This window comes from Arcticibacter sp. (genome assembly GCF_053551015.1).
In genome coordinates this window covers 1-54,898 of the sequence record NZ_JBMQOB010000012.1, presented here as the reverse complement: position 1 = coordinate 54,898, position 54,898 = coordinate 1, and the positions used below count along the sequence as shown (strand labels likewise).

Below are 54,898 nucleotides of genomic sequence, written 5' to 3'. Positions count from 1 at the left end.
AAGAAGTACGACCTGTACACCAAGATCACAGGTGGGCAGCGCATTGATATGTTTGGAGCGCATTTGAACGACCTGCCACTGATCTGGGAGGAGCTGATTGCTGCCGGCTTTGAAAGCGGACATGCGTATGGCAAGGGATTGCGGACGGTGAAGAGCTGCGTGGGAAGTACCTGGTGCCGTTTCGGGCTTCATGACAGCGTAAGCTTTGCTATAGAAATTGAAGAGCGATACCGTGGACTGCGTGCGCCGCATAAGTTTAAGTCGGCGGTAAGTGGGTGTATCCGTGAGTGTGCGGAGGCACAAAGCAAGGATTTCGGGATCATTGCTACTGAGAAAGGCTGGAATCTGTATGTATGCGGCAACGGGGGTAGTAAACCTCAGCATGCGCTTCTCCTCGCATCTGATCTGGATAGTGCTACCTGCATCCGGTATATCGACCGCTTCCTGATGTTTTATATCCAAACGGCCGATCCCCTGACGCGGACGGCAACCTGGCTGAACAAAATGGAAGGTGGCATTGAATACCTGCGGAATGTAGTGGTGCATGATAGCCTGAAAATGGCCGAAGCCTGGGAGGCTCAGATAGAAGAGCTCCTCAAGGCCTACACCTGCGAGTGGAAAAATGCTGTAGACGATCCTGAGATCAGGAAGCGTTTCAGTCATTTCGTAAATGCGCCGGAAGAGAAAGATCCCTCTATTGTATTTGAAGAAATGCGCGGTCAGAAGAAGGCCGCTGATTGGATAGTCGCTTAACTTATAAAGAAGAAAATGATGAATGTATCAGAGAAATGGTTTGCAGCATGCAGAGTTGAAGACGCGCCTGAAAATGGTGGAATCTGTGTAAAAGCAGGAGGTGAACAGATCGCGCTTTTTTATTTTAAACGCCGGAATGAGTGGTATGCCACTCAGAATGAATGCCCCCACAGGAAGCAGATGGCGCTAAGTCGCGGCATGATCGGATCTTGTCATGAGGAGCCGAAAGTGGCTTGTCCATTCCATAAAAAGACCTTCTCTCTGGCCACCGGCGAGTGTCTGAGTGGTGATGAGTGTTCGATCCGAACCTATGCGGTGAAGGTGGAAGACGGGCTGGTATATGTTGCTCTCGGTCAGGAAGCCCCGGCCAGCCAGCACGTGTATGCGGGACTGGAAACAGGAAATTAATTACGAACCTTTAATACGATTAGCAATGGATTATGTATCTCCAAAAGAAGTAGCTGTTACCATGATGCAGGCCGCAGTTACCAAATCATCTCTGCAGGTCAGGGATCTGCTTATCCGTGGATGTCTGTCAGGAGCCTTGCTGGCCATATCAGTCACGCTGGCCTGTCTGGCTACCTCCCAAACGGGCTTCTCTCTCATCGGGGCGCTTGTATTTCCGGTGGGCTTTATTATCATTGTGCTGCTTGGTCTTGAGCTGGTAACGGGTAGTTTTTCCCTGGTGCCACTTGCGTACTTTGAAAGGTCTATCAGTGGGGGAACGATGCTGCGAAACCTGTTCTGGGTTTTTACCGGGAACCTGATCGGGAGTGTTGCTTTTGCTGTGTTGTTCTGGTGTGCTACTTCTGAGATGGGCACCGTTGCGGTGGCAGGACCTATTGAAAAGATGCTGGTGACTATCGCTGAACGAAAGACGATCGGCTATGCAGCCCATGGGGGAGCAGGCTTGTTTTCGGCATTCATTAAGGCGATACTCTGCAACTGGATGGTGTGTATGGGCGTAGTGATGGCTATGACTTCTCAATCTACCGTGGGCAAGATTATCGCAGCTGGAATTCCCATATTTATATTTTTTGCTCTTGGTTATGAGCATGCCGTAGTGAACATGTTTGTAATCCCCGCGGGTATGATGTTTGGTGCCGATGTGAGCCTGAGCGACTGGTGGTTGTATAACCAGCTTATTGTTACATTAGGAAATATTATTGGGGGCTTGTTGTTCACGGGAATGGCAATATTTTATACATTTGGCAAGAAGAGTGACCGTCTTAGTTCGACACCTTCCAATTCATTATAACCAATAATATGACACTTAAAACCTTAAAATCAATCTTCTGTGTTGCCTTCGCTCTGACGGCTCTGCATGCTAAATCACAAACTACCGCTCCTTCTGGTGTTAAGCCATCATTATGGGATGGTTTTGTTGTCGCCGGATATGTTGATGATGGTGCATACGTTAATTTCGGCGGTCCAAGTATTAAGTACACTAAAAAACCTGTTGTTCTGTCGCTGGGAATGTTGCCGGGCCTTCGGATCAAAGAAGATAAAGTGCCTGCGGGAAGTACTTCGAACTCGACCATTATGCCTTCGTTGGGGCTTGGACTTACTGCTTCGTACAAGCACTTAGCTGTTCAGGTGCCGCTATATTATACCAATAAATCAGCGGCTAAAGATGGCAAGTGGCATCCGGGTGTCGGAATCGGGTATAAGTTTTAAGAAGCTGTATTTTCCTGCGTGAGGACCTGAAGTCTGGCGAGTTCGGGGATGCGGATCCTCTTCTGGTGAAGGGCGATCAGGTTCTCCTGCAGCAATTCGTTCATGGTCCGGAATACGGTTTCGTAAGTGGCACCGGTAAAGGCAGCCAGGTCATTGCGGCTGAGGTCGATATTGATACACTGATTGTCGTCTGTTCCGAAGAGCTGACTGAGGTGGATTAGTGCACCCGCCAGTCGGCTTTTTACAGATTTCAACGCCAGGTCTCTCATTCTCTTTTCGGAATGCTGCAGTTCGTCTGCTAAGAATAGCATCAGGCGGTAAGCAAAATCGTGGTTTACTCTTAAGGTAGACAGGAAGAAGTCGAGCTCTACAAAACACACGACGCTGGGTACGAGTGCCGTTGCCGAGATAGGAAAGGTGTCGATGTTGTTGCTGAGACCTCTATGACCGATGATCGCTCCTTCTGTGGCGAATCTGACGATTAGCTCTTTGTTTCCCCATTTCTTGTGAACCTTGACCGTGCCACTGTAAACGAAGTAAATCCCGTTGACAGGCTGACCTTCCGTGATAATGGTTTCCCCTTTTTTTACGATGAAATTTTTACGGTGCTTATCCAGGGCAGGTTTCCAGTCGGGTAATATGAGCTGGCACATCAGGCATTTCTGTAAATCGCAGGGTTTATTGCACGTTTTCATGTAAAAAGAGAAAGAAGATCTCAAAGATGTTAATATTTCTGATTTTACTTGATTTAATCTGTTATTTTTAACCCTATCCTTGCTATATTTAAGAAAAAAAGTCATGTCTACCGCAATGCATCAAATGTGGGTCTACAATGACTGGGCTAACAGACGCGTTCTGGACACCCTGTATGCGCTTGGTCCGGATCTTCCATATTCCTGCCTTCATCTGATCAGCCATATCGTCAATACCCAGGTTGTTTGGTTAAGTAGAATGAAGGGGATACCCGTACGTCTGAAGCCCTGGGATGATCACACCATTTCTGAATGCAGGGCTCTGCATGAACAATCGTCGGGGGGACTGAAAGATTGTGTAGAGACGAATATGGAAGGGTTTACCTATAACGTTAGCTATACGAACACCCAGGGGCTGAAATACCAGAATAATCTTCAGGACATTCTAATGCATACCTTTAATCACGCCACCTATCATCGCGCGCAGATTGCTCTGGAACTCAGGCGGCACGGGTTTGCTCCTCCGGTGACAGATTATATTCAATTCATGAGAGATTAAATAGCAGGAAAAGTGCTTATTATGTCAAATTGCTGGCGGGGAAGTCAGGTGAGAGCGGTTTTTGATAATTTTGTCCTGCTGGATGCAATGTTCCGGATCTCAGGCAATGAAAAAAATTTTATTCTTAATCACGAAATCCCTTCTCTATCTCTTGTCCCTTCTTCCGATACGTGTGCTGTATCTTCTTTCTGATGTGCTCTACTTTTTCCTGTATCGCGTGTTTAAGTATCGTAAGAAGGTCGTGTTTGAAAACCTGCAGAAGTCATTTCCGGCGAAGTCGCCAGAAGAGATTCAGCACATCGCCCGTGATTTCTATAAGTTTCTCTGCGACCAGATCCTGGAGTCGGTGAAGATGCTGACGATTTCGGAAGAGACGTTGAAAAAGCATTTCCGGATTAACAATTTGGACGAGCTGAACCGCCATTTCGAAAGTAATAAATCTGTACTTGCAGTGACCGGTCACTATGGCAACTGGGAGTGGGGAGCGCTGATCCTTTCCGTATGGGCGAAGAACCCGGTACTTATCGTATATAAGCCTATCAGCAATAAACTCTTTGAAGGTCTCATCAACAAGGTGAGGAGCCGGTTTAATGCGGCGCTTGTGCCGATGAAAAGTACTTTGAGGAAGATCAGTCAGTATAAAAACGACCCGTATGTGGCGGTTCTGGTCAGTGACCAGACGCCTGCCAAATCAGAAATAAATTATTTTACCAAGTTCCTGAATCAGCAAACCCCCGTGTTTCTGGGTGTGGAGAAGCTCGCTAAAATGACCCGGGACGCGGTGGTATACTGCCACATCAACCGGTACAAGCGTGGTTATTACGAGTGTACGTTTGAAACGCTTTTTGAAGAACCGCATCTGACGTCTGAACGCGAGATCACAGAGTGTTATACTCGGAAGCTGGAGGAAAACATCTTGAAAAAGCCCGAACTTTGGCTGTGGTCGCACAGAAGATGGAAGTATGCGGTTTAGCAGGGAGGCTTGCTTAACAGTGCCTCGTACAGGATCTCTACAGGATGAAGGGCCTCCCGTCCTGATCCATCCAGGATCTGATGTCTGCAGCTTGTGCCTGTTGCGGCAATGAGCGTGTTGGCTGATGCTGCCCTTACAGCAGGGAGCAGAACGAGTTCAGCGATATCCATGGATATCTGGTAGTGTTCTTTCTCCATTCCAAATGAACCAGCCATGCCACAGCATCCGGAGGGGATTGTTTCAACCTGATAATTGGGGGGCAGGCTGAGGCATTTCGCTGAAGCACTCAGCGACGATATTGCCTTTTGCTGGCAGTGCCCATGAAGTTTGATAGCTTTTGAGTCCTGGTGGAAGATCGCCGGGTCTATATTTCCTTTATCTGCCTCCATGGTTATAAACTCATCTATTAAATACGTATGGCGCGCCAGTAAACGCGTCTGATCGAGTAGGTCTTCATCTACAAGGTCCGGATACTCATCACGGAAGGTCAGGATAGCGGATGGTTCCAGTCCGATCAGCGGGGTTTCTGCGCTGATCTGGCCAGCCAGAAAGCGGACGTTTCTGTTGGCGATGTCTTTTGCCTTACGCAGGAAGCCTTTGGAGAGCCAGGTGCGGCCACTTTCCAGATGCTCGTGCATGAGTACCTCAAATCCCATCTGCTCCAGCAGCAGGATGGCTTTCATGCCGATAACTGTGTCGACGTAATTGCTGAATTCATCGAAGAAGAAGTAGACTTTTCTTTCGGAGCGCAGGGCTGAGTTTCGTCGGCGCCGGTACCAGCTCTTCAGCGTGAGAGGATGCAGCTTAGGGATTGTTCTCGCAGGGGCGAATCCGGCAAGGGATTTCAGAGGGGTGGACGACAGATAGTTGTATACAATGGGAAGCAGGCTGCCGAGGCGTGAAATCATGCCGAAACCGGCGATGATGCGTGAGCGGAAGGGCACACCGTTGGCGTCGTGGTATTGCTGCAGGAACTCGGCTTTAAGTTTGGCCATGTCGACATTTGAAGGGCATTCAGACTTGCAGCCTTTGCAGCTCAGGCAAAGGTCCATTACCTCCATGATCTCCTTGTGGTCAAAACGGTTGATCTTGTCTGAGTGGGTCAGGAACTCACGCAAAACGTTAGCCCGTCCTCTTGTTGTGTCTTTTTCATTCCGGGTTGCCATGTATGAAGGGCACATTGTCCCGCCGGATAAATGAAGCTTCCGGCAGTCTCCCGAACCGTTACATTGTTCCGCATGCTGCAGGATGTTCTGCCCCTGGAAGCGAAATACCGTCTTGATCTCCGGTGTAGTCTGTCCTGGTTCGTAGCGGAGCATGGTGTTCATAGGAGGGGTATCCGTTATCTTTCCGGGATTAAAGATATGAGCAGGGTCCCAGGTGTCTTTAATCGTTTTGAACAGCTGATAATTAAGGGGACCTACCATGTAGGGGATGAATTCTCCGCGGAGGCGACCGTCTCCATGTTCTCCCGACAGGGAGCCGCGGTATTTTTTGACCAGTTCTGCAATTTCAGCGGCGATTGTTTTGAAGAGCTGGTTGCCTGATTCTGTCTTCAGGTTGATGATCGGTCTCAGATGAAGCTCTCCCGCACCCGCATGGGCATAATGGACGGAATACAGATCATGTTTTTTGAGGATATCATTGAAGTCGCGGATGTAGTCTGCCAGGTCATCCAGATCAACGGCGGTGTCTTCGATGACTGGAACAGCCTTCTCATCACCAGGCAAGTTGCTGAGTAAACCCAGTCCGGCTTTCCGAAGTTCCCAAACCTTATTGCAATCTTCGTTGAGTACAAGAGGAAAATGGTAGCCGAGCTCCTTTTGCTGAAGCTGCTCAGTTAGCCGCATGCTTATTTCCCTGAGTTCCTCGGGCGTGTTCCTGATAAATTCGACCATCAGGATGGCGCCAGGATTCCCCTGGATAAAGAAGCGGTTTTTGCGTTGGTTGATGTTGTCTTTAGTGCAATCCAGGATGTAATGATCCATCAGTTCGCAGGCGGTAGGATGGAAGCGCATGGCAATGACGTTGGCCTGCAGTGCTTCCTTAACCGATTTGAAGTGCGCACATAGCAGGCCTTTGTTGCCGGCCGGAAGGGGAACCAGGTTCAACTTGATTTCATTGGCGAAAGCAAGTGTTCCCTCGGAACCCGCGATGATGTCGCAGAGGCTGATGCTATTGTTCGCACCTCCGAAGAGCGTGGCGTGCAGCAGCATGTCGACCGCATAACCCGTATTTCTACGCTGGATTTTAGACCGGGGGAACTCTCTTCGTATTTCTTCCTGGACAGCAGGTTCGGATAACAGGCTGTACGTTTTCCGGTAGATCTCTGATTCCAGGTCATCGCCCTTGCATTTGTCGAGAAATTCTGCCTCGTTCAGGCTGTTAAATACGGCATCTGATCCATCACTCAATATCGCTTTGATCTCCAGTATGTGCTCCCTTGTGCTTCCGTAAATGATGGAATTTGCTCCGCAGCTGTTGTTGCCAACCATGCCTCCGATCATTGCCCTGTTAGCCGTCGAGGTTTCGGGGGCAAAGAATAAACCAAAGGGTTTTAAAAAGATGTTCAGGACGTCTCTGATGACGCCAGGTTGCACGCGCACCCAGCGTTCGGCGACGTTCAGTTCCAGGATATTTGCGAAGTGTCTGGATAGATCAACAACGATTCCGTTGCCTACAACCTGACCGGCAAGAGAGGTACCGCCGCATCTGAAAATGAGGCCTGCTTTTTCGCTTTGGGCGAAGCGGATGATTTTCCTGATATCGTCTGTGTTTTTTGGGACAACTACCGCCAGCGGGAGTTCACGGTACGCGGAAGCATCCGTGGCGTACAGGATGCGCTGGAGGAGCTGGTGGTGTACTTCTCCGGAAAGCTCCCGCCGCAGATCATTGAGTTTGGTCGTTATGTTGAAGTCCTCGTTGGCTATCATATCTTCTATGATCTTAAGGTAGAAAAAATCATTCTTAGTATAAAGCTATATTATTTGTGTCAGTCTGCCTGATATTTTTTATTTAAATGTATTATTGATTGAAAAAATAGCTATATTGAATCAAAATAATTCATTTAATACGTTATTTAAATAAACCTGACATATGGAAAAGGACCAGTTGCTCGACTTATTATGGAATCAGTACACGCTGCTTACCCCATCAGCAAAGCTGATCCGCGGTGTTTTTGAAGACCGGGCGGAACAGGTGCAGAACGATCATATTGCCTTGAGGACGTTTGATGACGAGAGAGTGAATATTTCCGTGATTGCGGCACCTTTTGTCAGGTTGGGATATGTAAAGAAGGGTGAATATGAGTTTAAGGAGAAGAAGCTTTTTGCTCATCATTATGAACATGCAGAAGACCCCTCGGCTCCGAAGATCTTTATCAGTCAGCTTTTGCTTGGCCAGTGTTCTGCGGATGTGCAGCGAATCGTATCGAAGGCCTTGGATCAGATTGACTACACCAAACTGGATCTGGACACGCTGATGCTGAAAGGCCGCCTATGGGAGATCTCTGCTGAGGAGTATGATCTGCTGCAGAAGGAGTCAGAGTATGCCTCATGGATGTATATTTTCGGCTTCTGTGCAAATCACTTTACCGTGTTTGTTAACGAACTGAAGACACTGGGCAGTTTGCAGGAGGTGAACTCGCTTCTGAAAGAGAAAGGGTTTAAGCTGAATGACGCAGGTGGCGAAATTAAGGGTAGTCCGGGGGAATACCTGGAGCAGTCGAGCACTATTGCTGACCAGATTCCGGTTTCTTTTGGTTCTGATTCGAAGAATATTCCGAGTTGTTATTATGAATTCGCCAGGCGTTATCCGCTGCCGGACGGAACGATTTACCAGGGATTTATCGCGGCCTCTGCAGATAAAATATTTGAGAGTACGAATGTTTCACTGGTAGACAAGGTTCTATCAAATAGCAAGTAGGTATGCTGAACAGGAAATATAAAGTAGTTATTGCCGGTGCTGGAGGTATCGGTCGCGCTGTAGGACTTTTGCTGGCCGAGTATGCAGATTTCAGAGTCGACCTTTTTCTGGGCGACAGGAGCAGCGAAATAGCAGAAGAAGCGGCGGCATGGGTTGAAAAAGCCTGTACCCGGAATATTTTAGCGACTCCTTTTGCGCTTGTGAAAGGCTATGAGGACCAGGATGATCATGTCTTCATAGGCGCGGATATTATTCTGGATTGCCTTCCCGGATCTGAAGCTCCGCGCATGGGTGCGGTAGCAAAAAAGTACGGCAGCCATTATGTGAACCTTACGGAGTACGTGGCAGAGACCGAGCAGCTGAGATCACTTTCTAGAGATGCGCCAACAGGCTTTATTCTGCAGAGCGGCCTGGCACCGGGATTTGTGAATATACTTGCGCATTCCCTGTATCAGGAGTTTGTTCAGAAGTATAAGAAACATCAGCTCGAGTATATGGGAATGAAGGTAGGTGCACTTACGGAACATGCTGAGGCACCCCATTTCTATGGCTTCACGTGGAGTCCCGTTGGCGTCGCGACAGAGTATCTGAAAGATGCGTGGATTGTACGGGATTTTGAAAAGGTGCGCGTTGCGGCACTGTCTGGACAGTTGAGCCTGGTGATTAAGGGAGTACGGTATGAAGAGAACTATACATCTGGAGGGGCAGCTGATTTGCCGGATGCATTTGCGGGTATTGTGAGGAACCTGGACTATAAGACTTTGCGGTATCCGGGGCATTTTGATTGGGTAAAGCAGGTGATCCATGAAGCTCCGGCGAATGCAGATCCGGTTGCGTATCTGGAAAAACGAATGCTCTCTGAAATTCCCTCAACGGAGAATGATTTGGTGGTTATTTATTGCACGGTGAAGGGCTTCGACCAGTCATTCGTGCTCAGGTCTTTGGAGCAGTCCTTCAAGATCGGTCCGGTTCAGGTTGGTCGTGTGATGCTGCGCGCTATTCAAGCGACAACAGCGGCGCCGATGGCTGAATGTGCGCGTATGTTGCTTACAGGTAAGTATACGGGGACCATTCAGCAAAGTGAAATTGACTGCCGCGAGTTTTTAAACGGACCATTTGTACGCGCTGTGTATTTTCCTGATTCAGAAGAAAGAGGGGCGGAACGAAACGTGCAGATGGTGGTGGCGAACTAACGTTTTACCTCCGGTACTGGGCAGTTTCTTCTGAAAACCGTTCCGAAGTTTATTGTTGTTTCTGTTCGCATGATGCCTGGGATGGCATCAATCTTTTCGTAAAGTATCTCGCGAAGATGTTCGTTGTTTACGGCCACGATCTTCAGAAACAGCGTATATTGTCCGGAGATGTAATAGCACTCTACAATTTCAGGGATCTTCCGGAGTGCTTCGATAATGTTCTTGGAAGTGGGGTCCTCTTTTAAGATCACGCCGGTGAAGGCGCTGCTTTCATATCCAAGTCCCTTCTCACTCAGATTAACCTGGGTAGTTTCGATAATGCCGGCTTGCTTAAGCCGGGCTATCCGCTGATGAACGAGGGAATTGGAAATGTTTAATGACTTAGCAATCTGGATATAGGGTTTCTCAGCATCAGCCTGAAGTTCTTCCAGAATATTTTTGTCGATTTCGTCCAATATATAATGATCAGTCATGAGCTTTGTAGCTGGTTAATAAGTAAAAATAGATAATTAAATGAACAACACAGATTTCCTAAAGGTTCTGCAGCTTGAAGATAATAATCCGGGCGTGTCTACAGGATCGCGATGGATACATACTTCAGGGTCAATTGACTCATTTTCGCCGGTTGACGGAAAGTTAATCGGTAGCGCCGGCGTCGGCACTGCTGGCGAATACCAACAACTGGTAAAGGCATCAGCAGATGCATTCAAATACTGGCGCAGTGTGCCCGCGCCCAAGCGGGGCGAGATTGTGCGACAGTTGGGCGATGCCTTCCGTGCGAGTAAACAGACCCTCGGTGCACTGATCTCCTATGAGATGGGGAAGAGCTTAGCCGAGGGACTGGGCGAGGTGCAGGAGGTTATCGACATCTGTGACTTTGCCAGTGGCTTATCCAGGCAGATATACGGTGCCACGATGCATTCTGAGCGACCGTATCACCGGATGTATGAACAGTATCATCCACTCGGGATCGTAGGCATAATCACCGCTTTCAATTTTCCGGCAGCGGTATGGTCATGGAATGCGATGCTCGCGCTGGTATGCGGAGACGTAGTTATCTGGAAGCCCTCTCATAAGGTGCTGCTGACGGCGATAGCTTGCCAAAAGATTGTGGGCGATGTTTTCTCCAGGAACGAAATACCGGAAGGTGTTTGTTCACTTATCTGCGGCGAGCATGAAATCGGCGAACTCATGTCAAGGGACAAGCGTATTCCGCTGATATCAGCTACCGGTTCTACTACGATGGGCAGGAAGGTTGCCATGGCAGTTGGAGAGCGACTGGGTAAGTCACTGCTGGAACTGGGAGGCAACAACGCGATCATCATTACCGGTAAAGCGGATCTGAATATTGCCATGAACGCTGCTGTTTTCGGAGCTATCGGAACAGCGGGGCAGCGTTGCACGAGCACACGACGTCTGATCGTTCATTCGTCGGTAATGGATGAAGTCAGATCGAGGCTCATACATGCTTACAAACAAGTGCGGATAGGCGACCCACTTGAGGAAGGAATTCACATGGGCCCTTTAATTGACGTTGAAGCGGTTGGGAATTACCTCCAGGCCATCAAGATCATAAAAGCTCAGGGCGGTCGGTTTATTATTGAAGGCGGAATTCTGGAGGGAGAAGGCTTTGAAAGCGGTTGCTACGTGAAGCCATGTGTAGCAGAGGTAAGTGGCAATTTGCCAATTGCTCAGGAGGAGACCTTTGCTCCGATCCTGTATGTTATGCAATATGAAGCGCTGGAAGAGGCCATTGAAATTCAGAATTCGGTGGGGCAGGGTCTTTCTTCTGCTATTATGTCTCTTGATTTGAGAGAAACAGAGCTCTTTCTGTCGCAGGCTGGTTCAGACTGCGGCATAGCAAATGTCAATATCGGGACATCAGGAGCTGAGATCGGTGGAGCTTTCGGAGGCGAGAAAGACTCAGGAGGGGGAAGAGAGTCAGGTTCTGATTCCTGGAAAGTGTATATGCGGAGACAAACAAACACGATTAATTATGGCACCAGTCTTCCACTAGCGCAGGGAATCGAGTTCAATCTGTAAGGAAGCTGTTACAGCTTAGTTTAAGCTAATCTTTTTATCTTCAAAACGGGCCATGACCATCATCATGGCCCGTTTATGCTATTATATAGCCAAAACGATGGTGTGTTGCCGGGAACGATTGCACAGTTTTGCGCTGGCGCTGCATTGTTTCGGGAACTTGTTTTAGTTAATATTGCTACAATCAATTTAACAACCAATACCACGTTTATGGAAACGTTTGAAAGAGCAAGCTCATCAGTGCTTACACGATGGGCAGTCCACCCTTTTCTCCGCTTTTTTATGCTGCTGGCTGCATTCCTTTTTCTGGGAGTGGAGATGTCTCTTGCGCAGGACCCGAAATATCCGAGAGAGATCACTGTGGATCAGTCGGGTGGGGGCAACTACAGGACCATTCAGGAGGCTGTTAATTCGGTGAGGGATTTGGGGCAGGAGCGTGTGAAGATTTTTATTAAAAAAGGTACATACCGGGAGAAAGTTCTCATTCCGACCTGGAAAACCAATATCAGCCTGATTGGTGAAAGTGCCGTAAACACAATCATTAATTTCGACGATTTTTCGGGTAAAGCGGTTAAGGGTGGAAAGGATGCATTCGGTTTGGAAAAACAGTCCACCTACACGTCTTATACCATGTTGATTCAGGGCAATGGTGTTGTTATTGAAGATTTAACGATCAGTAACACTGCGGGCCGGGTAGGGCAGGCTGTGGCTCTTCATGTAGAAGGCGACAAGGTGGTGGTCAAAAATTGCAGACTGCTCGGCAATCAGGATACATTATATACCGCTACATCAAACAGCAGGCAGTATTATATAGACTGTTACGTGGAGGGTACCACAGATTTCATATTTGGAGAAGCAACCGTGGTATTCCAGAACTGCCGTATTCAAAGCCTGTCAAACTCGTATATCACGGCGGCGGCGACTCGTCCCGACCAAAAGTTTGGCTATGTGTTTTTCGACTGTAAGTTGACTGCAGCTCCTGAGGCTCAGAAAGTGTATCTGGGCAGACCCTGGAGATCGTATGCAAAAACGGTCTTTATCCGGACCGAAATGGGGGCGCATATCGTTCCTGAGGGATGGGATCCATGGAAGGGAGATAAGATGTTTCGGGACAAGGAAAAGACGGCATTTTACGGAGAGTATCAGAGCTCCGGTCCCGGAGCGCGGCATCAAGGGCGTGTTAGCTGGTCAAAGCAGCTTAAGAAGCGTGATTTAAAGTCATATACCCTCAAGAGTATTTTTGGGTCGACGGAGTGGATCAACGCGGGCAGTTAAATTTTCAAAGTACTATTATTTACATATCATGAACGATTTTCAAAAGTCTCTATTACTTTGCTCCCTGCTCATGGGCAGCAAAGAGCTTGCAGCACAGACATCCGGTCAGGCAAATGGAATTTCGAAGGTTTGGGTAGCCGATCAGGGAAACGGAACCTATAAGAATCCTGTTTTAAATGCTGACTATTCAGATCCTGACGCTGTAAGAGTAGGTGACGATTTTTACATGATTGCCTCGAGTTTCGATGCTATTCCGGGATTGCCGATCCTGCATTCAAAAGATTTGGTGAACTGGACTATTCTGGGTCATGCGCTGAAGCGTCAGCCGCCGTTCGAACATTTCGAAAAGACGCAACATGGAAACGGGGTCTGGGCTCCGGCCATTCGTTATCATAAGAATGAATTCTATATCTATTATCCAGATCCCGACTTCGGGATCTATATGATCAAGGCAAAAGAGGCTGTTGGCCCGTGGTCTGATCCTGTGCTTGTTGCGCCGGGTAAGGGCTTGATCGATCCGTGCCCGCTATGGGATGAGGACGGGAAGGTTTACCTGGCCTATGCTTTTGCAGGCAGTCGCGCAGGAATAAAAAGTGTTCTTGCGATCAAGGAATTGAGTGCAGACGGTACCCGTGCAATAGACGAGGGGGTCATCGTATACGATGGACATGAACTTGACCCGACGATTGAGGGTCCTAAGATGTATAAGCGAAATGGATATTATTACATGTTTGCACCTGCAGGTGGGGTTTCAACGGGGTGGCAGCTGGTGCTCAGATCAAAAAATATCTATGGCCCTTACGAGCGAAAGATTGTCATGGCGCAGGGAAAGAGCACGGTAAACGGTCCGCATCAGGGCGCCTGGGTAGATACTCAGAAGGGTGAGGATTGGTTCCTGCACTTCCAGGACAAGGATGCATATGGCAGGGTGGTTCACCTGCAGCCCATGAAGTGGGTAAAGGACTGGCCTGTCATCGGAGTAGATGAGGATGGAGATGGATCCGGAGATCCGGTAATGACTTACAAGAAACCCAACGTAGGCAAAACATACCCGGTTAGTACTCCGGCGGAGAGTGATGAGTTTAATGATTTGAAGTTAGGGCTGCAGTGGCAGTGGCAGGCGAATCCACAGGCGACCTGGTCATTCATGGACGTCTCCAAAGGAGCGCTAAAGTTATATACCCATCAGGTTCCGGCGGATGCCAAGAACCTTTGGGATGTGCCGAATGTGTTGATGCAGAAGACTCCGGCGGACGAGTTTATGGCTACTACGAAGGTCAGCTTCAAGCCCAATCTGAAGATCGAGAATGAGCGGACGGGACTGGTTGTAATGGGCCAGAGCTATGCTTCCCTGAGTCTGCAAAGCAAGAAAGATGGCTTGTATCTGGTTCATGCCATTTGTGAAAAGGCTAATAAAGGGGCTATTGAAAAGGAAACTGTTGTTACCAAGTTAAAGAACGGCGACCTGTATTTAAGGGTGAGCGTATCGGCAGGTGCAAAGTGCCGCTTCAGTTACAGTACTGACGGGAAGACTTTCACACCTGTGGCAGGGGTATTCCGGGCTACACCGGGACAATGGATTGGCGCTAAGGTAGGCTTGTTTGCGACCCGTCAGACGCAGATCAATGATTCTGGCTGGGGTGAGTATGATTGGTTCAGAGTGGAGCCAATCCGTTAAGCACTATTAATATGATGAAAATACATTGGAAATTGCTGTCTTTGAGTCTGCTTCTTTGGGGAATAACTTGCTCTCAAGTAAGTAGCCTTTATGCGCAGGAGGAGAAGAGGAGTTTTCAGGTTTTTCAATTTCCGGCAGATAAGATCCCGGTTATCAACGGCAAGTCAGATGACTGGGCACTGGTTCCGGAGAGCTATGCGGTGGGTATGGATCAGCTGTGGGATGACAGCAGAAAGCACACTACAGCTGATCCCTCCAATCTGGATGTGAAAGTGAAGGTGGGTTGGGTGAAAGGCTTAAACAGGTTGTATTTCCTTTATGAAGCCTATGATAATTATTGGGACTTCAGTTTGCCTGGTCTTCATAATGATACCTTTGAACTGGTTGTAGATGCCGACCAGTCTGGAGGTCCTTTCATTGACCGTTTTCATCCAAATAAGTCGCTCGATTCACTGGACGCCTACTTCAGCTTTCATGGTGTCCATGCGCAGAACTACCATATCTTCACACCCGCAGCGGGTAAGGACTGGACGCTTGTTTGGGGCAGTCAGCCCTGGATTAAGGAGCTCCCTTACGCAAACGCGGCTTCCGATTTCCAATTCAAACCCGGGGAAAAGGGGAAGCTCACTCTTGAGTTCTGGATCACACCCTTTGACTATGCCAGTGCAGAGGGGCCATCGAGAGCCGTTGAGTCGGTACTGGTAGAAAATAAAAATATCGGGCTCTGCTGGGCGGTGATCGACTATGACGATGTGAAAGCAACAGGTAATAATGGCTTCTGGAACTTGTCGAAAGAACACACCATGTACGGAAACGCCTCGTATAGTCTTCCGTTCAAGCTGATGCCTCTGGAAAGCAGGTTTAGAAAGCCTGTAGAAGCGAATTGGTCTTTTCAAATACTCAAAGCCACCGAGCGACAGGTTGCTTTTAAAGACGAGTCGTATGGTGATATCCGTTCATGGAGATGGGACTTCGGGGATCAGAGCAGTTCAACTGAGCAGCATCCCGTTCATCAGTATAAGAAACGGGGGAAATATATCGTGACCCTGTATGTCAAAGGGCCTGAGGGCGAAGACCGGAGAGCAAAGGTCTGGGATGTTGTGGTTCGTTAATTTCTGATTATCGTGCTGTAACCAATCGTTCCCATTCAGGATGTCGTTTCAGAAATACTCTGATATAGGAACAAAGCGGCACCACCTGAAGGTTGTTCTCCTCCAGATATTTAAAAGTTTTTTCTACCAATGCCCCTGCTATGCCCTTCCCTTCAAGTGCTTCAGGGACTTCTGTGTGGTTCAGGTAGACTAAGTTTCCTTCCTTCGAATATTCTATAAAGGGGCGTTCGCCCTCTATTTTTAGCTCAAAGTGGGATAGATCCTTGTTGTCTGCAAACGCGGCTTCGTGGTAATTCATGAAAGAACAACAGCTTTATATCAGTAATGTTCAACCGCTTGGGCGGTTTGCGTGGTTTCCGGCGGAAAACCACTCTTAAATGGAGAAAATACGTGTTTTCGTATTTCGTTGAACCATCAGCTGCCTGGTGCTGTTGGTGCTATGGCTCGTTGGCTGGGATGTTTTTCCCAGGCTGGGCCTTTAATTTTCATGGGGAATTGTTAGATGGAAAAGTGGAAAATTAATTTCATTGACTGGCAGCGGATATGGTTTGGAAATGCTCCTGTCGAGTTCATGCTAGAGGTGTTTTGCCGGACACTGATTATTTATGTGATTTTACTTTTTGTGGTTAAAGCCATGGGCAAGCGGATGAGCGGTCAGCTCAGCATTAGTGAGGTTGCGGTAATGCTCAGTCTGGGTGCGATCGTTTCTGTGCCCATGCAGTTACCTGACCGTGGACTGTTGCAGGGTGTGCTTGCATTTTTTTGTGCATTTTGTTTTTTGCGCGGCGTGAATTATCTGGGCGAAAGGAGTGAAGAGGCAGAGCTCCTGCTTCAGGGAAGGATGTGTGTGCTGGTGAAGGATGGGTTGATGCAGGTGGAGGAGATGCACAAGTCCGGAATATCACAGGAGCAGCTGTTTGCTCAACTCAGGAAAAAGAAAATCTCTAATCTGGGGCAGGTGGACCGGGGGTATCTCGAGGCCTGTGGTTTGTTTAGTGTCTTCGTTTCCAAAAATCCGCGGACCGGGCTTTCTGTTTATCCACGAAGTGATGAAGAGTTGCGAGTGTCTCAACGGAAAGCTAATGATAAAGCAGTGTGTCTGGTATGCGGAACGATCGTTGTAGGGCTCGGCGCAAAACAGGACTGTGCGAATTGTCATTCACACAGTTGGTCGAAGGATGTTGTTATTTCAGAATAGTATGGAAAAAGATAAAATAGATATTGGTGACTGGCAGCGGATACTGATAGGAGATGTCCCCGGCCACTTTTACTTAGAGATTATTTTGAGAATGGCCTTTATCTACCTGGTGTTGATGGTGGCCATGAGGTTGATGGGGAAGAAGATGGCTTCCCAGCTAAATAGCAGCCAGATGGCGGCGATGGTCTCCCTGGCAGCAGCAACGGGTATCCCTATTCTTGCACCGGACAGAGGCTTGTTGCCGGTAGTGATCATAGCGGTTGTTGTTGTGGGCTTAGAGCGGTTTGTATCCTGGTTGGCTTCAAAGATCGGAGGGCCGAGCACGCGATTCAGGGAGACATCTCCAATCTTGTTAAAGATGGGGTTTTGCAAATAGACGATATGCGGGAAACCAGGATATCCAGAGAGCGCCTGTTTGCTCAGCTACGTTCAGAAGGGATTGTGAACCTGGGCGAAGTAAAACGCTTGTATTTTGAATCGGGAGGAAGTTTTTCTATCGTCATGGCGGATGAAAGGCGCCCCGGACTTTCTTTGATTCCTGATTGGGATGAAGATTTCTGTAATAGTCGAGTTCATTCAGGAGACATCTTACTTTGTCGCAGGTGCGGAACGGTGGAAAAAAGAAGTTTCGGACAGGAGGCTGCCTGTATTAATTGCGGTGCAAAAGAATAGGTAGAATGTTAACGAAGGGGAGGGCCTGACGATATGAAGAGGGTTGAGCGAGTCGAAAAAGTAAGTAGAATGTAAAACGTTTTTCGATGAGTTGGAAAATGGAGTATTATATCTTACCATTGATAAACCGGGGCGGTTTGCCGCGGTTAATGTGTATATAAGATGCGAGATTTTGAATTTAAAAACCCAACGAAGATCATTTTTGGAAAGGGAAAGATAGCGGAAGTTGCAACTGAGATTCCTGCTGAAGCAAAAATACTGATGCTTTATGGCGGTGGAAGCATAAAGACGAATGGTATCTATGAACAGGTTAAAGATGCGCTGAAGGGACGCCAATTGATTGAATTTGGCGGTATTCCGGCCAATCCGGAATATGATATTTTACTCCAGGCTCTTAAGGTCATCAAAGAGCAGGGGATTAATTACTTGCTTGCTGTTGGCGGAGGTTCGGTTATTGATGGAACCAAATTCCTGTCATCTGCCGCCCTGTATGATGGTGATAGCCCATGGGATATTTTAACCAAAGGAATCCGTACGGTAAAGGGTATGCCGTTTGGAACAGTTCTGACCATTCCAGCAACGGGCTCTGAGATGAATTCTGGGGCGGTTATCACGCGTGCTGAGACACAGGAGAAGCTCGGAATGGGCGGCCCGGGATTATTCCCTGAGTTCTCTGTCCTGGATCCACAGGTAGTGAGCTCACTCCCGAAACGGCAGATTGTAAATGGGATTACTGACGCCTACACGCATGTGCTGGAGCAGTATATGACTTATCCGGCCGGGGCATACCTGCAGGACAGGTTTGCAGAGAGCATTATGCAAACGCTGGTGGACGTTGGTCCTCGCGTTATCGAGAACCCTGCCGATTATGAAGCGGCTTCTAATTTTATGTGGTGCTGCACGATGGCTCTTAATGGGTTGATTCAGAAGGGTGTTCCGACAGACTGGGCTGTTCATTCGATGGGGCATGAGCTGACTGCTCTCTATGGAATTGACCACGCGAGGACTCTGGCTATTGTTGCTCCCAGCCACTACCGGTATAACTTTGATGCGAAGAAGGAGAAGCTTGCGCAGTATGCTGAGCGGGTATGGGGCCTGAGCCAGGGGACGCTGGAGGATAAGGCAACAGCGGCGATCGAAAAGACTGAGGAGTTCTTTCAGTCGATGGATATCCAAACGAAGTTGTCTGATTATACGGATGCATTTGAAGGAACTGCAGAGCTGATTGCAAAGCGATTTTCTGCGCGTGGTTGGACGGGTTTAGGTGAGCACAAGAAGCTTGCCCCGGCTGACGTGGAGAAAATCATTGAAATGAGTTATTAAGGCTGCATTTGCCTAAAACTTTTAGTATTTTTACCGCAAATCGCAGCATGTCAGTATCCATAGCATCTCTCAACTCCGGCAGTAATGGCAATTGCTATTATATTGGCACTGAGGCGGGGGGAATTCTTATCGACGTAGGTATCTCTTGTAAAGAAACGGAGATCCGTATGGCCCGTCTTGGTCTTTCGCTTCATTCGATAAAAGCCATTTTTGTTTCGCATGAGCACACCGATCATATTAAGGGCATCGCTGTCCTTGCCCGAAAGTACCAGATTCCGGTATATCTGAATCAGACGATGATCTATAATTGCTGTGTGAACGTTGAGCGGGAACTAACCAGAAAGTATGAAGCGCATACACCGGTTATGGTAGCGGAGCTGGAAATAACTTCGTTTCCGAAATATCATGATGCCTGCGATCCGCATAGCTTTGTAATTAAGGCTGGTATAACCACGATAGGGGTGATGACCGATATCGGTCGGGTGTGTGAACAGGTTGTGAAATATTTTAATATGTGTGATGCTGTTTTTCTTGAGGCAAACTACGATGTGGAGATGCTGGAGAAAGGTAGGTACCCGTATTATCTTAAAAAAAGGATCAGGAGCGGTAGGGGGCACCTGTCTAACAATGAGGCTCTGGAACTTTTTATTGGACACCGCTCGGCGTCGCTCAGTCACGTTTTGCTGTCGCATTTGTCTAAGGACAACAACTGTCCGGATCTGGTGCACCGTCTTTTCCAGGCTCACGCAGGCGATACCGAGGTGGTGGTAGCCTCCCGGTTTAATGAGTCGGCTATCTTTCATATCGGGAAGTCGGAGGTCTGTTCAGAGTTGAAAGAGATCGTGCCGGTTTATCAAACCCAGTTCAGTCTTTTTGAGTGATGGACTCCTTTTAGTTAGATGTTTGGCTTAACCCCGATAAACATTCCTTAATAGTCAAATGTTTTAGTTGTTTTTAATTTTAAATTAATTTTCTCTCAGTCAGTTGTCTCCAAAGTGAAGTTTCAGTGTAAAAGCTGTTAAATATTTTGCGAATGTGGCGCTTATAGCTATATTTGTATGCCCTCTCAAAGGGCATGTTTTTCATAGGTAGATGTAGGGTCGAATACTTGTATTCGACCCTTTTTTATTTACAACCAGAGTAGCACTAATTTGTTGAGTAGAAATGAAAAGAAGAAAAGTTGTAGTAGCGATTACCGGGGCCAGTGGTGCAATTTATGCGAAAGTATTACTCGACAAGCTGGTTGGCTTACAGCATGAGCATCTGGAGGTGGGTCTGATCATGTCAGACAACGCTCTTCAGGTGTGGGAATATGAATTGAAAAATGAAGACTTCCGTAATTACCCCTTCAAAGTATATTCTAAGACCGATTTCAATGCACCTTTTGCGTCTGGTTCGGCTAAGTATGACACGATGATTATCTGCCCATGTTCTATGGGCACCCTTGCACGTATAGCTTCCGGAATATCGAACGATTTAACTACCAGAGCAGCCGATGTTATCCTGAAAGAACGAAGGAAACTTATTCTGGTGGCCCGCGATACACCTCTGAGCCTGATTCATATACAGAATATGAAGACAGTAACGGAAGCCGGCGCTATAGTATGTCCCGCCAGTCCTTCTTTTTATAGTCTTCCGGCTTCATTTGAGGAGCTGGCTGCGACGGTTGTTGACAGAGTACTTGACCTGGCAGATCTGGAAGTTTCTTCTTTCCGATGGGGCGAGTAAATACTAAAAATAACTATCTTTGCCCCTTGATTATGAGCAGAAAAGTTGCATTTTACACACTAGGTTGTAAACTAAATTATTCTGAAACTTCAACGATAGGGAGGTTATTCAGTGAAGCGGGATTTCAGACGGTTGGTTTTACAGACGCCCCGGACGTATTCCTCATAAATACATGTTCAGTTACCGACAATGCAGATAAAAAGTGTCGGAAGGTTGTAAAGGAGGCGCTAAAGCAGTCGCCTAATGCATACATTGTCATTGTAGGCTGTTATGCGCAGCTTAAGCCAAAAGAGATTTCTGAGATACCTGGCGTTGACCTGGTTCTTGGTGCGGCAGAGAAATTTCGCATTGTTGAATTTCTAACGGACCTGACGAAGCAGCCGAAGGCGATGGTTCACAATCAGCCGATAGCTGAGGCGAATCAGTTTGTTCCCGCATTTTCCTATGGAGACCGTACCCGCACGTTTTTGAAGGTTCAGGACGGCTGCGATTATTCATGTACTTTTTGTACCATCCCTCTGGCGAGAGGTTCCAGCAGGAGCGATACCATCGAAAATGTGGTGGCTCAGGCTGTAGATATTGCCGCATCAGGGGTAAAGGAAATTGTTTTGACAGGTGTAAATATAGGTGATTTCGGTATCCGCGGCGGATCGAGAGAAGACCGGTTCTTCGATCTGGTTAAGGCTTTGGATGAGGTAGAAGGCATAGAAAGAATCCGTATTTCTTCTATTGAGCCCAATCTGCTGACTGAGGAAATCATCCGCTTTGTAGCAACATCCAAGCGTTTTGTGCCTCATTTTCATATTCCTCTGCAATCGGGTAGCAACAAGATTTTAGGTCTTATGAGAAGGCGGTATAAGCGTGAGCTTTACCAGGAGAAGGTTGCTGCAATTAAGGCGATTATCCCGCACTGCTGTATTGGCGTTGACGTGATAGTTGGATTCCCGGGTGAGACCAGGGAAGACTTTATCGACACTTACAATTTCATCAACGGTCTTGAGATATCTTACCTACACGTGTTTACTTATTCGGAACGCGAGAATACTCCGGCAGCGGATATGCCAGACAGCGTACCGGGTTCTCAAAGGGCTGACAGAAGTAAGATGCTTCATATCTTATCTGATAAGAAGCGGAGAGCATTCTACTCAAGTCAACTGGGCAGCAGTCAGGAGGTTTTGTTTGAGGCAGACGAAAAAGACGGCTATATGCATGGTTTTACATCCAATTATGTCAAGGTAAAGGTTAAATTTGACCCCTTGCTGGTTAATGAAACCCGGCTTGTACAGTTGACATCAATAGCCGAGGACGGGGATGTGGAGATTGCAGAACCTGAAGCTGAGGTCCTGACACACTAATTTTATCATTATTTTACTTCATAATAGAACATGTTTCCTAACCTCTCGCATCTGATAGAGTACCTAACCGGACTGAATATTCCTCTTCCGATTCAAACGTTTGGCTTTTTTGTAGCGCTTGCCTTTGTGGCTGGTTACTGGGCTTTCAATGAGGAACTGAAGCGGAAAGAGATGCTGGGATTGGTACATCCGTTCAGGAGGAAGGTCACTATCGGCGAGCCGGCGACCACATCAGAGATGGTCTTAAATGGCTTGTTTGGTTTTCTTCTGGGTTATAAGATCGTTGATGCAATTTTTAACTATAGCGCTTTTGTGAATGACCCGCAGAGTTTTATCCTCTCGGGCAGGGGCAACTTCTTTGGTGGTATCATCGTGGGTCTGGCTTTTGCATTTATGGCTTTCAACGACAGAAAGAAAGTACAGCTTCCAAAGCCACGTGTTGTTGAAGAAGTGGTGCATCCTTATCAGTATATGAGCACGCTTATTGTCTGGGCTGCCATCTGGGGATTTCTGGGTGCTAAGATTTTTCACAATCTCGAATACTTCGATGAGTTTATGAGGGATCCGATAGGTGGACTTATCGCCTTCAGCGGACTTACGTTTTACGGTGGTTTGATCTGTGGTGGTGCAGCTGTTCTCTATCTGGCTAATAAAAGAGGGATTAAGCCGGTTCATATGCTGGATGTTGGCGGACCGGGTATGATGCTGGCGTACGCAGTAGGTCGTATGGGATGTCACATGTCCGGAGACGGTGACTGGGGTATTGAGAACTATGCTGCGAAGCCGGGATGGCTTAGTTGGGCACCTGACTGGGTATGGTCATTTAAATTTCCTCATAACGTGATCAACGAGGGTGTGCCGATCCCGGGTTGTGTAGGCAGATATTGTCATGAGCTTCCTGCAGCTGTTTATCCAACATCTTTATATGAATTCCTCGCCGGATTATTGTTGTTTGCGTTGCTTTGGTCTTTAAGAACGCGGATCAAACCTGCGGGAATGATGTTTTCATTGTATCTGATTCTTGCCGGTGTTGAGCGATTTGTCATTGAGCTGATCCGTGTCAATTCAAAGTACCATGTTGGAGGTTTGAGCTTTACTCAGGCAGAACTGATATCTACGATCATGATATTAGCCGGTGTGGCGGGCATCATCTGGTCAATAAATAATTATAGAAAGGATAACGTTCAAGCTTCATGAATTTAGAACAATTAACGATTCAGGTAATAGAGCTCGCAAAATCAGTAGGCGAGTTTATCCGGGAAGAAGCTTCTCGCTTTGACGCGGCTAGTATTGAATACAAGGGTCTCAACGACATGGTGTCGTATGTAGACAAAGGTGCCGAAGAAAGGATTGTAGCAGGCTTGTCGCAGTTTCTTCCATCAGCCGGTTTTGTAACAGAGGAGCAGACGATCAATAAGGTAGGGGAGGAATTTAATTGGATTGTAGATCCGTTGGACGGAACGACGAACTTTATCCACGGGATTCCTGCGTTCTCCATCAGTATAGCACTTCAGCAGAATGACGAGGTTGTCGTAGGTGTGGTATATGAAATTAACCGGGATGAGTGCTTTTACGCATGGAAAGAAGGTGGTGCTTTTTTGAATGGAAAGAAGATCTCCGTTACGAAAAACGAAACGTTCTCCAGCTCCTTGCTCGCTACGGGCTTTCCATACTACAATTTCGAAAAGCTGGAAAAATATATCAACGTGTTCAGAGAACTTACTCAGGTAAGTCACGGTATCAGGCGTATAGGGTCTGCTGCTGTGGATATGGCTTATGTAGCTTGTGGAAGGTTCGACGGTTTCTTTGAATACAATCTCAATTCATATGATATTGCGGCCGGTGTAATCCTCGTGCGCGAGGCAGGCGGGCGAGTGACCAATTTCTCCGGTACGAAGGAGGTATTCGAATCGAGAGAGTTAATAGCGGGTAATCCTTTTATAGCTCCGGAACTTCACAGGGTTATCAGTAAATATTTTAACGACTAGCCGAATCAGTTTCAACTTATATCATCATACGCCTTATAATCTTGTAAGAACGAGATTAACAAAAAAGCCCCTTAATAATCACTAAGGGGCTTTTTATTTAAGAAAAGGAGATTGGTCATATGCTGTCATATGACCAATCCTCAATATGTTACAACGCTTCTGATACGACCTCTGTCACCTCTGGTACCATTCTTTTCAGTAAGCTTTCTATACCTGCCTTGAGGGTGAAAGTTGAAGACGGACAACCGCTGCATGATCCTCTTAGTTCCACAGTCACTACGCCATCTTCAAAAGACCTGTAGCTTATCGCGCCACCGTCCTGTTCTACAGCCGGGCGAACGTAGTCATGAAGTATCTGCTGGATTTTTATTTCCGTTTCAGTTCCTTCGAATGCCGTATTTTCATCGGTAACAACCTCTTTGACGCGCAATTCTGCTTCTGTCGCACCTTTTACAAATTCTTTTAGAATAGGTTCTATGTCAGCCCATTCAGCGTCTTCAGTTTTGGTGATGGTAACGAAGTTGCTTGCAAAGAAGACACCGTTCACGAAGTTAAACTTGTATAGTTCTTTAGCAAAAGGGGACGTTTCTGCACTTTCCCTGGTAGGGTAGTCTACACTTCCATTAAGCAGAAGTTTGTTCACCAGAAACTTCATAGTTGCAGGATTGGGAGTAGACTCGGTATATACGGTTATGTTAATAGCCATGAGATGTAGTTTTATACAAAATTATCAAAATAATCAGCCTGCACTTTCTCTTGCGTAGCTTTTTACGTGTAGATGACCCACCAAAGCATCTTTCGTGGATTAAACACCTACATAGGTAAGAGGACTGATTTGTCGTATTTCTTCTTTCACTTCTTCAGAAACGTTTAGCGTAGATACGAATGCTGAAATGGTGGATGCACTTACTCTTTCGTTTGTCCGGGTTAATTCTTTCAATGCTTCGTAAGGATTAGGATAGCCTTCTCTCCTTAGGATTGTTTGAATTGCCTCTGCAGCTACTGCCCAGTTTTCATTGAGATGCCTCTCTATTGTCTCTCGGTTAAGAAGCAGCTTTCCAAGTCCTTTCAGGGTCGACTTAATTGCGATCAAAGAATGTGCTATTGGAACTCCAACGTTTCTCAGTACAGTTGAATCCGTAAGATCCCGTTGTAGTCTCGATATCGGAAGTTTCGCCGCCAGGTGTTCAAATAACGCATTTGCAATGCCTAGATTACCTTCTGAATTTTCAAAATCTATTGGGTTAACCTTGTGTGGCATAGCGGAAGAGCCAACTTCTCCTGCTTTGATCTTCTGGCCGAAATAGTTCATCATGATATACATCCACATATCACGATCAAGATCGAGTATAATGTTGTTGATTCGCTTGAACGCGTCGCAATGCGCGGCAAAGTTATCATAGTGCTCTATCTGAGTAGTGTATTGGGAGCGATTCAGCTTAAGTTGATTATTAACAAACTGGTTTGCAAAGTCCTTCCAGTTAATAGATGGATATGCAATATGGTGAGCATTGAAGTTACCAGTAGCTCCTCCGAATTTTGCTGAGAATGGAACTGCTTTTAATTGAGCAATTTGAGCTTCAAGTCGTTCAACAAAAACAAAGATTTCTTTCCCGAGGCGCGTCGGCGATGCAGGTTGGCCATGGGTATGTGCGAGCATGGGGATGTCAGACCATTCAGCTGCAAGCTCCTTTAATTTTTCGATCAGCTCAAGAACAGCAGGGTAGTAGGACTCCTCAACAGCCAGTCTTAATGAATGGGGAATGGCTGTATTGTTGATGTCCTGTGAAGTGAGACCAAAATGAATAAACTCTTTATACTCCTGAAGATTCAGACTATCGAAAACTTCTTTGATAAAATATTCAACCGCCTTAACATCATGGTTCGTTACACTTTCAATCTCCTTTATACGTAGTGCATCTTCATCCTTGAAATTTAAATAGATAGATCTCAATGCCTCGAAGTTCTCCTTTGGAAAGTTCTCAAGCTGCGGGAGTGGAATTGACGCTAACGCGATAAAATATTCGATTTCAACATAGACTCTAAACTTGATAAGTGCAGCTTCAGAAAAATAAGCTGATAGTTCACGTGTAGATTTTGAGTATCGACCATCGACAGGAGAAATGGCGTTTAGTGAAGATAGTATCATTTTGTAAGTTTTGGCAAAGTTAATCTTTTATAGAGCATGGTGAAAAACTATTGTAGATTACCCTTCAGGACAAAAAAAAACCTGTAGCTCATTCAAGCTACAGGTTTTCAACAAAGTCTCCGATAAAGGAGGGGTTGTTTGAATATTAGTGTTTAACTGAATCAACAGCAGCAGAAGCAGCTGAATCGATAGTGTCGGTTTTAGCGTCAGCAGAAGCGTCGATTGAATCGATGCTAGCGTCAGCAGCTGAATCGATAGTATCAGCAGTGTTGTTTTCAGTTTTAGATGAGTTACAAGCTGAAGCAGAAAGAGTGATAGCTAAAGCTAAGAATCCGAATTTAAATAGATTTTTCATTTTATTTTTTTAATAGTTTATTGTTAATACTCGTATTTCTAATAGGTAACCTTGATTCACGAAAAAAAATCGTTTCTCGGAAATTATTGAGCTACAGCTGAATCAACAGCAACAGTTGAATCAAGAACAGCAGTAGTATCAGATAACATTGTAGTATCAGTAGTAGCAGAATCTACAAGAGTTGAATCAGCACCGCTGTCAGTTTTAGTAGAGTTACAAGCAGATGCTGATAAAGTGATAGCCAATGCTAAGAAACCGAATTTAACTAGATTTTTCATTTTAATGTCTTTATGATTTTTACAAACAATTTACTGTTAATACGAGGTCTCCCAAAAAGTAACCCATTGAACTGAATATTTTTTTCTTTCAATTTTTACTTATCATTGGGTTACAAATTTCTTAAAAAGGTATAAATAGTGAGCAGAATGGTAAAAAGGTCAGAACCAGCGGATAATGAGGTCATACTCGGAATTCTCAACGGTTCTAAGGGCATACTGGAAGAAATATATAGAGCTTATTTCCCTATGATCCTCCAGTTGGTGGTGATGAATAATGGTAATGATGATGATGCAAAGGACGTTTTCCAGGAATCTGTAATTGTCTTATACGACAAGGTAAAGAAGGGAGATTTTGTCTTAAATAGTAAGCTCAAGACTTTTATCTATTCAGTGTGCAGGAGATTGTGGTTGAAAAGGCTTGCTCAGAAGAGTCGGAATGCAGGTAATATCACCGAATTCGAAGATGTTATTGCCGTAGACGATGACATTGAAAGGCACGAAGAGAAAGATAGGCAATTCTCGTTGATGGAGGCATCTCTAGGAAGACTTGGTGAGCCTTGTAGAACGATAATAGAAGATTATTATATAAACAACAGATCAATGCAGGAGATCTGTGAAAAGTTTGGCTACACAAATGCTGATAACGCTAAGAACCAAAAATATAAATGCCTGCAACGCTTAAAGAAATTATTCTTTCAAGTATAATAAGAGTGAGATAATGGATATTACAGAACGGATTGAAGCATATTTACAAGATGAAATGTCTGCCGAAGAAGCCGCTGCTTTTGAACAATTAAGAGCTTCGGACCCTGATCTGGACCAAAAGGTTGTGATGCATGAGCAATTCATGAAGCAAATCAAAGAGTACGGCGAAAATCGTAAACTCATTGCCGAAATGAATGCAATTCATTCCAGACTCGACGTCGCAGCTGTCAAAGAGGATGTTATACCATTCGAATTGAAGGTCAGAACACTGTGGAAGAAATACCGGATGAGTAGCGCGGTGGCAGCGTCGGTAGCTGTTTTAGCTGTATTTGCCACCTTGTTTTCGACTGGTTACTTCAATAAAGGAAAGTCAATTCGCTCCGACTATAACGCACTTCGGAGAGAGTGGAGCCGGGATATAAATAACAAAGTAAAACGCTCTCAAAACGAAATATTACAGAACATCAACGCGACCTCGAAGGAGCCGTCCACTCCATCGTTATTCGGAGGTACTGGTTTTGCTCTCAATACTGAAGGTTATATTGTGACAAATTATCACGTTGTAAAAGATGCCGACTCTGTGTATATAGAGGATAACGATGGGAAATCTTTCAAAACGACCATCGTCTATGTGCATCCTTCGTATGACATCGCTGTTTTGAAAGTTACCGACTCTTCGTTTAAGTTGCCGAAGTCGTTGCCCTATGTTTTCAAAAGGGCTGGCGCAGATTTGGGGCTTGATGTTTACACTCTTGGCTATCCAAAAGATGATATCACCTACACCCGCGGATATCTAAGTTCTAAAAGCGGTTATGACGGTGACACCCTCGCTTATCAGGTGGATATATCTGTAAACGGCGGTAATAGTGGAGGACCATTGCTTGATGCGAAAGGCAATGTAGTCGGAGTAGTAAACGCGAAACAAGACCGTACTGATGGCGCCTCGTTCGCAATTAAGTCTACTTATTTGCTGGAGGCGATAGATGCTATCCCTAAAGACTCTTTAGGAAGAAAAGTGTCTGTTAATACTAAAAATACCCTCGCTTCGTTAAATAGGGGTGATCAGATTAAAAAGATAGGCAACTATATTTACATGGTTAAGGTTTATTGATAAGAGTTAGTTTGAGTGAACAAAGCAGCCGTTTGGATTCCAAATGGCTGCTTTGTTTTATAGGCTATTTAATTATCTGTCTAGCTCGCCTAAAACAATGTCTACAGAGCCGATGATCGCAATTAAATCGGCAATGAGTATTCCGCGGGAGATCTCTGAGATAACTGACAAGTTGCAGAAACTTGGACCGCGTGCCTTCACGCGCTTGGGGATTTCAGATTTCCCGTCGGTAACAAAATAAAATCCAAGCTCGCCTTTCGGGTTCTCTGCACGCATATAGAAATCCTGGGCTTTTGGTATGATCTTCTTTGGTAGTCGGGCCCTTGGGTCAAAATCCTGAGTTCGTTTTAAGTCGCTTTGCAGACGGTCCAAACATTGGCTTATGATGTGTACAGACTGCTCGATCTCGTCAATACGTACTTTAAAACGATCCCAGCAATCTCCGACAGTTCCCATCTCACCTTTTCCAACCGGAATGTCGAACTCTAACTCGGGATATGCAGAGTATTCATCAACCCGTCTAAGATCCCACTTCAGTCCAGATCCTCTTAGCATCGGTCCTGAGCAGCCATAGTTGATTGCTGTTGTTAATGGTAGAACACCGACGTTGGCTGTTCTGGAAATAAATATTTCATTTCCTGTTAATAATTCATTCAATTCAGCCATCTTAGGCTTGAAGTAGTCAATAAACTCTTTACATCTTTCTTCAAAGCCTACAGGGAGATCGTAAAAGAGACCACCAACCCAAATGTAGTTATAAAGCATTCGGGAACCTGATGCCCATTCAAGCATGTTCATAATATGTTCCCGATCTCTGAAACACCACAGAAACGGAGTAAATGCTCCGATGTCTATGCCGTATGTTCCCAGTGCAATTAAATGTGAGCCAATACGGTTCAATTCTGAAACAAGTACACGTATATACTCAATTCGTTTTGGGATGTCGCCATCTATTCCGAGCATTCTCTCAACGCCCATTACCCAGGCATGACTGCTATTCATTGATGCAAGGTAGTCCAGGCGGTCAACAAAGGGAATGGTTTGCTGATAAGTCAGATTTTCGGCATGCTTCTCAAAGCAGCGATGAAGGTAGCCCACGTGAGGAATAACTTCCTTCACGATCTCACCATCCGTAATTAGCTCCAGGCGCAAAACTCCGTGAGTCGAGGGGTGCTGAGGACCCATGTTCAGAACCATCTCGGTAGATTCGACTTCTGCTAGAAGCTTATGATATCGTGTTGATTCCATTAGTCCACTTTTATCCCGTTATAATATTCCTGTGCTTTGTAATCTTTTCTAAGCGGATATCCTTCCCAGTCGTCCGGCAAGAGAATTCGCCTCAGATCCGGATGATTCTCGAATCTTATACCTACTAAGTCATATGCCTCGCGCTCATGCCAATCCGCCGTTTTCCACACTTCTGAAACTGTAGGAAAGGAAGGGAGCTCCTCCCGACTGCGATCATGGTATTTCCTGACCTTCAAGGTCAGTGAGGTTTTATAGGGTATAGATGCGAGATGGTAGACAACACCAAAAATGTCTTCCTCCACTCCATAATCTACGCCACTCAATGAAGCCAGGAAATCGAACCATGTTTCTTCATTATCCCTTAGTTCCAGGCATACATCGGCAATTGCCTCTGGTTTAATAATCAGAGCAGGCTGTCTTCCTGTAGTCTCTTCTCCAACGATAACATCGGCACCGAATTTCTCTATCAGTAAATTTTTGATTTCTTCAAACGTCATGTTAAGGAGCTAAGCGGATGATTTTCCAGTTGTTGTCTGAAAGTTTGTATGCGATGCGGTCATGAAGGCGCCCCGATCCTCCCTGCCAGAATTCAATAAAGGATGGTTTTACAATATAACCTCCCCAGTGTGGAGGTTTCGGGATCTCTGCTCCGTCCTTATATTTTTCTTCCAACATCGCCAGATTATTTAACAGGAAGTCTTTGCTATCTATTTCCCTGCTCTGGGGTGATGCAATGGCACCTATCTGGCTCTTTCTAGGCCTTGAATGAAAATAGAGCTCAGACTCCTTTTCATTCAGCTTTTCAATAGTTCCTTCGATACGGACTTGTCTTTCGAGTTCCTGCCAGAAGAAAACTAACGCAGCCTGAGCATTCTTTGTGATATCCTGACCTTTTCTGCTCAGGTAATTCGTGTAGAAAATAAAACCGCGTTCGTCAAAACCTTTCAGCAGCATAATCCGGGCAGAAGGTTTACCATCAGCAGTTGATGTTGCTAACGTCATCACATTGGGTTCGAATATATGCGAATCCATAGCTTGGGTAAACCATTTCGAGAATTGAATGATTGGATCCGTTTCCACATCTTTCTCTGAAAGGGTAGCGCTTTTATAGTCCTGTCGCAGGTTTTGAATGGTTTCTTTGTCTAAGGTCATAACTATACAAAGTTAGTAATTGAGCGAATCTAAGTACTAACAAACAGTTTTTTTAGTTCCTAATCTTGTAAAAACATATACTCACGTGACATTGTTAACAGAATATGCTAAACAAAACTCAGCCAACAAAAGGGAGTCTGCTGATTTCAGAGCCGTTCATGCTTGATCCCAACTTCAAAAGGTCAGTAGTGCTTCTGGCCGAGCACAACGAAGAGGGGACAATAGGCTATGTTCTGAACCAGAAAAGCAATTTGCTGTTAAAGGATGTTTTACCTGACTGTCCGGAAGCCAATTACCCCATTTATGTTGGTGGGCCGGTGGGAGCAGACACTCTGCATTTTATTCATTGCTGCGATGAAAGAATCAGCGGAGGGCAGGAGATTGGAAAAGCGATATACTGGGGTGGAAATTTTGAAGCGCTGATGTTGTTAATCAATTCTCAGCAGATCGATCAGGAGGAAATAAAATTCTTTGTAGGATATTCAGGATGGGAGCCGGGCCAGCTGGATCGTGAATTAGAACAAAACTCTTGGTTAGTGACCGATAATTACAAAGCCGGCTTTGTAATGGGTGCCCATAACGAAGAAGGTCTGTGGAAAAAAATAGTGGCAAACCTGGGGCCCAGATTTGCTCACATCGCTAATTTTCCCGAGAACCCTCTTTGGAACTAAAAGATAATTCCATCTCTCTTGCTGTCTCTTCAACCTTTAATTTTAGGTCTTCCTTATAGGCTTTCAGCTTTTCTGTGATCTGCTGATCTGAAGTAGCAAGGATCTGGGCAGCCAGTATACCCGCATTCTTTGCTGCGTTTAGAGCAACAGTAGCAACAGGGATACCATTAGGCATTTGTAGGATGGAAAGGATGGAATCCCATCCGTCTATAGAATTCGATGATTTTACAGGAACCCCGATTACAGGAAGATGTGTGATAGAAGCCACCATTCCTGGCAGGTGAGCAGCACCACCAGCACCAGCGATGATTACACCGATACCTCTTTCCGCAGCAGTTTTCGCGTATTGGAACATTCTCTCCGGAGTGCGGTGTGCAGACACAACAGTAATTTCGAACTCAGCACCCAGAACCTGTAAAACATCCGCGGCATCCTGCATTACCGGAAGATCCGATTTGCTGCCCATTATTATTCCAACTTTCATGTATATATTAAGCTATTACTTTCACTATGCTTTGAACAAGACGCGCTTTTTCGATTGCTTTTTCACGTATATCGTCAATAACGGTCACGTGTCCCATCTTTCTGAAGGGCTTCGTGAATTTCTTTCCGTACAGATGCACATACACGCCATCCATCTTCAAAATATCATTCAAACCTTCGTATACAGCCGGTCCTTCGAAGCCGGGTTCGCCTAACAGGTTTATCATCACCGCATTGCTCACAGGTCTGATATCTCCCAAAGGCAGATTGAAAATGGCCCTCAGGTGTTGCTCAAACTGAGAGACGTAGTTTCCTTCAATGGTATGATGACCGCTATTATGTGGCCTCGGCGCCAGCTCATTCACCAGGAGAGTGCCGGTCTTTGTCAGGAACAGTTCCACAGCAAGGAGCCCGGTAATTTTCAGTGCATTTGCGATCTCCAGGGCAAGAAATTCCGCACGCTGCTGTATTTCAAGAGGTAGGGTGCTTGGTGAGATTAAGAACTCTACCAGATTAGCCTCCGGATTGAATTCCATTTCTACGCAAGGAAAAGCCTTAGTCTCGCCGTTGTTATTACGGGCAACGATTACCGCAATTTCCTTTTCAAAATCGACCCACTCTTCGATAATGCTGGGTTCATTGAAGGCATTTTCAAAATCAGCTTCACTTTTAACCTTGAATACGCCTTTACCATCATATCCGTCTCTCCGAAGCTTCTGGATGAAGGGAAAGGGGATGGAGGCATTCTGCAAAGATGCACGTGAAGTAATTAATTGAAAAGGAGCAGACGGGATTCCATGTTGCTTGAAAAACTCTTTCTGGAGACCCTTGTCTTGAATCAAGCGGATAACCCGTGGTTCAGGATAGACCACTACGCCTTCTTCTTCAAGCTTTTGAAGGGCATCCACGTTAACTTTCTCAATTTCAATCGTAAGGAGATCCATGTTCTTACCGAACTCATAGACCGTCTCATAATCCGTTAAGGAACCAACCACGAACTTATTACACAGATATCTGCAGGATGCTTCTGGGTCAGGATCAAGTACGCGGATATTGACGTTGTAGTTTATAGCTTCCTGGATGAGCATACGACCTAGCTGGCCGCCTCCGAGGATTCCTACGCGTAAATCACCATAAAATGCTTTCATTGGTGCAAGTTTACTCTAAATCTCCGAAAAAAGCTAATATATGCCCGGTCAGGAGGTGAACAATCTAGCTGAAAAGGATAGCCTAATCAGCTGGAGGTCAGCAGGCTCTCCTCTGCAATTTTTTTCTGTAATTCCAGGAAGCCGCCGATCAGCGACTCTGGTCTTGGCGGACAGCCCTGCACATAGATGTCTACAGGGATGACACGGTCCACGCCTTTTACTACATGATAGCCGTGTTGCCAGTAAGGACCGCCGCAATTGGAGCACGAGCCCATGGAGATGACATAGCGCGGTTCAGGCATCTGCTCATAGAGCCTCCTGATCCGTTCAGCCATTTTAAAAGTAACCGTTCCGGCGATGATGATCACATCCGATTGTCTCGGTGTAGGGCGCGGAAATACACCTATCCGGTCAAGGTCGAAGTTGGCAGAGTAGGCCCCCATCATTTCGATCGCGCAGCAGGCAATTCCGAAACTTACAGGCCATAGCGATGATAACCTCGCCCAGTTTAGCAGATCGTCGAGCTTTGTAACAATAACCCCACCGTCCTGCGACATTTTATCTAAACTCATTTCTGTACTCTTTTAAAGGCTGGCTTAAATGCCGGCTTAGGTGAAGATATTGCAACCGAAGGTTCTGCAGATGTTTTCAGAGGTTCGGTCGAAAACGCCCGGGTAATGTAGGTCTCGGCATTGATCCCATCGTAAGCACTCAAAGGTACAGCCGTCTCTACAATGGTCGGCTTCGGCTCAGGTTTAATCCAGTTGAGGTCTTTGCGCCTCCATACATATACCAGTCCTAGCAGCAGGATACCAACAAAGACGAACATTTCGATCAACGCCAGCCATCCCCACGCAGAACTCGCTCCTATAAGTTCCTTCTGTGCAAAAATAGTCGACCATGGAAAAATAAATATCATCTCAACTTCAAAAAGCAGGAACACCAGTGCGATAACGTAAAATCTGGAGTTGATTTGCATCCAGGCATTCCCACTTGGTTCTTCCCCGCATTCATAAGAGCTTAGTTTTAATGCATTTGGCTTGGATGGCGACAGGAGTTTCGACAACAGCATAGTGCCCGACACTACCGCCACTCCCACAAGAAGAATTAGAAATACTTTTCCAAATTCAGTTAATTGCGACACCTCTTCCATAATTTCAAAAGTAAACAATCCTCTAAAAAAGACTTATTATTAATACAAAATTTGACAATAAAAAAAATCTATCTATATTTGCGCTCTTTGTAAGAAAGAGTCATATTTTATATAAGTCATGAAAAGAACATTCCAGCCTTCCCAGAGGAAAAGAAGAAATAAGCACGGATTCAGAGAGCGTATGAGCACTGCCAATGGTAGAAGGGTTTTAGCTTCAAGAAGAGCCAAAGGCAGAAAAAGATTATCAGTATCTGACGAACGTCGTCATAAAGCATAATTATTGATTGCAGCCTTTTTCCTCAAGGAGCTGCAGATGATCTGCATTTAGGCATCAAGCAATCAGTACATGCATACATTTAAGAAAGAAGAACGGTTATGTAATAAAAGGCTTTTAAAAAAGCTTTTTACTGACGGTTCTTCTTTTTTAGTATACCCCTTCCGGGTCGTTCATATCCCCGAAATACTTCCGGGAAATTACCCCGTACAGGTCGTCGTTGCCGTACCAAAACGTAAGTTTAAAAAGGCAGTAGACAGAAATTTGCTGAAAAGAAGAATAAGGGAAGCCTACCGACTTCATAAAGATGCGCTGCTTTACCCTGTCTTAAATCAGCATAATACCCGTATTATGCTCTCCCTGAGTTATATCGGAAATGAAATTGCCGACTATAAGATCATCGAAAAGAAGCTGTTAGCCGTCCTCAAACAACTGCAGAAAGCATATGATAAAGTCGATATTTAACGGTTTAGTATGGCTTATCGGGCGCTTATTTCTGGTGCTGATCCGATTCTATCAGTATTTTATCTCTCCCTTAACAGGCGCTTCATGCCGCTTTACACCCACCTGCTCTCAGTACGGTGCAGAAGCAATCAGCAAACACGGTCCCTTCAAAGGCGGCTGGCTTACCATTAAACGTATTGGCAGATGTAACCCCTGGGGAGGTCATGGTCACGACCCCGTTCCTTAAACAGAAACCATTTATCTAAGTTCTATGGCATTAATACTTCAAATCGAGACATCCACCATATCCTGCTCTGTCGCTCTTTCCGAAAACGGGAAGACTATCGCTGTCAAAGAAGCTACTGAAAGGAATATACACGCTTCCAGCATCACACCGTTTATTCAGGAGGTGATGAAAGATGCAGGTAAGGAGATGAGTCAACTCGATGCAGTGGCAGTCAGTAAAGGGCCTGGTTCATACACGGGGCTGCGAATAGGCGTTTCTACAGCTAAAGGGCTCTGCTACGCATTGGATATTCCCCTGATCGGGATAGATACGCTTAAGGTCATGGCATCGAACACAAAGATCAACACCGGCAACAGCAATTCTTTTTTTTGCCCTATGATCGATGCCCGCAGAATGGAGGTCTACACAGCGGTTTATGACAGTGCGTTAAACGAGATAAATCCCGTATCGGCAAAGATCATTGACCAGGACTCATTCGCTGATTTGCTTAAAGACAAACAAATGGTATTCTTTGGCGATGGTGCAGAAAAGTGTATGGATACTCTGGGGGAGAACCCCAACGCAACCTTCATCAACACCTTCGAAAACTCAGCTGCAGACATGAGTACAGAGGCATTTAGCCGCTACAATGCACAGCTCTTCGAAGATGTCGCTTACTTTGAGCCTTACTACCTGAAGGATTTTGTCGCAACTACGCCGAAGGCTATCTAGTCGCGCTTTCCAAATATCTTGTTCAGAAATCCAGTTCCGGGAATCCGGTGATTGATTCCCGGAATGTAATTCTCATTTTGAGGATCACTTACTATTCTACCAAACTTCAGGGAGAATCCGATATAACCCGATGCACCCTTGATTCCCTCATTCAGCCTTTCTTTTCGTTCATCTGCATTATCCGTAAGCAAAACCTTCGCTTTGTACGACTGAAACACATTATCCGTGCCTACAAAGAATTCTACGTTGGGCGACTTAATCATCAGCTGTCCCCCAAATTGAAAATAGTCGTTCAGGTTGTATGCGCCTGATACGCCCACCTGCAGGATCTTGTGCCTGAAAGAATTCATTAGCACTACATCGCCACTGTGGTTGAAAAGGCTTTTTGAAAGGAGGACAGAAGGCTTAAAGGCACCGATTTGCTTCGATATAAGCGCTTCACCTTTACCATCTATCACGGAAGTATAACGTTCCTTAACCAGAACGTCCTGAATCGCGTTTAGCTGATCTTCCCCCTCGTCCAGCGTGTAAATATTCAGGTCAGTGCCGTTCCGGTATGAATCTCCGCTCCAACGGATAAATCCCAGGTCTTTCAGATTGGTCATCACATTCCATCCATCCCGCAGCTTCAAGTTGCTGCTCAGCGACAAAGACATCCCCGGATTTCTGAAATTCAATCGCAGATCATCCCATGCTATATTGTCATAGTAGCTGCTCCTCAGTCTGCCGTTTATCGTGAACGTCCGGTAACCCGGAGAGTTGGGGTCTTGGTCCAGCGTGGCAGAGCGTATCCTCAGCGAGTTATGGGCAATTCCGCTGAGGTAACTCAGCTTAATGCCGAAGCTCAGGCGCTGATCCCACTGCTCCCTGTATGTAAACCCTAATTGATGATAGGCTTGTGCATCGAGCTGCGTCGCTCGCAGCTGATCGGGACCATTCTTATTGATATATTCGTCAATACCATTAAAGTTCATGTCATTGGCCGTCTTATACACAATCAGCGCCTGGTTATGCAGCTTGCCATAGCTCTCTGCCCGTGTCTGCCATGAAAATCCAAGTTCCCTGCCATGCTTTACCGTTTTAAACAGACGAAACATCAGCAGATAAGAGTTTTCCGACACATTGAGCCTGTTAAACCTCGTGGCATCTACGTCCAGATTACTAAGCGACAGGCCATTGGTGTAAAGGATGATATTTTTGAGAGCTACCTGCGCCGGTCCATTGAACTTCACGCTTACCCCCGCATTCGGGACCAGGAAATTAGAAGCAAACTGTCGGCTTTCATTCAGCTCATAAGGCGACTGCGAAGGGTTCTCAAAAGAATCCCATAGGGTACCAGTTCCATAAAGCGAGAATTGCTGCGCAGATACATTCAGAGAAAGCAATAAGGTTAGCACGCCGAAAAATGCGGCTTTCCAGCTATAGCTTATAGGCATGCAGGTTGCCGTCGGCAGTTCCGCAGATAAGATATCGTAAGCCGTCGTTCCGGATGATGCCCATATAAAACTCACCGGCAGCCTTAACCGGAAACCCCCTGGAGATATTGCCTTCGTTGTCAAATAGGTATATTTCATTAGTCTGATAAGATGAAACAGCAATGCTCCATGAGCTCTTATCGGTACTGAAAAACTGCAGGTTTCTCTTCGCCGAATCTTCAAACTCATAACTGAAAACAGATGTATGATCCCGGTTAAACACAGAGAGTCCCTTGCTGTCAAGGTAAATATACTCAGGATAACTATCTCCCGTAATATTTTTATAGCCGAATGTGTGATTTTCGTCCCACACCCCAATACTGGTTCTCGATACCGAATCCTTGAATGAAATTTCGTGAAGTACACCTGCCGTATCGGTCGTCACTACCCATGAATTATCTGCACTCTCCTGAATCACAGGGAACATCTGACTTCTGAAATCGGTCACTACGCTTTTTTCTGCCGACTGGTGCAAAAGCGATCCGTCACGTTCGTCAAAGAAGAAGAACTCTCCGGTGCGGGTTCCGGCAATGATATAAGGGGTATTCTCCACCTCGGTGTAAAGGAGTTCTGTAAAGATTCGTGAAGGCAGATTTTTGTCCCAGTTCTCCAGAGGCTTTCCTTCTGCCGAATAGCCCAGGATCTTAGCCTGCGCCGCAATATATATCCTGGCAGAAGCCGGGTCATTGCCTGTTAAGGTAAGCCCCAATACAGTCTTCTGCGGAATGGACACAGGGAATCCGCTTACTGCTGATCCGTCCGGATGGATCCTGTAAATCCGGTCTTCGGTGTTAAATACGATCGTTTCGTCCTTCAGCTGGTAGAGTTTGCCTCGTATCGTACCAGGCAGCTGGGTGGCCCAGATCCGCTTTCCCTCATCGGAAATCGCATACAGGTTGTACACATTGTCCTGAACCATGATGATATGCTGATCGCCTTTCCTGAACACCTGCGGTGCCGAAGCAATCCGCGCGTTCATCTTATACGACCATTCTTTTTTGAATTCCCTTTTTGCCAGCGTGTTATAATTGGCAAATACATTGGTCTGGAAATACTTGTCGGCAGAACTCCACTGCACCGAGAGTCCGTAAAAGTTAGACAAGCCCGATTCGGTATCCTTAAACAGCGCCGCGTACCGGTCCTTTAGTGTAGACCGGATCTGTCTCGATGAATTCTTATTCTCCGCAAAGAAGGAGATATTGCTGCTCGATGCTACAAGCTGCTCATGCTCCTTAAAGTCTTTCTGCTTGGTGAGGAATTTACCCGCCTTATAGTTCTCCATATAGCGGCTAATCGCTCCCTGTGAGTTGGCCAGTACCAGCATATTGTCGAAGATCTGAAAATATGGCTTCACAAAGGGCCTCATCGGATCGCCGTAGCAATAATAGAAGAGGTTTGAATAGTTGCTCCTCCTGATGGATTCGGAGGCCTGTGATGACAGCTGCTGAAGCGATGCCTCCGTACCCGGACCGTCATTCAGCTTCAGCAAGCCTAGTTTTTCTCCTTCAGCGGTCTCAAAGACGAGAAACTCGTTGCCTAATTTCGGAATCAGCTCGTTGTCAATATTCAGCGACCGGTCTGTCACAATGGCCTTCACCTGGGCCTGCAGCTTGGCCAGTTCCTTTCTCTTAGTCAGATACCGTTTTAAATCGTCGTGAAATGTCCCAAAGCTAGATACACCAAAAGTGATAAAGTTTGCCGTATTCTGCGGCAATACCGCCTTAAGCTGGTTCTTTACAGGTCGCTGTTTAAGAAAAGTACTGAGGTAGTTGGTGCCATTCGTATCCGGGATACTGTTTCCGTTAAACATCAGCGCATCACTCTTAAAATTCATCCCAAGCGCTGCATAACCCTTCATTCCGCTTAACAGCTGCATCTGCCCATGGGCACGTCCCTTCATAAAGGAGAGGAGGAAGGGCGACAGCCTGCCAGAGTTGACGAACAGCTTAACCGGCGTGTTCTGGTTTTGCCCCGCTTCTTTATTGATCAGCTCAATGAACTCATCATCCAGCTTCTCAGCTTTTTCATCCACAGCCAGCTTCAACAATTCTAATGAGAAACTGCCGCTGGCAGCCCCCTTGTCGAGATGGATAAAGAAAGGCCTTTTTAAGGTGTTCAGCTCCAGCTTGTAAATGCCTTCCGCGTCTTTCGTCAGGGCACTGAATTTCACGCCCTCCATATTCTTCAGGCTCAGCTCCGCCTCATCCGGCTTTACATTGGAGGCCATGCCTATTGAAAAAAGATAATCCAGCGAATCCGCCTTCAGCTGATGGAATGAAATAAAGACCTTTTCTCCTTTGCTGATCTCCGCCACCAGCGGGTCGTTTAGCAGCATGGCCTTAAGCTGCGAAATTTCGGCACTGCGCCGCTCGCCGATGATCTCGCTAAAAAGCTGATAATCTTCAACAATGTCGTAGAACGAATCATCATTGCTGAAATTGACAATCAGCGTAGCGTCGAAGGGTATATATTTTAATACTTTTGTACTGCTATTGGAGTTACCTGAAAGTTCTGCGAAGTACTTGACCGCGATGAATATGATCGCAATGAACAGAACAGAACTGAAAATGATTAATTTCTTCATCGTCTGTTTACAAACTTAGATAAATTTTACCTTTAAGCTGAATACAAAGAGCGAACGAGATTCTATTTGTCCGTAAATAAAACAAGATAATAGACAATGAGGGTTAAATCTTTTAACGCGTAGGCGGCAGGTTTATTAATTTAGCGAACTTAAGATTTGAGTATGAACAAAAAAATTATCGTCACAGCATCCCTGTTCGGAATTTTGGCCGTTATCCTGGGCGCATTTGGAGCACACGGACTGAAAAGTCTCATCTCATCATCGGACCTTGAAAACTGGAAAACAGGGGTCAGCTACCATTTCTATCATACACTGGCTCTCCTGTTCCTGTCTACAATAGTGCGCTACCGCGACCGCTTTATCGAGTTCGCCTACTATGCCTTCACCGCAGGGATATTCTTGTTTTCGGGCTCTCTTTATCTCTTATCAACCCGGGCGGTCACAGGTCTGGAAGCCGGGATCCTCGGTCCCATTACCCCAATAGGGGGACTGATGTTTATCCTCGGATGGGTGTTCCTTTTACTGGCAGCAATCAAGAATAAATAATGCTCGAATTCAATGAAGCGGATGGCGACTTCAAAACCTTTTTTGTAGAGGTTATCCTTCCGCTGTCTATTTCCAAGACCTATACATACCGTGTGCCGCGAGCCCTCAATAACCAGATTGCCGTAGGCAAGCGCGCTGTTGTGCAGTTCGGCAAAAGCAGGTTCTATACGTCGGTCATCTACGCCGTTTCGGATAAAGCACCTACTTTATATGAGGCAAAGTACATTATTGATATACTGGATGATAGCCCCATTGTCAATGCTCATCAGATTAAGCTCTGGGAATGGATGGCGTCCTACTACATGTGCACCCTCGGAGAGGTCATGCAGGCAGCGCTTCCTTCAGCCCTGAAGCTCGCAAGTGAGACTCGCGTCATCCTGATCAATGATGCTGAATATGACAAAGCGGAACTGAGCGACAAAGAATTCCTCATCATCGACGCACTTGAGATTCAGCCGGAACTGAAGGTCAATGATATCGTCAAACTCCTCGGACAGAAATCCGTTTTCAAGCTTCTGAAGTCACTGTTCGACAAAGGCATTATCCATATCTCTGAGGAGATCATCGAAAAGTACAAGCCTAAGACAAAAGCCTTTGTCCGCCTGAACCCCCTCTACGAGGATGAAGCGAACAGAAAGGCTCTGTTCCAAGTGCTCGAAAGAAGCCCCAAACAGCTGGAAGCCTTCCTTGCCTGGCTTAAACTAAGCCGCGGCAATAAGGATGTGCTCCGCAAGGACATCATGGAAGAATGTGGCTGTAGCGCCTCGATCATCAAGACACTCCTTGATAAGGAAATCTTTGTACAGGAGAGCAAAGTAGTCAGCCGACTGGCTCAGGAAGAACTCGAACTAGGTGCTGATTTTACCCTGAGCAACAGTCAGATAAAAGCTGAACAGGATATCCTTCAGCATTTCACACAGAAAGACGTCGTGCTCCTGTATGGAGTGACGTCTTCCGGGAAAACGCAGCTATACGTTCGTCTCATCGAAGCGATTCTTCAGCAGGGCAGACAAGTCCTGTACCTGCTTCCCGAGATTGCCCTGACTACACAAATCATTGAGCGTCTCAAGAAATACTTCGGACATACCATCGGTATCTATCACTCCCGCATGGGCGATAACGAGCGTGCCGAAGTATGGGCAAAGGTCCTCAAGAATGAATACAAAATTATTCTTGGAGCCCGGTCCTCGGTCTTCCTGCCGTTTAGCAACCTGGGACTCATTGTAGTCGACGAGGAACATGAAACATCCTACAAGCAGCAAGACCCGGCACCGCGCTACCATGCACGCGACACAGCCGTTTATCTGGCACATATCCATCAGGCAAAGGTCCTCCTGGGTTCAGCCACCCCTTCACTGGAAAGCTTCTTCAATGCTAAGTCGGCCAAATATGGCTTCGTGCAGCTAACCGAACGGTTCGGGGAAGCAGGACTTCCCGATATAAAGGTGGTGAGCATCAGTGAAGAGACCAGCAAGAAGACCATCCAGGCCAACTTTACCAGCGTCCTCATCGATGCCATCAGGGAAAATCTGGAGCGGAAGGAGCAGGTCATCCTCTTTCAAAACAGAAGAGGCTACACACCTTTATCCATCTGCCGCACCTGTGGCTATATCTCCAAGTGCATCCACTGCGATGTGAGCATGAATTACCACAAAAGTACCGGTCAGCTTCATTGCCACTATTGCGGCTATAAGCAGGATGTGCTTTCATCGTGCCCCGCCTGCGGATCCGTGCATATCGAGCCGAAAGGCTTTGGTACAGAAAAGATCGAAGACGATCTGAAATATATTTTCCCTGAAGCCCGTATTGCGCGTATGGACCTCGACACCACCAGGGCCAAGAACAGCTTCCAGCATATCCTCAGCGATTTCGAAGAACAGAATATCGATATCCTCGTAGGCACGCAGATCGTAGCAAAAGGACTAGACTTTAGTCATGTCACACTCATCGGTATTATTAATGCAGATAGCTTGCTCAATTTTCCTGATTTCCGGGCATTTGAGAAAGGATTTCAGTTGCTCTCCCAGGTGAGTGGCCGCGCCGGAAGAAGGGAGAAACCCGGCCGGGTCATTATCCAGACCTATGATGTCCGCCACCGCGTGATCGACCAGGTCATCCGGCATGACTATGACAGCCTCTTCAATACCGAGATCCAGGAACGGCTCAATTTTAAATATCCGCCGCTCTACAGGATGATCCGGCTGGACATCAAACATAAGGATCAGATGGTGCTGAACGAAGCCGCACAGCGCTTCGCGGCAGCGATCAGGAAGCCCCTCGGCGAACGGGTCCTGGGACCAGAGGAGCCCATAATCTCCCGCATCCGCAACCTCTACATCAAAACCATTTACATCAAGATCGAACGCAAGGGGATCCCCGTCTCTCAGGTCAAGGAATACCTCGCACAGGCACTCCTGGGCTTTGAAGCCGACAAGCAGAATAAGGGTACATTCATACAGGTCGACGTCGATCCATTCTGATGAAATGTGCATAAATTATGCGCTTGATTCCTAATGCAGTATCCGGCACATGTTTAATTATGAGGTTTAATTCTCGAATTAAGCTTATTTTTGCATCAGAATGGCTTACAAGTTCATAGATAATTACCGGGAAAAAGGAGCAAGAAAAAAGTTGGTCAAACTGCTGAAGGAAGAAAGGCAAATTGAAGATTCCAACGTTCTGGAAGCAATAGGAAAGGTACCGAGACATTATTTTTTTGACGAAACCTTCTGGAACCAGGCATATCGCGACATCGCATTTCCTATAGGTGAGGGGCAAACCATTTCACAGCCCTATACCGTGGCCTATCAAACCCAGCTTCTCCATATCCGCAAAGGCGATAAGGTATTGGAGATAGGTACGGGTTCCGGCTATCAAACCTGCATCCTTCTTGAGCTTGGCGCAACGGTATACACCATAGAACGCCAGGAAAAATTATACCACCGCGCTCAGTTGTTCCTCAACAGGATGGGCTATTTCCCTAACTTCTTTCTTGGCGATGGATCGAAAGGATTGGCAGAATATGGACCTTACGATAAGATCCTCGTTACTGCGGGCGCCCCATTTGTGCCTGAGATCATGCTGAAGCAATTAAAAGTAGGTGGGACGATGGTGATCCCCGTAGGCGACGAAAAGAGCCAGAAAATGATTACAGTGATCCGTCTCAATGAGAATGATTTTGAACGTATCGAACTCGACACCTTCCGCTTTGTTCCTCTTGTTGGTGATCAGGCCTGGTAGTAAACGAATCTGACTAGCGCTTCATCGCTCTGTCAAGCTCTATCTTACTTTCCCTGTCTTTAATCGTATCACGCTTGTCGAAAGTCTTCTTACCCTGTGCCAGACCGATTTCCAGCTTCGCAAATCCTCGTTCACTGATGAACAGCCCGAGAGGAACGATCGTAAAACCCTTTTCCTCACTTTTATCGCGCAGTTTCTTCAGTTCCTTCTTGGTCAGCAGCAGTGCTCGGTCCCGCTTCGACTCATGGTTGTAAAATGAGCCGTGCGAGTATTCGGAGATGTGCATGTTTCTCACATACAGCTGGTTCCCCAGAAAAGCGCAGAAAGCATCATTCAAATTGGCTTTACCCTCCCGTACCGACTTGATCTCCGTTCCCAGGAACTGGATGCCAGCCACGTATTTGTCGAGGATATGGTATTCAAAATAGGCTTTTTTATTTCGTATGTTGACGTTCATTGTTTCTGTTGTTGTCTATCAAAGGTCTAAACAATCATTATGTTTTCAGCAAATTTCTGAGAAACCGTATTCAATTGATTATCAATTAAAATCTCAATAGTGCCGTCATAACTCTGACGGGACAAGACTTTGATAGGGGTATCGATCTTTAGGTTTAGCTGACTTACATACTGAAGAAAAGCGACGGTATTGTCGCGCACGGCGACCATTTTGCAATCACTGCCAGGCTCTACTTCCGCAAGCGATCTTCTGAAAGAAGGTTTCAGATTACCATTTGCATCCGGTATCGCGTCGCCATGGGGGTCGTATTCCGGGAATCCTAAAAATTTGTCCAGCTTATCGATCAGCTTCGGAGAATGGATGTGTTCCAGCTGTTCTGCCACCTCGTGCACCTCATCCCAGGAAAAATCCAGTTTCTGAAAAAGGAAGGTCTCCCAAAGCCTGTGCTTACGCAGCACCTCCAGGGCATGACTTTTCCCCTCATCAGATAAGGTGATCTTTCCATACTTCTCATAGTCAATCAGTCCCTTCTCCTTCAACTTCCTGAGCATATCGGTAGCCGTGGCAGGCTTAACCCCCATAAAAGAAGCCAGTTGGTTGGTTCCGGCTTCGCTACTGTTCTCCGTTTCGTATGTAAGGTGAAAGAGTGCTTTTAAATAATTCTCTTCGGTATAAGAAAGCATGCAGCAAAAGTACAAAATATCCCTCAGTGTACCATCTTATTGGCACATGCGGAACTCGCGAAGGCTTCCGGCTTCGCTTTGAACACAAATCCCATACTCAGGATATAACCCATGGCGTCATGTAATGCCTGGTTGGATTTAAACATCGGATTCGTGTTGATGTCGGCATGTACTTCCAGATCTACATGATACAAATCCAGCAGGTCACAGAGGGCATAAGCAACTTCTATTGATTTCTGCACTTCCGTCAGCATTCTTTCCTTGATACTCATCTTGATGGAACTTCGTTCCTGATGAATAAACATGAACGCTCCTTTTTTTTCTCGGATAAACACGATCACCGTGGCATAGTCTGTGTTCGATCCCTTCACTTGCGAATCTGTTCCGATACATACTTTTAGCTTATTACCCTGGTGATATTCGCGTAAAATGGCTTTCTCTACTGCGTCATGTATAGAGTTCGAGATGGTCTCTCCGCTAAATTTTTTCCAGGTCATAAGAGTAAGTTTACATACGGTGAAGATTCTTTGCTTTGGTCTTTTATAAAGATAGAGAAAAGCATGTGAAAAAATAGCTAAAAAATTGTTAACATATTAACATTCAGTAGTATTTCGATCTTCTCAAGATGCGAATCTTCTCGCGATCCGATTACCGTTCTTTGACCTCCTCGGGGAAAAGGAGCAAGCTGGCTTACACTTATAACTTCTGGCTGGACTTGATTTGCAGATAACGGTTAATGGTATTGACCGTCACGTTTTGAGGAGCTGTAAGGATAGTCTGGATACCGTGGCGTGCGAGCTCCTTTGCGATGAGTTTCTTCTCGTAGACAAGCTTTTCCGCGATGGTCTTGATATAGATTTCCTCTACGTTTGCAGCTTTTTCTCCACTCAGCTTCTTCAGCTCTGTGTTTTCAAAGAAAACGACAACCAGGAGATGGAACTTCGCAATTTTCTTCAGAAAGGGGAGCTGCCGCTCCAAACTGTGCATGCTTTCAAAGTTACCGAAGAATACAACTAGACTTCTCTGTTTCAGAGTTTTCCTCGTGATGTTGTAAAGCAGCTCGAAATTTGTCTCGAGATAACGGCTCTTCTCTTTATAAAGGGCTTCCATAATCCGGTTAAGCTGTCCGGAACGTCTGTCTGCCGCAATACACGCCCCTGCAGTATCCGATACGGTGATTAGTCCGGCTTTGTCCTCCTTCAGCAGCGCTACGCTCGACAGGATCAGACTGGTATTGATCGCATAGTCCAGCAGGCTCAGCCCCTCAAATGCTGACTTCATGTTGCGCGACTTGTCGATGATGCAATAGACATTCTGCGCTTTTTCATCCGAATAGGTGTTCACCATCAGGTTTCCCTGTCTGGCAGTGGCCTTCCAGTTAATAGAGCGGTAATCATCACCGGGTGTATAGTTCTTCAGCTGTTCAAATTCCATGCTGGTCCCCAATCGCCTGATCTTTTTGATCCCCACTTCCGATAAACGGTTGGAAATTGCCATCAGCTCATACTTGCGCATCATCAGAAAGGATGGATAGACAGCCACGCTCACCGGCTCTCCGAAGCTATACCGCCGTTGTATTAATCCTAACGGGGAGCTCACAAATACCCTCAGCAGGTTAAATGTATACTCTCCGCGCCGTGTAGGCCGCAGCGTATAGTTGATGAGCGTATCTCCCCGGGCCTTCAGTTTTGTTCTGAATACAAGGTCGCGCTTCTGAAACTGCTGGGGGATCTCGTCGATAATCTCCAAATTAAGCCAGAGCCCATAGCGGCTCTCCAGGTAAATGCTGATCTCATTCTCGTCTCCGTTACTCAGACGCTCGGGCATATGCCGTTTCGCAAAAAGGCGGTTCCTTCCACTATACAAGAGCGCCAAGTCCAGCAATAGCAGCGCCATCGTTACGAAAAATATTAAGTAGGGAACGATGTTCAGCCAGGGCAGAAAAAAAGAAGTCATGAACAGCAGAGCCGAACAAGCCAGTGCCCCGAATAGTCTGCCAGTCAGAAATAGGTTTCTATAGAAGAGGCTGAACAAGGAATTTTGCATTATCTCGGAATTTCAATCTTATGAATAATTTGCGAAATAACCTCATCCGGTAAAATGCCCTCCATTTCCTTTTCCGGCGTCAGAATCACGCGGTGCCTCAGCACAGCAGGAGTCACCCGGATGATGTCCTCAGGCGTAACAAAGTCCCGCCCGCTCATGGCCGCTATAGCCTTGGCTGCATGGACGATGGCCAGCGAGGCACGTGGAGAGCCGCCCAGCAGGAGAGAGCCATTGTTCCGCGTCTCATGGATGATCTTAGCCACAAACTCAAGAATGTGTGGTTCTACAAACAACTCCAGCACTTGCTTGCGCAACTTCAATATATCATCTTTTGTCAGCACCGGTGTTATGGAAGCAATCTGCTCCGTGGTTTTTTGCTGATGCTGACGCGTGAGGATTTCAATTTCTTCTTCAAGCGTGGGATACTTTACTTCAATCTTAAACAGGAAGCGGTCGAGCTGTGCCTCCGGAAGGCGGTATGTGCCTTCATGTTCAACCGGGTTCTGCGTCGCCAGCACAATAAAAGGTTCCTGCAGGCGGTGGGTAAACCCGTCTACCGTGATCTGCCGCTCTTCCATCACCTCAAAAAGGGCCGACTGTGTTTTGGCCGGTGCCCTGTTGATTTCGTCGATCAGAACAATATTGCCGAAGATCGGACCCTTCCTGAAATCGAATTCCACTGTCTTCGGGTTGAAGACCGAAGTACCCAGCACATCCGAGGGCATCATATCGGGCGTAAACTGAATCCTGGAGAAATGCGCGTCAATGCTCCTGGCGATCAACTTGGCGCTCAGTGTCTTTGCTACGCCCGGAACACCTTCTATCAGCAGGTGCCCGTCGGCCAGGATCCCGGCAATCAGCAGGTCGACACTCTCCGCCTGGCCGATGATCACCTGGCCTATGCTCTCCCTGATCTTATTTACTGCCTCGTTCAAAAAGCTGAGGTCCGTGCGTTGTTCAAATAACTCGTTTTCCATTGATTAGCGCGTTTGCTTGTAAAATTGTTCCATTTTTTCATTTAATGCCATGAGTTCGGCATCTGCTACTTCATGTCCGTTCCTGATCAGGATGATCTGATGACAGAGCTCCTGCAGCAGCTTTTTTTCTGCTCCGGCTTTTTTCGCCAGCAGAACAACGAACTCGTCATTCAATACATGGGTCCGCATATGATACTTGGTACGGATATGTTCCAGGAAATAGGCGACTTTCTTCAGTGCGATATTGCTATTATCCCGATGTTCATAGTAAACCTGGCCTACTACCCGGGCAAACTCAACGGAATTATTGTCCGGGGGACTGATCACCGGAATAGCCGCCTGCCTGCGCTTCACCTGATATAATACAAAGAGGATCAGACCGAAAAAGGCAATGTAGACTGCCCAGCGTAAAGAAGGGTGAGCGAGGAAAAACCGCATCTCAGACTCACTGCCGCCCCGTCCCCGGGTATAAAACTCGTCCCATATCACGTGCTTATTCACGTCGAGATGAGACAGGGCCAGCGATGCATATCGGGCACCGCCTTTTTCCAACAACGCATAATTGCTAAACATCAGCGGATTAGCATGCAGAAATAGAGAACCTTTTCCCATTCTCAGGCGCACGAAGTTTGCATGCCCCTTTTCATTTACCCCGAGCGGTTCAAAGCGGTTGCTGTCAAGATCCTGATAATACCCGTTTGTAATTTCGCGCTCAAAGCTGAAGTTTTCTTTGGCGAGATCAGGGCGGGAGAAACTCACACGGGCGGGCCGTTGCATGTTACCTTCGTAGTCCGCCTTAATCTTCAGCTTCTGTTCCATATAGGCCAGTGAATTCGTGGCAATAAACACATCATTTCCCGCTCTGACAAAAGATTCCAGCTTTTTATAGTCGGTACGGTCCACATTGGTGGTGTTGCAGATGATGATGTAAGTAACCTTCCCTGGGCGTTTCCGTTCCAGAGTATTATACACCGGCTCTCTGGAGGTCTGCACAGCGGAACCGGGAAACAGATCTCCGATCCGATGATACAAAATATAGGTATCAAAGGGTGCCTTTTTATGGTTGTATAGCGTGGAACTCCAGTCAACAGCCCGCGGTTTGTAGTACTGGGCCGCCACATACGCGATGATCAGCAAAGCTGCAATGAGGTAAACAGGCTTGATATTTCTCATGGCAGTGTTCTTTTAAAGTCGGCAAAGAGCCGGTTAATATTTCCGAATGCCTGTTCTCCGAGTGGAAAATCGCCATACCATACGTACTCGAACTGGCGCGTAAGCAACTCAAATGTTTCGCGATACTTCTTGTCTTCTAATTCCTGCAGATAAACCGAATTGGGTTTGTCGGGCTGCCAGGCGATCAGCCCCGCATCATTCAGCCGCTTCAGCACACTTAAATAATGCAGCCGCACGGCAATTTTGTAGTTTTTCTTTTCAATAGCTTCGGAAATCTGATTGTCAAAGCTGATCTCATGAATGTTTTTCAGCGACTCGTTATAAGGGATGGAAAGGCTTTCCGGTTTTTTTCTGAAGATGTTCTCCAGATGCATGTATTTCATGGCGAGGTAGAGTACCACCGCAACAAACAAGATAACGAGCAGAGTGCCCCAGGCAGTTGATGTGGGCTCCGTCTCTGTATCCTCTTTCCCGAACAGGCTCTCCAGCCAACGCCAAAAGGCCCTCCAGAAACGCGACCACCAGCTTTGTTCCTGCACCTTCGTTTCATCATTATACTGGAACTCCGGCTGCTGACGGTAGATCTTGAGAGCCTCGCTGTTCAGCGTTCTGATTCCCGGCGGTCTTGTCTGTAAATGCTTCTGATGATGCGCTATACCGGTAACATTCGGGCGACTTACGGTGTCATTCCGCATTTGAACAGCAGCTGATCCGCTTGCCTGCATAGCCAGCAACAAGAACAGGGAAAAATAAAGGAATTGAGGCAGTTTGTACATGCTAGTAATCTTCTGCCTGAAGATGATCAGCGCTTGACTGGGTTTTTCCCAGCATCTCAATCCGCTGCAGCAAATGGTGGTTGTCATGACGCTCATACAGGTTGAAGTAAATCAGCACCATTAGAATAGGCGACAAGGCACCTGCAAACTGCAGGAGAAAAAAAGAGATAGCCGCAACAAAGCCAAAGACAGAGGCGAATGGCCAGCCCGCAAGTATCGTGATCACACCGCATATCATTGCGACAGGAATAAAAAACAACATGCAGATCGACCATATTAAAAGCATGTTAAGAAGAATGGCCCCCGCAGTTTGCCACCAGTGACCCTTGATCAGTTGAAAAGCACGGTTGAAGGCATAGCCCAAATCTGCATTTTCCAGCACCATAATGGTTATGATCAATAGTGCGACGGGCATGAAATAGAATCCAGGAAAAAATATGAGAATAAAAGCGATCACCAGACCGATCCAAAGCACAATATTTGAGATCAGTACACGCACAAAATAGTACTTCACATAGTGATAAACATCTGTCTTAGAAGGCACCTGCTGATCGTTCTCCTTATACAACAACATATAGGAGAGCACGGTCAGGTTCAAAAGTACCATAAGGATAACGCTCAGGATAATCCGGCTAACGTAAGTGAGTCCGAACATATAGTCGCCCAAACGCAAGTGGAAGATCGACTGAGCTTGCTCGAAACAAAACAGAGCGATCAGTGCCAGCAGTGGATAGCCGCAGACGTATAAGTATGCATTTAGAAGTGGTTTCCAGTTCTGTTTAAGAAATTGTGTCGTGTCGTCGAACAGATCGTTGAATGTCCTGATCTGGTTCAGTGTTACTTTGGGATTCATTATGATTGAAAAAGCTTAGGTTCAGGTTAGTTTTCAGTGATCGTGGATAGAGGCACACATACCAGATCATGAAGGCAGCGGAGCAAGCGAGAATGCTGACGCTCAGCCATAGGGGCATTTGCGTATGTCTGGTTATATAGCTTTCCAGAATAGCGGCGATTACGACAAGAGGGGAGATGCCGATCATGATCTTCATGCCGTCCATAGCGCCTTTTTTCATTGAGGTCATGCGTGAATAGGTGCCCGGAAACAAAATGCTGTTCCCCAGGATCAGTCCTGCCGCTCCCGCGATTACGATGCAGGAGATTTCGATTGTTCCATGAATCCAGATGACAAGTGTCGACTGCAGGCCCAGACCCTGGCCAATGAACAGGTATTCAAAGGCACCGAGCATGATACCGTTCTTGAAGAGCACGTACATAGGCCCAACAGATAGCAGAATTCCGGAAACAAAGCACAGGGCCGTAACATTCAGGTTATTCTTGGCAATCATCAGGAACATCAAAAAGGAATCTTTTTCTTTGTAAACCCCAAAAGGATCGCCTTTAGCAATATTATTATTAGTCATGTTCACATAGCCATCTCCTAAGATCAGGCGAATGAATGTTTCATCGTATTTCGCAGAAAGAACACCCATAAAAACAAAGCTGGCAAAGAAAGCAAGCGAATACAACAGTTGCCGGCGGTACTTCTGAAAGAGGTAAGGAAGCTCATACTTCCAGAAGCGCAGGATCCGCCTCGAATCCTCTTTCTTATTCTTGTAAATACCCTGATGGAAGTTCGCTGCCAGTTTATTCAGGTAAGCGGTTGTTTTTGATTTCGGATAGAAGGTCTTGGCATATGCCAGATCGTCCGTCAATGCAATAAAGCGTTCGGCGAGCTCATCGGGGTCGGCAGTCGGAGTGCTTTCATATTCCCGCCAGCGCCCTGAATTTTGTTTAATAAATAAGGCCTCACGCATATTGGTTATTGAAACTTTATTTCGGAAATTTAACAACAATTATTTGATCTCAAAGCACAAAATTAAATTCCTTCCTAAATTCCTGACCGATTATGCAAACTATTACTATAAAGACTTCTCAGAATATTTACATCGATTACCAGGTCGCTTCAATCGGCGACCGGATCAAAGCGAGATGCATCGACTACGGGTTGTTCTGGGTCTTCTATATGTTTGTGTTTTTTGCAGGTATTTGGATACTCAGCCCTGCGTTACAAAATCAAAATTCAGTAATTGTGAAACTTATGCTCTCCTGGCTGATCATCTGCGGTCTATACGATGTGATCGCCGAAGTCTTCTTTAAGGGCCAGACAGTAGGCAAGCGCGTGGTGGGGATCCGGGTGATGAGTGCGAGTGGAAAGCGGGCTAGCGTCGGACAGTACCTGCTTCGCTGGATCTTCCGCATCATCGACTTAGGTATCACAATGGGCGCGGCAGCGATAACCAGCATTGCTTTCACGGATAAAAAGCAGCGCCTCGGCGACCTGGTTGCGGGAACTGTCATCATCAGGACCAATCCATTGGAGAGGCTGGATGAACTTACCTTCAATCACGAACAAGGGGAGGAGCAGGTGACTTTCCGCGAAGTGCTGCAGCTAAGCGACGAAGATATCGCACTCGTCAAAGAGGTAATCCGCACCTACAAAATAACAGGGAACAACATCATCGTTTTTAAGCTCGCCATGAGAATTCAGGAGCACCTCGGCATTGCATGTCCTCCTGAATTCAATGATTATGAGTTCCTCGAGCTCGTATTGAAAGATTACGACAAACTGGTAGTCTGATCAGGCAGACCGGCCATGTTAAGCAATTAGGTCTGTAGGTCTTTGATAATCCGCTGCTCCGAAGCCCGCACGCCCTTTCGGATCTTCACCGAAGGCATTTTCGCCTCTGGTGCCATCAATGCAGGCCAGGTAAAGGTTATAGAACGGAATGATCAGAAACCAGCCGCTTTTATTGACATCATGCATTCGTCTTACGCCGACTGCAATAGAGGGAAGAAGTACAGCTAGTGAATAGATCATCTGCAGGAAATTCAATCCGAATTGTAAATCAAGGATCATCAGAACAATGGCGATGATCATGTTGAAGAGTTGGAAATACCAATACTCACTTCTTGTGGCTCTGCCACTGAATGTTGCATACCGCGATAGTACAGCGAAATAATAGTTCATTTAAATAAGATTTAGGTTCCTACTCTTATGGCCTTTCGGTGACGCCCCGTTTATAACTTAATTTTATTTTAAAGTTTTGAAACGTGGGTTATCAGCTAAAAGCTTCTACTAAGCAATGTAGTCAGAAACATGTTCAAGTTACGCTATTTTCTGTGTTTATAACATCAAGAAAATTATTCAGAGAACTTTATTGTCTTGATTAGCTGTTTCATTATTTTCTCGGCCTTCGTTTTTTTTGTCATATCGACTCTTGTAGAAATGACAATCCCTTTGTTTCTGGCTTTATTGATGCCAGTTACGCTAATACTTGCTGTACCTTGATGTTCGTAATATACGGTTAAGTATTTAATACCATTAATGGTTTCGATTACAGACTTGTGATTCCAGTTTGCGGTTTCATACAGATCGTCCATTCCTTTCTTTCTTTGTTCTAAATGATCTTGTGGTACTTCACCTGGAGAGGCGGCGAACTGAAAAACTACCGAGTCAATTTTGTAAAACTCAACGTTGTCACTTTCTGTACTAAGACGCGAATATTCTGTCGAAATACTTCCAACTTTTGAATTAGCTATTTTTTTCGATCCGGAAGGTAAATTGATTGTGACAATGTTTTTTATAGAGGTTTGCTGACTGAAAGAGTGAAGTGTGCAGATCAATGCTGCAAGAAATAAAATTGCTTTTTTCATTTTGGTTTGTTTAAAGAAATTATGGACATTGTTGATCGCGTAACAAATTTCCTGGCCCAATTTGTACCGGCTGATAGTTCGTTGAAGACGCTGACGTTCGGTACAGATTAATGGCGCTTCCATAGATTGCCTTTATGGCATAAAGTAATCCATCTACATAAGGGGCTGTTGGATTCTGCGCAAAATAATTGGTTGCGGAGCTCGAGAAAAGATCTACTATCCTGTTACCTGACTGACCAGACGCGTCTGTATAATAACCATTGTAATAGCTCTTCACAATTGCTTCCAAAATTGTCCAGTCATTTGTACTAGCCCCCTAAAAGACTGGACTAAATTTAGAAAACAATTTAGAACCATTAAATTAGGGAACGATGAAAAAAGAAAGAAGAGCTTTCACACCAGAGGACAGACTTGCTATCATTCAGGAAGGAGAACGCGAAGGCTCCGTTGCCACTTGTCGGAAGTATAATCTGGCTCCCTCGCTGTACGCCAGATGGAAGAAGAAGTATCTGGCCAAGGGCATGGAAGGTTTGAAGCCGGCCTATCACCGGGTAGATCCGGAGGTAAGAGCTTTGGAAGAGGAGAATGAGCGGTTGAAACGTATCATCGCCAGACAGGCCCTGGAGATTGAAGTGAAGTCTGAGCTTTTAAAAAAAACTCCCATTCAAACCAGGACAAGAAGATGATCGTCTCACAATTCAAGCATCTGATCCCTTGCAGCACGCTTTTATCCTGGATGGATATGCCCGGAAGTGTATATTACTATAAGAGCAGGAATGGAAAGCGGGGTGCAAAACCCAGTACTCATACTTTGAAGCTGGATGGCTCCATGGTAGAAAATCAGGTGGTGATAGAAGAAATCAAAGACATTCTATCACAGGAATTCTGCTGTTACGGATATGAAAACGTAACTGAGGAATTGCGGAACCAGGAATATTATATCAACGAGAAAAAGGTT

Annotated in this window: 61 protein-coding genes and 1 pseudogene (1 of these 62 cut by a window edge); 34 read left to right on the top strand and 28 right to left on the bottom strand. The window is 46.1% G+C overall.

The features are described from left to right. The 4 genes in view from nirB to ACO1NU_RS07820 are tightly spaced (at most 25 nt apart) and all read left to right on the top strand, a layout consistent with a single transcriptional unit that may run on beyond the window. On the top strand, positions 1 to 753 hold the 3' end of the coding sequence (gene nirB, locus ACO1NU_RS07835; RefSeq protein ID WP_448817922.1) for a nitrite reductase large subunit NirB. It extends 1,758 nt beyond the left edge of the window; the window shows 753 of its 2,511 coding nt (coding positions 1,759-2,511); its start codon lies beyond the left edge, outside the window; it ends in the stop codon at positions 751 to 753. A gap of 15 nt (positions 754 to 768) precedes the next feature. Then, entirely contained in the window at positions 769 to 1,161 is a 393-nt protein-coding gene (gene nirD, locus ACO1NU_RS07830; RefSeq protein ID WP_448817921.1) for a nitrite reductase small subunit NirD, read from the top strand. Positions 1,162 to 1,186: 25 nt separating this feature from the next. After that, positions 1,187 to 2,011, top strand: a complete 825-nt coding sequence (locus ACO1NU_RS07825) for a formate/nitrite transporter family protein (protein WP_448817920.1) — start codon at positions 1,187 to 1,189, stop codon at positions 2,009 to 2,011. 8 nt (positions 2,012 to 2,019) lie between these two features. Continuing rightward, a complete protein-coding gene (locus ACO1NU_RS07820) occupies positions 2,020 to 2,430 on the top strand; it encodes a hypothetical protein (RefSeq protein ID WP_448817919.1) in 411 nt (136 codons plus the stop codon). Here the strand turns inward: ACO1NU_RS07820 and ACO1NU_RS07815 are convergent. Next, a complete protein-coding gene (locus tag ACO1NU_RS07815; protein WP_448817918.1) occupies positions 2,427 to 3,083 on the bottom strand; it encodes a Crp/Fnr family transcriptional regulator in 657 nt (218 codons plus the stop codon). The genes ACO1NU_RS07820 and ACO1NU_RS07815 overlap by 4 nt on opposite strands. A 145-nt stretch (positions 3,084 to 3,228) precedes the next feature. Between ACO1NU_RS07815 and ACO1NU_RS07810 the strand changes: the two genes are divergently transcribed. Beyond that, complete coding sequence (locus ACO1NU_RS07810; protein WP_448817917.1) at positions 3,229 to 3,681, top strand: DinB family protein; 453 nt, start codon at positions 3,229 to 3,231, stop codon at positions 3,679 to 3,681. Between the two features lie 106 nt (positions 3,682 to 3,787). After that, positions 3,788 to 4,654, top strand: a complete 867-nt coding sequence (locus ACO1NU_RS07805) for a lysophospholipid acyltransferase family protein (protein WP_448817916.1) — start codon at positions 3,788 to 3,790, stop codon at positions 4,652 to 4,654. Here the strand turns inward: ACO1NU_RS07805 and ACO1NU_RS07800 are convergent. After that, positions 4,651 to 7,587, bottom strand: a complete 2,937-nt coding sequence (locus ACO1NU_RS07800) for an FAD-binding and (Fe-S)-binding domain-containing protein (protein ID WP_448817915.1) — start codon at positions 7,585 to 7,587, stop codon at positions 4,651 to 4,653. The genes ACO1NU_RS07805 and ACO1NU_RS07800 overlap by 4 nt on opposite strands. Positions 7,588 to 7,750: 163 nt before the next feature. On the opposite strand from ACO1NU_RS07800, the gene ACO1NU_RS07795 reads away from it, so the two are divergent. Then, entirely contained in the window at positions 7,751 to 8,578 is an 828-nt protein-coding gene (locus ACO1NU_RS07795) for a 2-oxoadipate dioxygenase/decarboxylase family protein (protein ID WP_448817914.1), read from the top strand. Positions 8,579 to 8,580: 2 nt separating this feature from the next. Beyond that, entirely contained in the window at positions 8,581 to 9,771 is a 1,191-nt protein-coding gene (locus tag ACO1NU_RS07790) for a saccharopine dehydrogenase family protein (protein ID WP_448817913.1), read from the top strand. On the opposite strand, the gene ACO1NU_RS07785 is transcribed toward ACO1NU_RS07790, so the two are convergent. Beyond that, positions 9,768 to 10,244, bottom strand: coding sequence for an Lrp/AsnC family transcriptional regulator (locus tag ACO1NU_RS07785; RefSeq protein WP_448817912.1), 477 nt, complete (start codon positions 10,242 to 10,244; stop codon positions 9,768 to 9,770). The two genes, ACO1NU_RS07790 and ACO1NU_RS07785, sit on opposite strands and share 4 nt — an antisense overlap. Positions 10,245 to 10,284: 40 nt before the next feature. On the opposite strand from ACO1NU_RS07785, the gene amaB reads away from it, so the two are divergent. From amaB to ACO1NU_RS07765, 4 genes are all read left to right on the top strand, one after another. Continuing rightward, positions 10,285 to 11,814 carry an L-piperidine-6-carboxylate dehydrogenase gene (amaB, locus tag ACO1NU_RS07780; protein WP_448817911.1) on the top strand — a complete coding sequence of 510 codons (1,530 nt, stop codon included), beginning with the start codon at positions 10,285 to 10,287 and terminating at the stop codon, positions 11,812 to 11,814. Positions 11,815 to 11,889: 75 nt separating this feature from the next. Then, on the top strand, positions 11,890 to 13,086 hold the full coding sequence (locus ACO1NU_RS07775; protein ID WP_448817910.1) for a pectinesterase family protein: 1,197 nt from the start codon (positions 11,890 to 11,892) through the stop codon (positions 13,084 to 13,086). 28 nt (positions 13,087 to 13,114) lie between these two features. Then, positions 13,115 to 14,764: a glycoside hydrolase family 43 protein gene (locus tag ACO1NU_RS07770; protein WP_448817909.1), complete on the top strand. Its 1,650-nt coding sequence runs from the start codon at positions 13,115 to 13,117 to the stop codon at positions 14,762 to 14,764. Between the two features lie 11 nt (positions 14,765 to 14,775). After that, on the top strand, positions 14,776 to 15,876 hold the full coding sequence (locus tag ACO1NU_RS07765; protein ID WP_448817908.1) for a PKD domain-containing protein: 1,101 nt from the start codon (positions 14,776 to 14,778) through the stop codon (positions 15,874 to 15,876). A gap of 7 nt (positions 15,877 to 15,883) precedes the next feature. Here ACO1NU_RS07765 and ACO1NU_RS07760 read toward each other — a convergent pair whose 3' ends face one another. Next, positions 15,884 to 16,174, bottom strand: coding sequence for a GNAT family N-acetyltransferase (locus ACO1NU_RS07760; protein WP_448817907.1), 291 nt, complete (start codon positions 16,172 to 16,174; stop codon positions 15,884 to 15,886). Between the two features lie 204 nt (positions 16,175 to 16,378). On the opposite strand from ACO1NU_RS07760, the gene ACO1NU_RS07755 reads away from it, so the two are divergent. The 9 genes from ACO1NU_RS07755 (at position 16,379) to ACO1NU_RS07715 (ending at position 24,140) form a co-directional block, all read left to right on the top strand. Further along, positions 16,379 to 17,074 carry a DUF421 domain-containing protein gene (locus ACO1NU_RS07755; RefSeq protein ID WP_448817906.1) on the top strand — a complete coding sequence of 232 codons (696 nt, stop codon included), beginning with the start codon at positions 16,379 to 16,381 and terminating at the stop codon, positions 17,072 to 17,074. A 1-nt stretch (position 17,075) separates the two neighbouring features. Continuing rightward, positions 17,076 to 17,450, top strand: a complete 375-nt coding sequence (locus ACO1NU_RS07750; RefSeq protein WP_448817905.1) for a hypothetical protein — start codon at positions 17,076 to 17,078, stop codon at positions 17,448 to 17,450. Continuing rightward, the gene (locus tag ACO1NU_RS07745) at positions 17,441 to 17,746 is read left to right on the top strand and encodes a YetF domain-containing protein (protein ID WP_448817904.1); all 306 of its coding nucleotides are present in this window, start codon (positions 17,441 to 17,443) and stop codon (positions 17,744 to 17,746) included. The genes ACO1NU_RS07750 and ACO1NU_RS07745 overlap by 10 nt, the downstream gene beginning before the upstream one ends. A 162-nt stretch (positions 17,747 to 17,908) precedes the next feature. Continuing rightward, positions 17,909 to 19,069, top strand: a complete 1,161-nt coding sequence (locus tag ACO1NU_RS07740; protein ID WP_448817903.1) for an iron-containing alcohol dehydrogenase — start codon at positions 17,909 to 17,911, stop codon at positions 19,067 to 19,069. A 47-nt stretch (positions 19,070 to 19,116) separates the two neighbouring features. Beyond that, complete coding sequence (locus ACO1NU_RS07735; RefSeq protein WP_448817902.1) at positions 19,117 to 19,950, top strand: MBL fold metallo-hydrolase; 834 nt, start codon at positions 19,117 to 19,119, stop codon at positions 19,948 to 19,950. 283 nt (positions 19,951 to 20,233) lie between these two features. Further along, a complete protein-coding gene (locus ACO1NU_RS07730; RefSeq protein ID WP_448817901.1) occupies positions 20,234 to 20,797 on the top strand; it encodes a UbiX family flavin prenyltransferase in 564 nt (187 codons plus the stop codon). A 32-nt stretch (positions 20,798 to 20,829) separates the two neighbouring features. Next, positions 20,830 to 22,152, top strand: a complete 1,323-nt coding sequence (mtaB, locus tag ACO1NU_RS07725) for a tRNA (N(6)-L-threonylcarbamoyladenosine(37)-C(2))-methylthiotransferase MtaB (RefSeq protein WP_448817900.1) — start codon at positions 20,830 to 20,832, stop codon at positions 22,150 to 22,152. A gap of 30 nt (positions 22,153 to 22,182) precedes the next feature. Then, positions 22,183 to 23,349 (top strand): prolipoprotein diacylglyceryl transferase, encoded by a 1,167-nt coding sequence (locus ACO1NU_RS07720; protein WP_448817899.1) that lies wholly within the window; start codon positions 22,183 to 22,185, stop codon positions 23,347 to 23,349. Next, positions 23,346 to 24,140: an inositol monophosphatase family protein gene (locus ACO1NU_RS07715; protein WP_448817898.1), complete on the top strand. Its 795-nt coding sequence runs from the start codon at positions 23,346 to 23,348 to the stop codon at positions 24,138 to 24,140. The genes ACO1NU_RS07720 and ACO1NU_RS07715 overlap by 4 nt, the downstream gene beginning before the upstream one ends. Positions 24,141 to 24,288: 148 nt before the next feature. Here the strand turns inward: ACO1NU_RS07715 and ACO1NU_RS07710 are convergent, their stop codons facing one another. The 4 genes from ACO1NU_RS07710 to ACO1NU_RS07695 form a co-directional block, all read right to left on the bottom strand. Further along, positions 24,289 to 24,840 (bottom strand): NifU family protein, encoded by a 552-nt coding sequence (locus ACO1NU_RS07710; RefSeq protein ID WP_448817936.1) that lies wholly within the window; start codon positions 24,838 to 24,840, stop codon positions 24,289 to 24,291. 105 nt (positions 24,841 to 24,945) lie between these two features. Beyond that, positions 24,946 to 26,289, bottom strand: coding sequence for an adenylosuccinate lyase (purB, locus tag ACO1NU_RS07705; RefSeq protein ID WP_448817897.1), 1,344 nt, complete (start codon positions 26,287 to 26,289; stop codon positions 24,946 to 24,948). 145 nt (positions 26,290 to 26,434) lie between these two features. Further along, on the bottom strand, positions 26,435 to 26,644 hold the full coding sequence (locus tag ACO1NU_RS07700) for a hypothetical protein (protein WP_448817896.1): 210 nt from the start codon (positions 26,642 to 26,644) through the stop codon (positions 26,435 to 26,437). 83 nt (positions 26,645 to 26,727) lie between these two features. Next, positions 26,728 to 26,922, bottom strand: a complete 195-nt coding sequence (locus tag ACO1NU_RS07695; RefSeq protein WP_448817895.1) for a hypothetical protein — start codon at positions 26,920 to 26,922, stop codon at positions 26,728 to 26,730. Between the two features lie 147 nt (positions 26,923 to 27,069). Here ACO1NU_RS07695 and ACO1NU_RS07690 point away from each other — a divergent pair, with 147 nt between their 5' ends. Together ACO1NU_RS07690 and ACO1NU_RS07685 are read left to right on the top strand one after the other, a co-directional pair. Next, on the top strand, positions 27,070 to 27,627 hold the full coding sequence (locus ACO1NU_RS07690) for an RNA polymerase sigma factor (protein WP_448817894.1): 558 nt from the start codon (positions 27,070 to 27,072) through the stop codon (positions 27,625 to 27,627). 13 nt (positions 27,628 to 27,640) lie between these two features. After that, entirely contained in the window at positions 27,641 to 28,738 is a 1,098-nt protein-coding gene (locus ACO1NU_RS07685) for a S1C family serine protease (protein ID WP_448817893.1), read from the top strand. A gap of 72 nt (positions 28,739 to 28,810) precedes the next feature. On the opposite strand, the gene ACO1NU_RS07680 is transcribed toward ACO1NU_RS07685, so the two are convergent. From ACO1NU_RS07680 to pdxH, 3 genes are read right to left on the bottom strand one after another with little or no spacing between them, the layout of a single operon-like run. After that, positions 28,811 to 29,986, bottom strand: coding sequence for an NADH-quinone oxidoreductase subunit D (locus ACO1NU_RS07680; RefSeq protein ID WP_448817892.1), 1,176 nt, complete (start codon positions 29,984 to 29,986; stop codon positions 28,811 to 28,813). Continuing rightward, positions 29,986 to 30,483, bottom strand: a complete 498-nt coding sequence (locus ACO1NU_RS07675; RefSeq protein WP_448817891.1) for an NADH-quinone oxidoreductase subunit C — start codon at positions 30,481 to 30,483, stop codon at positions 29,986 to 29,988. Before ACO1NU_RS07675 ends, ACO1NU_RS07680 begins: the two co-directional genes overlap by 1 nt. A 1-nt stretch (position 30,484) precedes the next feature. Further along, a complete protein-coding gene (gene pdxH / locus ACO1NU_RS07670; RefSeq protein WP_448817890.1) occupies positions 30,485 to 31,138 on the bottom strand; it encodes a pyridoxamine 5'-phosphate oxidase in 654 nt (217 codons plus the stop codon). A gap of 104 nt (positions 31,139 to 31,242) precedes the next feature. Between pdxH and ACO1NU_RS07665 the strand changes: the two genes are divergently transcribed. Next, entirely contained in the window at positions 31,243 to 31,809 is a 567-nt protein-coding gene (locus ACO1NU_RS07665) for a YqgE/AlgH family protein (RefSeq protein WP_448817889.1), read from the top strand. Here ACO1NU_RS07665 and purE read toward each other — a convergent pair. The 4 genes from purE to ACO1NU_RS07645 all read right to left on the bottom strand — a co-directional run bounded on the left by purE (position 31,778) and on the right by ACO1NU_RS07645 (position 34,593). Beyond that, positions 31,778 to 32,293, bottom strand: a complete 516-nt coding sequence (gene purE, locus ACO1NU_RS07660; RefSeq protein WP_448817888.1) for a 5-(carboxyamino)imidazole ribonucleotide mutase — start codon at positions 32,291 to 32,293, stop codon at positions 31,778 to 31,780. The genes ACO1NU_RS07665 and purE overlap by 32 nt on opposite strands. 7 nt (positions 32,294 to 32,300) lie before the next feature. Further along, on the bottom strand, positions 32,301 to 33,440 hold the full coding sequence (locus ACO1NU_RS07655; RefSeq protein WP_448817887.1) for a 5-(carboxyamino)imidazole ribonucleotide synthase: 1,140 nt from the start codon (positions 33,438 to 33,440) through the stop codon (positions 32,301 to 32,303). Between the two features lie 86 nt (positions 33,441 to 33,526). Next, positions 33,527 to 34,012 (bottom strand): NADH-quinone oxidoreductase subunit B, encoded by a 486-nt coding sequence (locus ACO1NU_RS07650; RefSeq protein ID WP_448817886.1) that lies wholly within the window; start codon positions 34,010 to 34,012, stop codon positions 33,527 to 33,529. Continuing rightward, positions 34,009 to 34,593, bottom strand: coding sequence for an NADH-quinone oxidoreductase subunit A (locus ACO1NU_RS07645; protein WP_448817885.1), 585 nt, complete (start codon positions 34,591 to 34,593; stop codon positions 34,009 to 34,011). Before ACO1NU_RS07645 ends, ACO1NU_RS07650 begins: the two co-directional genes overlap by 4 nt. A 118-nt stretch (positions 34,594 to 34,711) precedes the next feature. On the opposite strand from ACO1NU_RS07645, the gene rpmH reads away from it, so the two are divergent. From rpmH to tsaB, 4 genes are all read left to right on the top strand, one after another. Continuing rightward, entirely contained in the window at positions 34,712 to 34,870 is a 159-nt protein-coding gene (rpmH, locus tag ACO1NU_RS07640) for a 50S ribosomal protein L34 (RefSeq protein WP_092390256.1), read from the top strand. A 69-nt stretch (positions 34,871 to 34,939) separates the two neighbouring features. Next, entirely contained in the window at positions 34,940 to 35,332 is a 393-nt protein-coding gene (locus tag ACO1NU_RS07635; RefSeq protein WP_448817884.1) for a ribonuclease P protein component, read from the top strand. Further along, positions 35,313 to 35,558, top strand: a complete 246-nt coding sequence (yidD, locus tag ACO1NU_RS07630) for a membrane protein insertion efficiency factor YidD (RefSeq protein ID WP_448817883.1) — start codon at positions 35,313 to 35,315, stop codon at positions 35,556 to 35,558. Before ACO1NU_RS07635 ends, yidD begins: the two co-directional genes overlap by 20 nt. 24 nt (positions 35,559 to 35,582) lie before the next feature. Beyond that, complete coding sequence (tsaB, locus tag ACO1NU_RS07625) at positions 35,583 to 36,269, top strand: tRNA (adenosine(37)-N6)-threonylcarbamoyltransferase complex dimerization subunit type 1 TsaB (RefSeq protein WP_448817882.1); 687 nt, start codon at positions 35,583 to 35,585, stop codon at positions 36,267 to 36,269. On the opposite strand, the gene ACO1NU_RS07620 is transcribed toward tsaB, so the two are convergent. Together ACO1NU_RS07620 and ACO1NU_RS07615 are read right to left on the bottom strand one after the other, a co-directional pair. Further along, positions 36,266 to 37,705 (bottom strand): DUF5723 family protein, encoded by a 1,440-nt coding sequence (locus tag ACO1NU_RS07620; protein ID WP_448817881.1) that lies wholly within the window; start codon positions 37,703 to 37,705, stop codon positions 36,266 to 36,268. The genes tsaB and ACO1NU_RS07620 overlap by 4 nt on opposite strands. Next, positions 37,689 to 40,328, bottom strand: a complete 2,640-nt coding sequence (locus ACO1NU_RS07615) for a hypothetical protein (RefSeq protein WP_448817880.1) — start codon at positions 40,326 to 40,328, stop codon at positions 37,689 to 37,691. The genes ACO1NU_RS07620 and ACO1NU_RS07615 overlap by 17 nt, the downstream gene beginning before the upstream one ends. 162 nt (positions 40,329 to 40,490) lie before the next feature. Between ACO1NU_RS07615 and ACO1NU_RS07610 the strand changes: the two genes are divergently transcribed. From ACO1NU_RS07610 to ACO1NU_RS07600, 3 genes are all read left to right on the top strand, one after another. Further along, positions 40,491 to 40,874, top strand: a complete 384-nt coding sequence (locus ACO1NU_RS07610) for a DUF423 domain-containing protein (protein WP_448817879.1) — start codon at positions 40,491 to 40,493, stop codon at positions 40,872 to 40,874. After that, positions 40,874 to 43,354 (top strand): replication restart helicase PriA, encoded by a 2,481-nt coding sequence (gene priA / locus ACO1NU_RS07605; protein ID WP_448817878.1) that lies wholly within the window; start codon positions 40,874 to 40,876, stop codon positions 43,352 to 43,354. Before ACO1NU_RS07610 ends, priA begins: the two co-directional genes overlap by 1 nt. A 100-nt stretch (positions 43,355 to 43,454) precedes the next feature. Further along, positions 43,455 to 44,114, top strand: a complete 660-nt coding sequence (locus ACO1NU_RS07600) for a protein-L-isoaspartate(D-aspartate) O-methyltransferase (protein ID WP_448817877.1) — start codon at positions 43,455 to 43,457, stop codon at positions 44,112 to 44,114. 13 nt (positions 44,115 to 44,127) lie between these two features. Here ACO1NU_RS07600 and smpB read toward each other — a convergent pair whose 3' ends face one another. The 9 genes from smpB to ACO1NU_RS07555 form a co-directional block, all read right to left on the bottom strand. Beyond that, positions 44,128 to 44,571 (bottom strand): SsrA-binding protein SmpB, encoded by a 444-nt coding sequence (smpB, locus tag ACO1NU_RS07595; protein ID WP_448817876.1) that lies wholly within the window; start codon positions 44,569 to 44,571, stop codon positions 44,128 to 44,130. A 26-nt stretch (positions 44,572 to 44,597) separates the two neighbouring features. Next, positions 44,598 to 45,254, bottom strand: a complete 657-nt coding sequence (locus ACO1NU_RS07590; RefSeq protein ID WP_448817875.1) for a metal-dependent transcriptional regulator — start codon at positions 45,252 to 45,254, stop codon at positions 44,598 to 44,600. A gap of 23 nt (positions 45,255 to 45,277) precedes the next feature. Beyond that, a complete protein-coding gene (locus ACO1NU_RS07585) occupies positions 45,278 to 45,751 on the bottom strand; it encodes a ribonuclease H-like YkuK family protein (protein ID WP_448817874.1) in 474 nt (157 codons plus the stop codon). Positions 45,752 to 45,950: 199 nt separating this feature from the next. Beyond that, positions 45,951 to 47,300: a DUF58 domain-containing protein gene (locus ACO1NU_RS07580; protein ID WP_448817873.1), complete on the bottom strand. Its 1,350-nt coding sequence runs from the start codon at positions 47,298 to 47,300 to the stop codon at positions 45,951 to 45,953. Beyond that, the gene (locus ACO1NU_RS07575; protein WP_448817872.1) at positions 47,300 to 48,277 is read right to left on the bottom strand and encodes an AAA family ATPase; all 978 of its coding nucleotides are present in this window, start codon (positions 48,275 to 48,277) and stop codon (positions 47,300 to 47,302) included. Before ACO1NU_RS07575 ends, ACO1NU_RS07580 begins: the two co-directional genes overlap by 1 nt. Before the next feature lie 3 nt (positions 48,278 to 48,280). Next, positions 48,281 to 49,450, bottom strand: coding sequence for a DUF4350 domain-containing protein (locus tag ACO1NU_RS07570; protein ID WP_448817871.1), 1,170 nt, complete (start codon positions 49,448 to 49,450; stop codon positions 48,281 to 48,283). After that, on the bottom strand, positions 49,447 to 50,226 hold the full coding sequence (locus tag ACO1NU_RS07565) for a DUF4129 domain-containing protein (protein WP_448817870.1): 780 nt from the start codon (positions 50,224 to 50,226) through the stop codon (positions 49,447 to 49,449). The genes ACO1NU_RS07570 and ACO1NU_RS07565 overlap by 4 nt, the downstream gene beginning before the upstream one ends. Before the next feature lies 1 nt (position 50,227). Beyond that, the gene (locus ACO1NU_RS07560) at positions 50,228 to 51,079 is read right to left on the bottom strand and encodes a hypothetical protein (RefSeq protein WP_448817869.1); all 852 of its coding nucleotides are present in this window, start codon (positions 51,077 to 51,079) and stop codon (positions 50,228 to 50,230) included. Beyond that, a complete protein-coding gene (locus ACO1NU_RS07555; protein ID WP_448817868.1) occupies positions 51,006 to 52,040 on the bottom strand; it encodes a stage II sporulation protein M in 1,035 nt (344 codons plus the stop codon). Before ACO1NU_RS07555 ends, ACO1NU_RS07560 begins: the two co-directional genes overlap by 74 nt. Before the next feature lie 92 nt (positions 52,041 to 52,132). Here ACO1NU_RS07555 and ACO1NU_RS07550 point away from each other — a divergent pair, with 92 nt between their 5' ends. Further along, complete coding sequence (locus tag ACO1NU_RS07550) at positions 52,133 to 52,864, top strand: RDD family protein (protein WP_448817867.1); 732 nt, start codon at positions 52,133 to 52,135, stop codon at positions 52,862 to 52,864. A gap of 18 nt (positions 52,865 to 52,882) precedes the next feature. Here the strand turns inward: ACO1NU_RS07550 and ACO1NU_RS07545 are convergent, their stop codons facing one another. After that, positions 52,883 to 53,254, bottom strand: a complete 372-nt coding sequence (locus ACO1NU_RS07545) for a DUF805 domain-containing protein (protein ID WP_448817866.1) — start codon at positions 53,252 to 53,254, stop codon at positions 52,883 to 52,885. A 173-nt stretch (positions 53,255 to 53,427) separates the two neighbouring features. Next, entirely contained in the window at positions 53,428 to 54,063 is a 636-nt protein-coding gene (locus ACO1NU_RS07540; protein WP_448817865.1) for a hypothetical protein, read from the bottom strand. 248 nt (positions 54,064 to 54,311) lie between these two features. On the opposite strand from ACO1NU_RS07540, the gene ACO1NU_RS07535 reads away from it, so the two are divergent. Continuing rightward, positions 54,312 to 54,626 (top strand): transposase, encoded by a 315-nt coding sequence (locus ACO1NU_RS07535; RefSeq protein WP_448817864.1) that lies wholly within the window; start codon positions 54,312 to 54,314, stop codon positions 54,624 to 54,626. Further along, positions 54,623 to 54,898, top strand: a pseudogene (locus ACO1NU_RS07530) (hypothetical protein); the annotation flags it as partial. The gene ACO1NU_RS07535 and the pseudogene ACO1NU_RS07530, both read left to right, overlap by 4 nt.

Bases quoted from the DNA above. Each gene is read 5' to 3' on its own strand.
- nirD (WP_448817921.1), top strand. From the start codon at position 769: ATGATGAATGTATCAGAGAAATGGTTTGCAGCATGCAGAGTTGAAGAC.
- ACO1NU_RS07825 (WP_448817920.1), top strand. From the start codon at position 1,187: ATGGATTATGTATCTCCAAAAGAAGTAGCTGTTACCATGATGCAGGCC.
- ACO1NU_RS07820 (WP_448817919.1), top strand. From the start codon at position 2,020: ATGACACTTAAAACCTTAAAATCAATCTTCTGTGTTGCCTTCGCTCTG.
- ACO1NU_RS07815 (WP_448817918.1), bottom strand. From the start codon at position 3,083: ATGTGCCAGCTCATATTACCCGACTGGAAACCTGCCCTGGATAAGCAC.
- ACO1NU_RS07810 (WP_448817917.1), top strand. From the start codon at position 3,229: ATGTCTACCGCAATGCATCAAATGTGGGTCTACAATGACTGGGCTAAC.
- ACO1NU_RS07805 (WP_448817916.1), top strand. From the start codon at position 3,788: ATGAAAAAAATTTTATTCTTAATCACGAAATCCCTTCTCTATCTCTTG.
- ACO1NU_RS07800 (WP_448817915.1), bottom strand. From the start codon at position 7,587: ATGATAGCCAACGAGGACTTCAACATAACGACCAAACTCAATGATCTG.
- ACO1NU_RS07795 (WP_448817914.1), top strand. From the start codon at position 7,751: ATGGAAAAGGACCAGTTGCTCGACTTATTATGGAATCAGTACACGCTG.
- ACO1NU_RS07790 (WP_448817913.1), top strand. From the start codon at position 8,581: ATGCTGAACAGGAAATATAAAGTAGTTATTGCCGGTGCTGGAGGTATC.
- ACO1NU_RS07785 (WP_448817912.1), bottom strand. From the start codon at position 10,244: ATGACTGATCATTATATATTGGACGAAATCGACAAAAATATTCTGGAA.
- amaB (WP_448817911.1), top strand. From the start codon at position 10,285: ATGAACAACACAGATTTCCTAAAGGTTCTGCAGCTTGAAGATAATAAT.
- ACO1NU_RS07775 (WP_448817910.1), top strand. From the start codon at position 11,890: ATGCTATTATATAGCCAAAACGATGGTGTGTTGCCGGGAACGATTGCA.
- ACO1NU_RS07770 (WP_448817909.1), top strand. From the start codon at position 13,115: ATGAACGATTTTCAAAAGTCTCTATTACTTTGCTCCCTGCTCATGGGC.
- ACO1NU_RS07765 (WP_448817908.1), top strand. From the start codon at position 14,776: ATGATGAAAATACATTGGAAATTGCTGTCTTTGAGTCTGCTTCTTTGG.
- ACO1NU_RS07760 (WP_448817907.1), bottom strand. From the start codon at position 16,174: ATGAATTACCACGAAGCCGCGTTTGCAGACAACAAGGATCTATCCCAC.
- ACO1NU_RS07755 (WP_448817906.1), top strand. From the start codon at position 16,379: ATGGAAAAGTGGAAAATTAATTTCATTGACTGGCAGCGGATATGGTTT.
- ACO1NU_RS07750 (WP_448817905.1), top strand. From the start codon at position 17,076: ATGGAAAAAGATAAAATAGATATTGGTGACTGGCAGCGGATACTGATA.
- ACO1NU_RS07740 (WP_448817903.1), top strand. From the start codon at position 17,909: ATGCGAGATTTTGAATTTAAAAACCCAACGAAGATCATTTTTGGAAAG.
- ACO1NU_RS07735 (WP_448817902.1), top strand. From the start codon at position 19,117: ATGTCAGTATCCATAGCATCTCTCAACTCCGGCAGTAATGGCAATTGC.
- ACO1NU_RS07730 (WP_448817901.1), top strand. From the start codon at position 20,234: ATGAAAAGAAGAAAAGTTGTAGTAGCGATTACCGGGGCCAGTGGTGCA.
- mtaB (WP_448817900.1), top strand. From the start codon at position 20,830: ATGAGCAGAAAAGTTGCATTTTACACACTAGGTTGTAAACTAAATTAT.
- ACO1NU_RS07720 (WP_448817899.1), top strand. From the start codon at position 22,183: ATGTTTCCTAACCTCTCGCATCTGATAGAGTACCTAACCGGACTGAAT.
- ACO1NU_RS07715 (WP_448817898.1), top strand. From the start codon at position 23,346: ATGAATTTAGAACAATTAACGATTCAGGTAATAGAGCTCGCAAAATCA.
- purB (WP_448817897.1), bottom strand. From the start codon at position 26,289: ATGATACTATCTTCACTAAACGCCATTTCTCCTGTCGATGGTCGATAC.
- ACO1NU_RS07700 (WP_448817896.1), bottom strand. From the start codon at position 26,644: ATGAAAAATCTATTTAAATTCGGATTCTTAGCTTTAGCTATCACTCTT.
- ACO1NU_RS07695 (WP_448817895.1), bottom strand. From the start codon at position 26,922: ATGAAAAATCTAGTTAAATTCGGTTTCTTAGCATTGGCTATCACTTTA.
- ACO1NU_RS07690 (WP_448817894.1), top strand. From the start codon at position 27,070: ATGGTAAAAAGGTCAGAACCAGCGGATAATGAGGTCATACTCGGAATT.
- ACO1NU_RS07685 (WP_448817893.1), top strand. From the start codon at position 27,641: ATGGATATTACAGAACGGATTGAAGCATATTTACAAGATGAAATGTCT.
- ACO1NU_RS07680 (WP_448817892.1), bottom strand. From the start codon at position 29,986: ATGGAATCAACACGATATCATAAGCTTCTAGCAGAAGTCGAATCTACC.
- ACO1NU_RS07675 (WP_448817891.1), bottom strand. From the start codon at position 30,483: ATGACGTTTGAAGAAATCAAAAATTTACTGATAGAGAAATTCGGTGCC.
- pdxH (WP_448817890.1), bottom strand. From the start codon at position 31,138: ATGACCTTAGACAAAGAAACCATTCAAAACCTGCGACAGGACTATAAA.
- ACO1NU_RS07665 (WP_448817889.1), top strand. From the start codon at position 31,243: ATGCTAAACAAAACTCAGCCAACAAAAGGGAGTCTGCTGATTTCAGAG.
- purE (WP_448817888.1), bottom strand. From the start codon at position 32,293: ATGAAAGTTGGAATAATAATGGGCAGCAAATCGGATCTTCCGGTAATG.
- ACO1NU_RS07655 (WP_448817887.1), bottom strand. From the start codon at position 33,440: ATGAAAGCATTTTATGGTGATTTACGCGTAGGAATCCTCGGAGGCGGC.
- ACO1NU_RS07650 (WP_448817886.1), bottom strand. From the start codon at position 34,012: ATGAGTTTAGATAAAATGTCGCAGGACGGTGGGGTTATTGTTACAAAG.
- ACO1NU_RS07645 (WP_448817885.1), bottom strand. From the start codon at position 34,593: ATGGAAGAGGTGTCGCAATTAACTGAATTTGGAAAAGTATTTCTAATT.
- rpmH (WP_092390256.1), top strand. From the start codon at position 34,712: ATGAAAAGAACATTCCAGCCTTCCCAGAGGAAAAGAAGAAATAAGCAC.
- ACO1NU_RS07635 (WP_448817884.1), top strand. From the start codon at position 34,940: ATGCATACATTTAAGAAAGAAGAACGGTTATGTAATAAAAGGCTTTTA.
- yidD (WP_448817883.1), top strand. From the start codon at position 35,313: ATGATAAAGTCGATATTTAACGGTTTAGTATGGCTTATCGGGCGCTTA.
- tsaB (WP_448817882.1), top strand. From the start codon at position 35,583: ATGGCATTAATACTTCAAATCGAGACATCCACCATATCCTGCTCTGTC.
- ACO1NU_RS07620 (WP_448817881.1), bottom strand. From the start codon at position 37,705: ATGCCTATAAGCTATAGCTGGAAAGCCGCATTTTTCGGCGTGCTAACC.
- ACO1NU_RS07615 (WP_448817880.1), bottom strand. From the start codon at position 40,328: ATGAAGAAATTAATCATTTTCAGTTCTGTTCTGTTCATTGCGATCATA.
- ACO1NU_RS07610 (WP_448817879.1), top strand. From the start codon at position 40,491: ATGAACAAAAAAATTATCGTCACAGCATCCCTGTTCGGAATTTTGGCC.
- priA (WP_448817878.1), top strand. From the start codon at position 40,874: ATGCTCGAATTCAATGAAGCGGATGGCGACTTCAAAACCTTTTTTGTA.
- ACO1NU_RS07600 (WP_448817877.1), top strand. From the start codon at position 43,455: ATGGCTTACAAGTTCATAGATAATTACCGGGAAAAAGGAGCAAGAAAA.
- smpB (WP_448817876.1), bottom strand. From the start codon at position 44,571: ATGAACGTCAACATACGAAATAAAAAAGCCTATTTTGAATACCATATC.
- ACO1NU_RS07590 (WP_448817875.1), bottom strand. From the start codon at position 45,254: ATGCTTTCTTATACCGAAGAGAATTATTTAAAAGCACTCTTTCACCTT.
- ACO1NU_RS07585 (WP_448817874.1), bottom strand. From the start codon at position 45,751: ATGACCTGGAAAAAATTTAGCGGAGAGACCATCTCGAACTCTATACAT.
- ACO1NU_RS07580 (WP_448817873.1), bottom strand. From the start codon at position 47,300: ATGCAAAATTCCTTGTTCAGCCTCTTCTATAGAAACCTATTTCTGACT.
- ACO1NU_RS07575 (WP_448817872.1), bottom strand. From the start codon at position 48,277: ATGGAAAACGAGTTATTTGAACAACGCACGGACCTCAGCTTTTTGAAC.
- ACO1NU_RS07570 (WP_448817871.1), bottom strand. From the start codon at position 49,450: ATGAGAAATATCAAGCCTGTTTACCTCATTGCAGCTTTGCTGATCATC.
- ACO1NU_RS07565 (WP_448817870.1), bottom strand. From the start codon at position 50,226: ATGTACAAACTGCCTCAATTCCTTTATTTTTCCCTGTTCTTGTTGCTG.
- ACO1NU_RS07560 (WP_448817869.1), bottom strand. From the start codon at position 51,079: ATGAATCCCAAAGTAACACTGAACCAGATCAGGACATTCAACGATCTG.
- ACO1NU_RS07555 (WP_448817868.1), bottom strand. From the start codon at position 52,040: ATGCGTGAGGCCTTATTTATTAAACAAAATTCAGGGCGCTGGCGGGAA.
- ACO1NU_RS07550 (WP_448817867.1), top strand. From the start codon at position 52,133: ATGCAAACTATTACTATAAAGACTTCTCAGAATATTTACATCGATTAC.
- ACO1NU_RS07545 (WP_448817866.1), bottom strand. From the start codon at position 53,254: ATGAACTATTATTTCGCTGTACTATCGCGGTATGCAACATTCAGTGGC.
- ACO1NU_RS07540 (WP_448817865.1), bottom strand. From the start codon at position 54,063: ATGGAAGCGCCATTAATCTGTACCGAACGTCAGCGTCTTCAACGAACT.
- ACO1NU_RS07535 (WP_448817864.1), top strand. From the start codon at position 54,312: ATGAAAAAAGAAAGAAGAGCTTTCACACCAGAGGACAGACTTGCTATC.